Origin of the sequence: Actinokineospora guangxiensis (assembly GCF_042657845.1) — a bacterium.
Taxonomy (GTDB): Bacteria; Actinomycetota; Actinomycetes; order Mycobacteriales; family Pseudonocardiaceae; genus Actinokineospora; species Actinokineospora guangxiensis.
Window position 1 is genome coordinate 1 of the sequence record NZ_JBHSKF010000011.1, and the last position, 57,671, is coordinate 57,671.

At 72.8% G+C, this 57,671-nt stretch carries 46 protein-coding genes (1 of these 46 running past the window's edge); 12 read left to right on the forward strand and 34 right to left on the reverse strand.

The window, feature by feature from the left end:
- Window positions 1-272 (forward strand): AMP-binding enzyme (locus tag ACFPM7_RS20210; protein ID WP_417281764.1); only part of this gene is annotated, 272 nt, incomplete at its 5' end.
- On the opposite strand, the gene ACFPM7_RS20215 is transcribed toward ACFPM7_RS20210, so the two are convergent.
- The gene (locus ACFPM7_RS20215; protein WP_378249230.1) at window positions 244-510 is read right to left on the reverse strand and encodes a hypothetical protein; all 267 of its coding nucleotides are present in this window, start codon (window positions 508-510) and stop codon (window positions 244-246) included. The two genes, ACFPM7_RS20210 and ACFPM7_RS20215, sit on opposite strands and share 29 nt — an antisense overlap.
- A 66-nt stretch (window positions 511-576) precedes the next feature.
- Window positions 577-2,406, reverse strand: coding sequence for an ABC transporter ATP-binding protein (locus ACFPM7_RS20220; protein WP_378249444.1), 1,830 nt, complete (start codon window positions 2,404-2,406; stop codon window positions 577-579).
- Window positions 2,407-2,530: 124 nt separating this feature from the next.
- Here ACFPM7_RS20220 and ACFPM7_RS20225 point away from each other — a divergent pair, with 124 nt between their 5' ends.
- Complete coding sequence (locus ACFPM7_RS20225; RefSeq protein ID WP_378249231.1) at window positions 2,531-3,316, forward strand: EI24 domain-containing protein; 786 nt, start codon at window positions 2,531-2,533, stop codon at window positions 3,314-3,316.
- Here the strand turns inward: ACFPM7_RS20225 and ACFPM7_RS20230 are convergent.
- The 4 genes from ACFPM7_RS20230 to ACFPM7_RS20245 form a co-directional block, all read right to left on the reverse strand.
- The gene (locus tag ACFPM7_RS20230; protein WP_378249232.1) at window positions 3,280-4,092 is read right to left on the reverse strand and encodes an SAM-dependent methyltransferase; all 813 of its coding nucleotides are present in this window, start codon (window positions 4,090-4,092) and stop codon (window positions 3,280-3,282) included. The genes ACFPM7_RS20225 and ACFPM7_RS20230 overlap by 37 nt on opposite strands.
- 163 nt (window positions 4,093-4,255) lie before the next feature.
- On the reverse strand, window positions 4,256-5,176 hold the full coding sequence (locus ACFPM7_RS20235; RefSeq protein ID WP_378249233.1) for a carbohydrate kinase family protein: 921 nt from the start codon (window positions 5,174-5,176) through the stop codon (window positions 4,256-4,258).
- A gap of 42 nt (window positions 5,177-5,218) precedes the next feature.
- On the reverse strand, window positions 5,219-5,614 hold the full coding sequence (locus ACFPM7_RS20240; RefSeq protein WP_378249234.1) for a nuclear transport factor 2 family protein: 396 nt from the start codon (window positions 5,612-5,614) through the stop codon (window positions 5,219-5,221).
- 40 nt (window positions 5,615-5,654) lie between these two features.
- The gene (locus ACFPM7_RS20245; protein WP_378249235.1) at window positions 5,655-6,545 is read right to left on the reverse strand and encodes an XRE family transcriptional regulator; all 891 of its coding nucleotides are present in this window, start codon (window positions 6,543-6,545) and stop codon (window positions 5,655-5,657) included.
- A gap of 160 nt (window positions 6,546-6,705) precedes the next feature.
- Here ACFPM7_RS20245 and ACFPM7_RS20250 point away from each other — a divergent pair, with 160 nt between their 5' ends.
- Genes ACFPM7_RS20250 through ACFPM7_RS20265 form a run of 4 tightly spaced genes read left to right on the forward strand, consistent with a single transcriptional unit; the run spans window position 6,706 to window position 9,095 of the window.
- Window positions 6,706-7,023, forward strand: a complete 318-nt coding sequence (locus tag ACFPM7_RS20250) for a type VII secretion target (RefSeq protein WP_378249236.1) — start codon at window positions 6,706-6,708, stop codon at window positions 7,021-7,023.
- Complete coding sequence (locus ACFPM7_RS20255; protein WP_378249237.1) at window positions 7,020-7,718, forward strand: WXG100 family type VII secretion target; 699 nt, start codon at window positions 7,020-7,022, stop codon at window positions 7,716-7,718. The genes ACFPM7_RS20250 and ACFPM7_RS20255 overlap by 4 nt, the downstream gene beginning before the upstream one ends.
- A 7-nt stretch (window positions 7,719-7,725) precedes the next feature.
- The gene (locus ACFPM7_RS20260) at window positions 7,726-8,493 is read left to right on the forward strand and encodes an EndoU domain-containing protein (protein WP_378249238.1); all 768 of its coding nucleotides are present in this window, start codon (window positions 7,726-7,728) and stop codon (window positions 8,491-8,493) included.
- Window positions 8,490-9,095 carry a hypothetical protein gene (locus tag ACFPM7_RS20265; protein WP_378249239.1) on the forward strand — a complete coding sequence of 202 codons (606 nt, stop codon included), beginning with the start codon at window positions 8,490-8,492 and terminating at the stop codon, window positions 9,093-9,095. Before ACFPM7_RS20260 ends, ACFPM7_RS20265 begins: the two co-directional genes overlap by 4 nt.
- 27 nt (window positions 9,096-9,122) lie before the next feature.
- Here the strand turns inward: ACFPM7_RS20265 and ACFPM7_RS20270 are convergent, their stop codons facing one another.
- The gene (locus ACFPM7_RS20270) at window positions 9,123-10,334 is read right to left on the reverse strand and encodes a PucR family transcriptional regulator (RefSeq protein WP_378249240.1); all 1,212 of its coding nucleotides are present in this window, start codon (window positions 10,332-10,334) and stop codon (window positions 9,123-9,125) included.
- Between the two features lie 316 nt (window positions 10,335-10,650).
- Between ACFPM7_RS20270 and ACFPM7_RS20275 the strand changes: the two genes are divergently transcribed.
- Together ACFPM7_RS20275 and ACFPM7_RS20280 are read left to right on the forward strand one after the other, a co-directional pair.
- The gene (locus tag ACFPM7_RS20275; RefSeq protein ID WP_378249241.1) at window positions 10,651-11,592 is read left to right on the forward strand and encodes an ATP-binding cassette domain-containing protein; all 942 of its coding nucleotides are present in this window, start codon (window positions 10,651-10,653) and stop codon (window positions 11,590-11,592) included.
- Window positions 11,589-12,437 carry an ABC transporter permease gene (locus ACFPM7_RS20280; protein WP_378249242.1) on the forward strand — a complete coding sequence of 283 codons (849 nt, stop codon included), beginning with the start codon at window positions 11,589-11,591 and terminating at the stop codon, window positions 12,435-12,437. Before ACFPM7_RS20275 ends, ACFPM7_RS20280 begins: the two co-directional genes overlap by 4 nt.
- On the opposite strand, the gene ACFPM7_RS20285 is transcribed toward ACFPM7_RS20280, so the two are convergent.
- Window positions 12,434-12,895, reverse strand: a complete 462-nt coding sequence (locus ACFPM7_RS20285; RefSeq protein ID WP_378249243.1) for a universal stress protein — start codon at window positions 12,893-12,895, stop codon at window positions 12,434-12,436. The two genes, ACFPM7_RS20280 and ACFPM7_RS20285, sit on opposite strands and share 4 nt — an antisense overlap.
- Window positions 12,896-13,492 (reverse strand): hypothetical protein, encoded by a 597-nt coding sequence (locus ACFPM7_RS20290; RefSeq protein WP_378249244.1) that lies wholly within the window; start codon window positions 13,490-13,492, stop codon window positions 12,896-12,898. It abuts the gene before it with no gap.
- A 525-nt stretch (window positions 13,493-14,017) separates the two neighbouring features.
- On the opposite strand from ACFPM7_RS20290, the gene ACFPM7_RS20295 reads away from it, so the two are divergent.
- Together ACFPM7_RS20295 and ACFPM7_RS20300 are read left to right on the forward strand one after the other, a co-directional pair.
- Window positions 14,018-15,337, forward strand: coding sequence for an RsbRD N-terminal domain-containing protein (locus ACFPM7_RS20295; RefSeq protein ID WP_378249245.1), 1,320 nt, complete (start codon window positions 14,018-14,020; stop codon window positions 15,335-15,337).
- 164 nt (window positions 15,338-15,501) lie between these two features.
- A complete protein-coding gene (locus ACFPM7_RS20300) occupies window positions 15,502-16,794 on the forward strand; it encodes an RsbRD N-terminal domain-containing protein (RefSeq protein WP_378249246.1) in 1,293 nt (430 codons plus the stop codon).
- Here the strand turns inward: ACFPM7_RS20300 and ACFPM7_RS20305 are convergent.
- The 21 genes from ACFPM7_RS20305 to ACFPM7_RS20405 all read right to left on the reverse strand — a co-directional run bounded on the left by ACFPM7_RS20305 (window position 16,772) and on the right by ACFPM7_RS20405 (window position 46,855).
- A complete protein-coding gene (locus ACFPM7_RS20305) occupies window positions 16,772-17,452 on the reverse strand; it encodes a hypothetical protein (RefSeq protein ID WP_378249247.1) in 681 nt (226 codons plus the stop codon). The genes ACFPM7_RS20300 and ACFPM7_RS20305 overlap by 23 nt on opposite strands.
- Window positions 17,453-17,462: 10 nt before the next feature.
- Window positions 17,463-17,957 carry a hypothetical protein gene (locus ACFPM7_RS20310; RefSeq protein ID WP_378249248.1) on the reverse strand — a complete coding sequence of 165 codons (495 nt, stop codon included), beginning with the start codon at window positions 17,955-17,957 and terminating at the stop codon, window positions 17,463-17,465.
- Window positions 17,954-19,141: an MCE family protein gene (locus ACFPM7_RS20315; protein ID WP_378249249.1), complete on the reverse strand. Its 1,188-nt coding sequence runs from the start codon at window positions 19,139-19,141 to the stop codon at window positions 17,954-17,956. The genes ACFPM7_RS20310 and ACFPM7_RS20315 overlap by 4 nt, the downstream gene beginning before the upstream one ends.
- The gene (locus ACFPM7_RS20320; protein WP_378249250.1) at window positions 19,141-20,163 is read right to left on the reverse strand and encodes an MCE family protein; all 1,023 of its coding nucleotides are present in this window, start codon (window positions 20,161-20,163) and stop codon (window positions 19,141-19,143) included. Before ACFPM7_RS20320 ends, ACFPM7_RS20315 begins: the two co-directional genes overlap by 1 nt.
- Entirely contained in the window at window positions 20,163-21,191 is a 1,029-nt protein-coding gene (locus ACFPM7_RS20325; RefSeq protein WP_378249251.1) for an MCE family protein, read from the reverse strand. Before ACFPM7_RS20325 ends, ACFPM7_RS20320 begins: the two co-directional genes overlap by 1 nt.
- Before the next feature lie 5 nt (window positions 21,192-21,196).
- Entirely contained in the window at window positions 21,197-22,180 is a 984-nt protein-coding gene (locus tag ACFPM7_RS20330) for an MCE family protein (RefSeq protein WP_378249252.1), read from the reverse strand.
- Entirely contained in the window at window positions 22,177-23,220 is a 1,044-nt protein-coding gene (locus tag ACFPM7_RS20335) for an MCE family protein (protein WP_378249253.1), read from the reverse strand. The genes ACFPM7_RS20330 and ACFPM7_RS20335 overlap by 4 nt, the downstream gene beginning before the upstream one ends.
- The gene (locus ACFPM7_RS20340; RefSeq protein WP_378249254.1) at window positions 23,217-24,461 is read right to left on the reverse strand and encodes an MCE family protein; all 1,245 of its coding nucleotides are present in this window, start codon (window positions 24,459-24,461) and stop codon (window positions 23,217-23,219) included. The genes ACFPM7_RS20335 and ACFPM7_RS20340 overlap by 4 nt, the downstream gene beginning before the upstream one ends.
- Window positions 24,458-25,294: an MlaE family ABC transporter permease gene (locus ACFPM7_RS20345; protein WP_378249255.1), complete on the reverse strand. Its 837-nt coding sequence runs from the start codon at window positions 25,292-25,294 to the stop codon at window positions 24,458-24,460. Before ACFPM7_RS20345 ends, ACFPM7_RS20340 begins: the two co-directional genes overlap by 4 nt.
- 1 nt (window position 25,295) lies before the next feature.
- A complete protein-coding gene (locus ACFPM7_RS20350; RefSeq protein WP_378249256.1) occupies window positions 25,296-26,081 on the reverse strand; it encodes an MlaE family ABC transporter permease in 786 nt (261 codons plus the stop codon).
- A 253-nt stretch (window positions 26,082-26,334) separates the two neighbouring features.
- Window positions 26,335-27,519 carry an ABC transporter ATP-binding protein gene (locus tag ACFPM7_RS20355; RefSeq protein ID WP_378249257.1) on the reverse strand — a complete coding sequence of 395 codons (1,185 nt, stop codon included), beginning with the start codon at window positions 27,517-27,519 and terminating at the stop codon, window positions 26,335-26,337.
- A 31-nt stretch (window positions 27,520-27,550) separates the two neighbouring features.
- Window positions 27,551-28,759, reverse strand: a complete 1,209-nt coding sequence (locus ACFPM7_RS20360) for a DUF6801 domain-containing protein (RefSeq protein WP_378249258.1) — start codon at window positions 28,757-28,759, stop codon at window positions 27,551-27,553.
- A 301-nt stretch (window positions 28,760-29,060) separates the two neighbouring features.
- Window positions 29,061-31,166, reverse strand: coding sequence for an AMP-binding protein (locus ACFPM7_RS20365; protein ID WP_378249259.1), 2,106 nt, complete (start codon window positions 31,164-31,166; stop codon window positions 29,061-29,063).
- Between the two features lie 60 nt (window positions 31,167-31,226).
- The gene (locus ACFPM7_RS20370; protein ID WP_378249260.1) at window positions 31,227-32,423 is read right to left on the reverse strand and encodes a glycosyltransferase; all 1,197 of its coding nucleotides are present in this window, start codon (window positions 32,421-32,423) and stop codon (window positions 31,227-31,229) included.
- Window positions 32,420-33,217 carry an alpha/beta fold hydrolase gene (locus tag ACFPM7_RS20375; RefSeq protein WP_378249445.1) on the reverse strand — a complete coding sequence of 266 codons (798 nt, stop codon included), beginning with the start codon at window positions 33,215-33,217 and terminating at the stop codon, window positions 32,420-32,422. The genes ACFPM7_RS20370 and ACFPM7_RS20375 overlap by 4 nt, the downstream gene beginning before the upstream one ends.
- A 9-nt stretch (window positions 33,218-33,226) precedes the next feature.
- Window positions 33,227-33,544, reverse strand: a complete 318-nt coding sequence (locus tag ACFPM7_RS20380) for a phosphopantetheine-binding protein (RefSeq protein WP_378249261.1) — start codon at window positions 33,542-33,544, stop codon at window positions 33,227-33,229.
- A complete protein-coding gene (locus tag ACFPM7_RS20385; RefSeq protein WP_378249262.1) occupies window positions 33,541-36,153 on the reverse strand; it encodes an acyltransferase domain-containing protein in 2,613 nt (870 codons plus the stop codon). The genes ACFPM7_RS20380 and ACFPM7_RS20385 overlap by 4 nt, the downstream gene beginning before the upstream one ends.
- Window positions 36,150-42,791: an SDR family NAD(P)-dependent oxidoreductase gene (locus ACFPM7_RS20390; protein WP_378249263.1), complete on the reverse strand. Its 6,642-nt coding sequence runs from the start codon at window positions 42,789-42,791 to the stop codon at window positions 36,150-36,152. Before ACFPM7_RS20390 ends, ACFPM7_RS20385 begins: the two co-directional genes overlap by 4 nt.
- A 38-nt stretch (window positions 42,792-42,829) precedes the next feature.
- On the reverse strand, window positions 42,830-43,603 hold the full coding sequence (locus ACFPM7_RS20395) for an SDR family oxidoreductase (protein WP_378249264.1): 774 nt from the start codon (window positions 43,601-43,603) through the stop codon (window positions 42,830-42,832).
- 175 nt (window positions 43,604-43,778) lie between these two features.
- Window positions 43,779-44,969, reverse strand: coding sequence for a lipase family protein (locus tag ACFPM7_RS20400; RefSeq protein WP_378249265.1), 1,191 nt, complete (start codon window positions 44,967-44,969; stop codon window positions 43,779-43,781).
- A 158-nt stretch (window positions 44,970-45,127) separates the two neighbouring features.
- Window positions 45,128-46,855: a DUF6801 domain-containing protein gene (locus tag ACFPM7_RS20405; protein WP_378249266.1), complete on the reverse strand. Its 1,728-nt coding sequence runs from the start codon at window positions 46,853-46,855 to the stop codon at window positions 45,128-45,130.
- Between the two features lie 484 nt (window positions 46,856-47,339).
- On the opposite strand from ACFPM7_RS20405, the gene ACFPM7_RS20410 reads away from it, so the two are divergent.
- Window positions 47,340-48,500, forward strand: coding sequence for a PucR family transcriptional regulator (locus ACFPM7_RS20410; protein WP_378249267.1), 1,161 nt, complete (start codon window positions 47,340-47,342; stop codon window positions 48,498-48,500).
- 72 nt (window positions 48,501-48,572) lie between these two features.
- Here the strand turns inward: ACFPM7_RS20410 and ACFPM7_RS20415 are convergent, their stop codons facing one another.
- Entirely contained in the window at window positions 48,573-49,670 is a 1,098-nt protein-coding gene (locus tag ACFPM7_RS20415; RefSeq protein WP_378249268.1) for a S1 family peptidase, read from the reverse strand.
- A 376-nt stretch (window positions 49,671-50,046) separates the two neighbouring features.
- Window positions 50,047-52,317, reverse strand: a complete 2,271-nt coding sequence (locus tag ACFPM7_RS20420; RefSeq protein ID WP_378249269.1) for an ATP-binding cassette domain-containing protein — start codon at window positions 52,315-52,317, stop codon at window positions 50,047-50,049.
- Between the two features lie 76 nt (window positions 52,318-52,393).
- On the opposite strand from ACFPM7_RS20420, the gene ACFPM7_RS20425 reads away from it, so the two are divergent.
- Window positions 52,394-53,176, forward strand: coding sequence for a TetR/AcrR family transcriptional regulator (locus ACFPM7_RS20425; protein WP_378249270.1), 783 nt, complete (start codon window positions 52,394-52,396; stop codon window positions 53,174-53,176).
- Window positions 53,177-53,378: 202 nt separating this feature from the next.
- Here the strand turns inward: ACFPM7_RS20425 and ACFPM7_RS20430 are convergent, their stop codons facing one another.
- A complete protein-coding gene (locus tag ACFPM7_RS20430) occupies window positions 53,379-56,807 on the reverse strand; it encodes a DNA topoisomerase (ATP-hydrolyzing) (protein ID WP_378249271.1) in 3,429 nt (1,142 codons plus the stop codon).
- A gap of 32 nt (window positions 56,808-56,839) precedes the next feature.
- A protein-coding gene (locus ACFPM7_RS20435) for a DNA gyrase/topoisomerase IV subunit B (RefSeq protein ID WP_378249272.1) crosses the window boundary here: on the reverse strand, window positions 56,840-57,671 show its 3' portion. The gene runs 1,220 nt beyond the window's last position; the window shows 832 of its 2,052 coding nt (coding positions 1,221-2,052); the start codon falls outside the window, past its right edge — the gene reads right to left on this strand; it ends in the stop codon at window positions 56,840-56,842.

Here is a 57,671-nt window from a genome sequence, read left to right on the forward strand (position 1 = left end):
TCATCCCACGCGGGAAAGCCGCCGAGGACCGCGACGAGCACATCAAGACCCTGCGCAACCACGTCGCCAGCGAGATCGGGGCCATCGCCAAACCGCGTCAGATCCTCATCGTTGACGAACTCCCCAAAACCCGATCCGGCAAAATCATGCGACGACTCCTACGCGACATCGCCGAAAACCGCGAACTCGGCGACACCACCACCCTCGCCGACCAAACCGTCATGAACCTCATCACCAACGGCCTCACCAACCAGAAGTCCGGCGGCGAGTAGCGGGTCCGACGGGCTCGGCGCGGGAGATGGCGATGGGCGAACCGGCCATCGCCGCCAACCGCGCCGAGCTGCGGATCACGAGCAGGCGCGGGAAGTCCGGGCCGACAGCGCCCGCCAGCTCGCCTGCGGCATCGACCACGACGGCTTCCACGACGCGGGCGGCGAAGGCCGGGTGCTCGGCCACCATCCGGGTGACGACGGCCGCGGCGATCTCGACATAGGGGATCGGGGCGGCCATCTCCCCACCGTACCGCCGCACTTGTCCACAGTGGTCAATGTTCACCCTGATGCGCGAGCAATCGGATCAGACGGCGGCAGGCTGGTCGGCGAACTGCGTCCGGTACAACTCGGCGTAGCGGCCGCCGCGGGCGAGCAGGTCCTCGTGGGTGCCGCGCTCGACCAGTTCGCCCGCCTCCACGACGAGGATCTGGTCAGCGGCGCGGACGGTCGAGAGCCGGTGCGCGATGACCAGTGCGGTGCGTCCGTCCAGCGCTTCGGTGAGCGCGGCCTGCACGGCGGCCTCCGAGGTGTTGTCCAGGTGCGCGGTCGCCTCGTCCAGGATCACCACGCGCGGGCGGGCCAGCAGCAGGCGGGCGATGGTCAGGCGTTGGCGCTCGCCTCCGGAGAGGCGGTAGCCGCGCTCGCCGACGACCGTGTCCAGCCCGTCGGGAAGCGAGGCGACGAGGTCGGCGAGGCGGGCGCGGCCCAGCGCGTCCCACAGCTCGTCGTCGCTCGCTTCCGGCCGGGCGAAGCGCAGGTTGGCGCCGATGGTGTCGTGGAAGAGGTGGCCGTCCTGGGTGACCATGCCGACCGCGCCGCGCAGCGAGTCCGCCCGCAGGTCGCGGACATCAACGCCGGAGAGCCGGATGGCGCCGGAGTCGACGTCGTAGAGGCGCGGGGCCAGCGAGGCGATCGTGGACTTGCCCGCGCCCGATGACCCGACGAGGGCAACGACCTGGCCGGGCTCGACGGTGAACGAGACCCCGCGCAGCACCTCGTCGCCACCCCGGGTGTCGAGCACCGCGACCTCCTCCAGCGACGCCAGCGACACCCTGTCCGCCGACGGATAGGCGAAGCGCACGTCGCTGAACTCGACGGAGACCGGGCCGTCGGGCACCGGGCGCGCGTCGGGCTTGTCCGTGATCAGCGGTGGCAGGTCGAGCACCTCGAAGACGCGCTCGAAGCTGACCAGCGCGCTCATGATGTCGACCCGGGCGTTGGCCAGGGCGGTGAGCGGCGAGTAGAGGCGGGTGAGCAGCAGGGCCAGGGCGACGACCGCGCCCGCGTCCAGGCTGCCGCCGATGGCGAACACACCGCCGAGGCCGTAGACCAGGGCGAGCGCCAGCGCGGAGACCAGAGTCAGCGAGGTGATGAACACCGACTGGAGCACCGCGCTGCGCACGCCGATGTCGCGGACCCGCGCGGCGCGGGCGGAGAACTCGCGCGACTCGTCGGCAGGCCTGCCGAACAGCTTGACCAGGGTCGCGCCCGGCGCGGAGAAGCGCTCGGTCATCTGCGAGTTCATGGTGGCGTCGTGGTCGGCGGCCTCACGGCGCAGGGCCGCGAGCTTGCTGCCCATGCGGCGCGCGGGCAGCACGAACACCGGCAGCAGGAGCAGCGAGAGCACCGTCACCTGCCAGGAGATGCCGAGCATCACGATCAGCGTCAGCACGAGCGTGACCAGGTTGCCGACGATGCCCGCGAGCGTGTCACCGAAGGCGCGGTGCGCGCCGATGACGTCGTTGTTGAGCCGTGAGACCAGCGCGCCCGTCCTGGTCCGGGTGAAGAAGGCGACCGGCATGCGCTGCACGTGGTCGAACACCTGGCGCCGCAGCTCCAGGATCATGCCCTCGCCGATGGTGGACGACAGCCACCGGTTGACCAGGCCGAGCCCGGCCTCGGCGACGGCGACCGCCGCGATCACCAGCGCGAGGGTGACGACCACGCCCCGGCCCTGCCCGGTGCTGATCGCGTCGACCACCCGGCCCGCGAGCACGGGCGTGGCGACGACGAGCGCGGCGAGCACCGTGCTGAGGCCGACGAACAGGATGAGCCTGGCGCGCATCGGCCGGGCGAAGGTGAACACCCGTTTCAGCGTCTGCCGGGTGGGCACCGGCCCTGATTGGGCGCGCATCGTGTTGTAGAGCGACGACCACGCCGCCATCTGCATGTCCACGCGTTCCTCCGTGTCAGTGGTGGTGGGAACGAAGGTAGAAGCTCGAGTAAAGAGGAGGTCAAGGCCGCGCTAGACTGCGCCGGTGATCAACGCGGTGCGCGAGTTCGGGGTGGGTGTCGGGCTACTGGCCAGGGGTTTTCGGCTGGTGCTGTCGTCGGGATCGATGCTGGTGAAGGGAGCGGTCCCCGCCCTGCTGGCCAGCCTTGTGCTGTTCGGCGGGCTGGTGGCGCTGGCGATCAACATCGCCGACCTCGTCACCTGGATGACCCCGTTCGCCGACGAATGGTCGCAGACCTGGCAGACAATCCTGCGCGTCGGCGCGGGCATCTCCGTCGGCGTGCTGGCCGTCGCGGTGTCGATGCTGCTGTTCAGCGCGCTGGCGCTGATCCTCGGCGGCCCGTTCTACGAGAGCATCGCCGAAGAGGTCGAGGACAAGGAACTGGGCGGGGTTCCCTCGGCGCAGGAGATCGGCTGGGCCAAGGCGGCCTGGATGGGTCTGCGGGACGCGGTCCTGCTCATCGTCCGGGTCATCCTCTGGGGCATCGTGCTCTTCGCGCTCGGGTTCATCCCCGTGCTGGGCCAGACCGTGGTTCCCGTGCTCGCGATCCTGGTCGGCGCGTGGCTGCTGGCGATCGAGCTGACGGCGATCCCGTTCGTGCGGCGCGGGGCCACGCTCAAGGAGCGCAGGCGGGCACTCAAGCGCAAGCGCGCGATGACGCTGGGCTTCGCGACGCCGGTGTACCTGCTGTGCCTGGTTCCGCTGGCGGCGCTGGTCGTGTTCCCGGCGGCGATGGCGGCAGGCACGCTGCTGGCGCACCGCACCGTCGAGGGTCAGGGCTTCCGGGCCAGCGCGCCGACCACGGTGTAGCTGATCGGGGTGAGCGGGCGGACCCTCGGTCCGTCCGGCCACCACGCGTGCAGCAGGCTGACGCCGGGCTCGATGAGGTCGAGTCCGGCGAAGTAGCCCTCGATCTGCTCGCGGGTGCGGTGCACCGACGCCAGCGGCGTGCCGGCCAGGACCTCATCGAGCCTGCGGACGAGCGCGCTGTGCTCCCCGCCCGGATCGATGTCGTGGGTGAGCATGACGAAGGAGCCCCTGGGCAGCACGTCCACCCACGCGCGCACCACGGTGTCGGCCTCGTCGTCGTCGAGGATGTGGTGCACGACCGAGCAGAGCATCAGCCCGATCGGGCGCTCGAAGTCGACGTTCTTGAACAGCTCGACCGAGGCGAGCGCGGCGCTCGGGTCGGTGAAGTCGCACGGCGCCATGTGCGTGAGGTCGTTCTCCTCCAGCAGCGCGCGCCCGTACGCCTGGACGACGGGGTCGTTGTCGACGTACACCACGCGCGCCTCGGCGTTGTAGCGCTGCGCGATCTGGTGGGTGTTGTCGGTCGTCGGCAGGCCCGAGCCGATGTCGATGAACTGGTCGATCCCGTGCGCGGTGACCAGCAGGCGCAGGCAGCGCACCACCCAGTCGCGGTGGTCGCGGGCCAGCTGCCGCACCCCCGGGTCGACGGCGACCAGCTGCTCGACCAAGGCGCGATCGGCGGCGTAGTTGTCCCGGCCGCCCAGCAGGGCGTCCACCAATCTGGCCAGTGTCGGCCCCTCGAAGTCCAGGAGGCCGTGCGCGGCCGGTTCGTGCATGCGCTCCCCCCGAGGAGTGACACAGTGGTGGACACGCACCGTACCCGACCGCGGACTCCGGGTCATAACGCCGCCGGCCGATACCGCCCACGCGGGAGCGCAATTCCCCCGAACGGCAGGCATCGCGGGGCGGGGACCACTCAGAGTCGGCCTAGCCCGTGTCTCAGATGTGGGGCAGCAGATCCCAGACGTCGGCGAGATCGTCCGGGCGAGGCGGGTCGGCGCCGGGGCGCGCGCAGGTGCGGGCGGCGACGGTGTTGGCGAAGTCGAGGGCGGCGGCCAGCTCGGCGGCGTCGAGCCGGGACATCGCGCCCAGCCGCCCCGCCGCGTGCAGCCAGCGCAGCAGGCCGGCGGTGAAGGCGTCGCCCGCGCCGACGGTGTCCACGACGGTCACCGCCGGTCCCGGGCGCGCGGCCTCGGAGTCCCCGGACACCGCGAGCGCGCCGTCCGGGCCGAGGGTGACCACGACCAGCGCGGGTCCGGCGGCGGCCCACCGGCGGGCCACCTCGCGCGGGTCGCCGCCCGGGTAGAGCCAGGCGAGGTCCTCGTCGCTGACCTTCACGACGTCGGCGGCGGCGACCTGGCGCTCCACCCTGGCCAGCGCCGGGCCGTGCTCGCCCGCCAGCGAGGGGCGCACGTTCGGGTCGAGGGAGACGGTGGCGCCCGCCGCCCTGGCCCGGCGCATCGCGTCCTCCACCACGGCGGCGCCGGGGTCGAGCAGGGTGGCCAGCGAGCCGGTGTGCAGGTGGTTGTCGACCGGCAGGGCGCTCAGGTCGGTGACGTCCCATTCCAGGCGGAAGTCGTAGGTCGCCACGCCGTTGGCGTCCATGGCGGCGAAGGCGACGCTGGTCTGGCCCGTCCGCGCGGGCAGGGCGTGGACCTCGACACCGTCGGCGACGAGGTGGTCGCGGACCAGGCGGCCGAAGAGGTCGTCGCCGATCCGGCTGCCGAGCCGGGCGGGCAGGCCGAGCCGGACGAGCCCGAGCGCGACGTTGGCCGGGCTGCCGCCGGGGTGCGCGGTGAACGCCCGCCCGTCCGGTCCGGCGATGAGATCGACTAGCGCCTCGCCCACGACGGTGACCACACGCGACTCCCTTTGTTCGACTGCCTCAGAAAGTCTGCCACATCACCCGCGGGCGGCGGCCGCCCATCCGGTGCCGTGACCAGGCTGGACCATGGTCTGGAACGCCCAGCCGTCAGGGGTCCTGAGCAGGATGTCGGCGTAGCGGACGGGGATGTCCGTGCCGTCGACGGTGAAAGTGGCGTCGGTGAAGACGACAGCGAGGTTGTCGCCGATCAGGTGCGGGGTCCTGGTGGACTCCAGTTCGGCGCCGTCGCCGACGACCTCGGTCATGACCTCGACGAACTCCGCGCGCGTCCAGATCTTGGCGGCCGCGGCGCCGCCGGGGATGTCGGTGACGACGTTGAGCGGGAACACCGCGAGGTCGGCCATGCCCTCGATGTCTCCGCGGGCGGCGCGGGCGTCGTACTCGGCGAACCAGGCGAGGATGTCGGCAGTCATGCCGTACAGTGTACCGTACGCCGTACGGGAACGGTGGCCGTCACCACGACCAGCGCAGTCCGTAGCGGCCCGGGGACAGGTCCATGCCGAGCGCGTGGGCGGTGAACTCCGAGTCCAGGTCGACGGCCCTCACCCGCTCCTGCCCGTCCATCTCGGAGAACTGCACGCAGTGGTGGGGCAGCGCGGACGGGTCGAAGCGCACCTCGACCAGGTACTCGCGCACCGGGAGCCTGCTCATCCGCTGGTGGCTCAGCGCCGCCGGGCGCGGTGGCGCGGTGCGCAGCTCGTGCTCGACCACGATCGTCTCCCGGCGGGCCAGCGGCCGGTCGAACACCAGCTCCGCCGAGGTCAGCCCCGCCGCGTGATCGACGTGCACCCGACCGACCGAGCAGTTGCGCACCGGCACCAGCTCCGGGGCGGGCGTGTCCGGGCCGTCGCCCCAGCAGACCACCACCAGCCGGTCGACGCCCTCCTCCTCCGCGCGCAGCACCTGTTTCGTGCGCTGCACCCGCTTGATCCGGTCCGGGCCGATCTCCACCCGGTCGTGCGCGCTGAGCCTGCTGACCTGGCCGTCGCGGCGCAGGTCGTAGCGGTCGAGCAGGTCGCGGACCTGGTCCTCGCGGTGCCATGGGGCCGCGGCGGCGACCGGCTCCACCTCCCGGCGCGCGGCCCGGCCGCGCGGTCTGCGCTCGGGCAGCAGCCTGCGCAGCCCGTTGGCGGACAGGCCGAGCAGGTCCTCCAGCTCGGCGAGCGCGGCCAGCGACCCGGCCCGCTCCGGCCTGCTGCGCCCTGAACACCAGTAACTGAGCGTCGCGAGGCTGACCGGCGTGCCGCGCTCGCGCAGGTCGGCGGCGAGGCGTTCGAGCGTCACCCCCGACTGCGCGATGGCCGCGCGCAGCGCCGTGGCGAAAGGGGGCGGCAGGTCGGTCACCTGGGCAACGTAGCCGGCTGGGCCGGTACTCGGAAGCGATCTGCGTCCGACGGTCACCCGCCCGCGCCGAGCCGCGAGTTGATCGAATTGGCCACGCGGCCGCCTGCGGATTACTAAACTCCAGCTCAGCAGTGGGTTCAGCCCAGGACGGGAGTGACCAATGGGGGACGGCTTCACCGTCAACGCCGAACAGATCCGCGCGCACGCGGGCAACGTCGCCGCGGTGCAGGAGCGCTTCTCCGCGGTGAAGTCCGCCAGCTCGCACATCCAGGGCGACGGGCAGGCCTACGGGGTGCTGTGCGGGTGGATCGCGGCGATCCTGGAGGACAAGCACACCCGCCAGGACGAGCTGATCGCGGGCGCCGAGCGCAATCTGCGGGTGGTCGAGGCCGAGCTGCGCTCCAGCGCCGAGGAGTACGAGGTCTCCGACCAGACCAACGCCGAGGCGATCACCACCTCCGGCGGTGAGCCCCGGTGAGCGACTCCCTGGTCGCCCCGGTCCAGTCCAGCCGAGAGGCGTGGACGGGCTCTGGCCTCGCCGAGAGCATCGAAGGCCTGGTCGACGCCATCAAGACCGAGGGCTGGGTGGACGACGCCCTCGCGGGCGCGGGCCTGGCCATCGAGGCGGGCGCCAGCGCGATCGACCCCTTCAGCGCGCTGCTGGCCAACGGCATCGGCTGGGCGATGGAGTACTTCGAGCCCCTGCGCCAGGTCCTCGACGACCTGACCGGCATGCCCGACGTCGTCGCCTCCCACGCCGCGACGTGGAACACCATGGCCACCGAGCTGCACGCCATGTCCACCGAGCTGGGCACCCACCTGCGGAACGACCTCTCCGAGTGGCAGGGTGACGCCGCCGACTCCTACCGCGCCCTGATGGTCAACAACGTCGACGCGCTCGGCGGCCTCGGCGCGATCTCGGCGGCGATGGCCTCGGCCACCGAGGGCGCGGGCGGCCTGGTCCAGCTGACCAGGGAGATCGTCAGGGACCTCATCGCCGACCTGGTCGCCAGGGTGGTCGTCTGGGCGGTGGAGGCGCTGTTCGTGGTGACGATCCCGGTGGTCGCCGCCCAGATCGCCGCCGCCGTCGTCAAGTGGGCCGGGCGCATCCTGATGTACACGACGGCCCTCATCGACAGCCTCACCAACCTCACCAAGCTCCTCAACGGCTAGGGCGGCAATGGCACCGAAACCCAGGACGTCCGGCGGCGGGGGCAGCGGCAACACCCCGAACACCCCGGGCAAGCCGCCGCAGACGCACGGGACCATCAACGCGGGCAGCGGGATCAGCAGCGCCCAGAACGCCACCGGCCAGGCGGTGAACGCGGGCCTGCCGAACTCCGGGCAGGGCGCCAACCCCCAGCCGACGCCGAACACCCCGAACGGCTACCCGCCCCCGCCGGCGGCGCCGCCGGGCTCGGGCTCCATCCACCACTCGGCCGCCTCGGAAACCCACATCACCGTCGGCGACGGCGGCAAGCAGGGCGGCCACCTGGCGGGCACCGGACTGGCGGGCAAGACGGAGTTCCCGCACGGCTGGGACGGCCCCAAGATCCTCGACGCCGCCCACCAGGTCACCCAGCAGGGCCCACCGGTCACCGGCCCGAAGCCCACCAAGGACGCCGACGGCAACCCGGCCTGGGCCTACAACTACGAGGGCGTCGTCGACGGCGTCACCATCCGCACGACGGTGCTGTCCACCGGCGAGATCCGCACCGCCTTCCCGACCAACGCCGCCGACCCCGGCGTCATCCTCAACCCGTCGGCCCCCAGCCCGGCCCCGTCGGGCATCCCCCAGGGCGTGGCCCCTCGCTACGATCACCCCGACGTGGGCGGCACCGGTTCCTGGACGTGGGAGGGCCCCAAGGGCGACAAGATCATCAGAGTGGAGCAGGACGCCCAGGGCACCGTGACGACCACCGTCATAGGTGACTACAAGAAGAAATGAGCACAATGGACCAGCAGACCTACGCGACCGTGACGGACGTGTGCGCCCGCCTGACGGGCCGCCTCGCCGACGACACGGTCCGCAGCGTCCGCGAGGACTACTTCGGCGGCGAGTCGCTCCAGGCCGAAACCACCCTGCTCATGAGCCTGGCCTACGAGCGCGTCGGCATCACCCCGGAAGAGCACGCCCTGATCCGGTCCACTCTGGACGACCCGGACAACCCGGACCTGGCAGCGGTCACCATCATCCCGGAAGTCCCCGCCGTCCCCTATCACTTCTCCCCCATCGCGGGCCCCCACGCCCCCAGCCCCACAGCGGCGGACGCCCTCCTGATGGAGGAAGCCTCCCGCCACCACGGCCGCCGCCTGCGCCGCACCTGGCGCACCCCCCTGGACGGCGCGCCGGACAACACCCCCACCTGGGTGTACGTGCTGCAGATCGCCCCGCCCGGAAACGAACTCCGCGCGTTCTCCGCGATGGCCTCGCGCCTGTGGGTCACCCTGCACGAGAAGTGGCCGGTGGAGGCGGTGACCGAGGGCAGGCTGCTCCCTCCCTACCAGGCGGCCGCCCTGACCGCGGCCCACCAGCTCTGGTCGTCCTAGGCCGTGTTTCCGATGTGGGGCACGCGGCTACCTCTCCACCGACAGCCAGGCGTTCGCCGTGACCTCCATCAGGAACCGCTGCTCGGGATCGGCCAACATCTCCCCCAGCAACGATTCCAACTGCCCCAACCGATACCGCACAGTCTGCGGATGCACTCCCAGCGCCTCGGCTGTCCCCTTGACATCCCCCCGCGTCCGCAGCCAGGCGTGCAGGGTGGCGGAGGCCCGCTCCCGCTGTTTCGCGGTCAGCGGCGCGAGGACCTCCCGCACCCGCGCGGCGAGGTGAACCCCCAACCGCTCGTCGGCGTACCGCAGCAGCACGCCGAGATGGCGGTCGCACCGCAGCAGCGGGGAGGCGGACAGGACACGCCGCTGGGACAAAGCCAGTCCCCGACGGGCAAGCACCCGCGACCGGTGGGCCTCCGCCAGCGGGACCGCGGGCCCCAGCGCCGCCACCCGCCCGCCAAGGGCCCGCTCCAGCGCCCCCGCCGCCACGTCCAGCGCCCGTCCCACCGGCGGGTCGGGAATCAGCAGGCAGGGATCGGCGCTCTCCAGGTCCACCAGCACGTCCTTCCCCAGCGCGGGCGGCGGCAGGCGCAGGTGGTCGGCCCGGTACTCCAGCACCACCACCGAAACCGTGTCCGGCAGCGTCCACTGCACCGCCGCCGCCAGGTCGGCGGTCTGCTGGGGCTGCCCCACCTGATCCAGCACCAGCTTCAACAACTGCCGCCGCTTGCGCTCGTAGGAACCGCTGGCCTGCGCCTGCGCCTCGGTGTACCCCGAAACGGCCACCACGCAGATGTCGTCGACGTAGGCGAAGACCGCCTCAGCCAGCGTCAGCAGGTCGTCCGCCGACATCCCCAGGTCCTGCCCCGCCCGGCCGATGTGGCGCCACACCGCCCGCGCCCCCACCCGCACCGCGGTCTGGAGCGAGTCCATCGTCCGCCCCTCCAGGAACTCCACTCGCCCGGCGTAGCGGAAGACCTCCAACCACTCCGCCCGGGACGCCCCCGGGTCCTCGACGAACCTGAAGCACTGCATGACCGCCATCTCGACGCCGCCGACGAGCACCTCGCGGAACTTCCCCGTGAGCGGCCTGCGGTAGGCGGGGACGGCGTCGCGGACGGCGGCGACGACGTCGGCGATCATCTTGCCCGCGAGCGGGCGGACGCGGGCGGCGCCCTCGGGCAGGACCTCGGCCCACAGCGGGGCCGCTGTCCTGCCGTCGGCCGCGGTCACGACGGCAGTCCCAGGTCGTGCTCGTTCGGTGAACTCATCAGCCGTCCTTCACCACGGAACCACGGAATGCGCCGCCGATTTCCTCGGGAGGAGCGCCAGGGCGTCACGTTAAATGCGACCTCGCCGACACGTCAACGACGCGGGAACGCCCCACGTTCGACCGATCGACGCTTTGTCAGCCGGATGAGCAGTACGTTTGCCGGTGTTGCGATTTTGACGTAAGCGCACCGAAAGGTTCTCGCAGGGATTTGTCACCTGCCGATGAATCCGCTCGGGAATGCTTTTGGCGACGCCGGCCCGGCGGTATCGTCGCGCCATGCCCCGGCCCCGCATCGAGGTGACCCGGCTCGGCAAGTCCTACGGTCCGGTGGCCGCGCTCACCGACGTCTCGCTGACCGCGGCCCCGGGCGCGGTGCTCGGCGTGCTGGGGCACAACGGCGCGGGCAAGACGACGCTGATCGACATCCTGGCCACCCGCGCACTGCCGTCCACGGGCACGGCGCGCGTGTGCGGCTTCGACGTGACGCGCTCGGGCCACCAGGTGCGCGGACGCATCGGGCTCACCAGCCAGTACGCCTCAGTCGACGAGGCGGTGTCGGGGCGCGCGAACCTGCTGCTGCTGGCGCGCCTGCTGGGCGCTTCGCGCAGGCAGGCGACCGCGCGCGCCGAGGAGCTGCTGGACGCCTTCGGGCTCACCGAGGCCGCCGACCGCGCGGCGGGCACGTACTCCGGGGGCATGCGGCGGCGCCTGGACCTGGCGTGCGGCCTGGTCGGCCGCCCGGAGGTGCTGTTCCTGGACGAGCCGACCACCGGACTGGACCCGGTCAGCCGGGCGGGGCTGTGGGCCCTGGTCGCCGGCCTGGTCTCGCACGGCACGACGGTCGTGCTCACCACGCAGTACCTGGAGGAGGCGGACAGGCTGGCCGACGAGGTCGTGGTGCTGGCGGGCGGGCACGTGGTCGCCGCGGGCGCTCCGGCGACGCTGAAGGCGGGAATCGGGTCGCGTGCGGCCGCGGTCCGCATGTCCGACGAGCGCGCCGTGCGGCACGCGCTCGGCGTGCTGGCCTACGCCGGAATCCGGGCGACGCCGGACCCCGTCGAGCCGGTGCTGCGCGTCGCGCTGGCCCGGCCGGGCGACATCACCGCCGTGGTGCGGGCGCTCGACGCGGCCGGTCCCGACATCCTCGACCTGACCGTCACCGAACCCACCCTGGACGACGTCTACCTGGCCCTGCACCACGAGAGCCCGCGCCCGTGACCCGCCACGGCCCACGCGGCCGCCACCACCTCGACGCAGCGGCGACCGACCGGTTCCCGGCGGTGGGCTGGCCGCCCGCCTCCGCCGCGCGCCAGGTCGCGGTGCTGACGGGACGGTCGCTGCGGCTGGCCTTCGGCGACCGCAAGCTGGTGTTCCTCGGTCTGTTGCAGCCGATCGTGCTGCTGTTGCTGTTCAGCCAGGTGTTCAGCGGCATCGGCACGCTGCCCGGGGTCGCCGAGTACGACGGCTATATCAACTACCTGCTGCCCGCCACGCTCGTCACCATCGCCCTGACGACGGCCGTCGGCGCGGGGGTCGGACTGCTGGCGGAGGTGTTCACCGGGTTCGTCGGCAGGCTGCGGGCGATGCCGCTGGCGCTGGGCTCGGTCCTGGTGGCCCGCACCCTGGCCGACGCGGTGCGGCTGGCGCTGAGCCTGGTGGCCGCGGTGGCGGTGGCGGTCCCGCTGCTGGGGTTCCGGCCCGGCAGCGCGGCGGGCCTGGCGCTGGGGCTGCTGCTGTCGGTCGTCGTCGGGTGGGGGCTGAGCTGGCTGTTCATCGCGATCGCCTGCTGGCAGCCGAAACCGGAGGCGATGCAGGCGGTGTCGTTCATCGTGATGGTGCCGCTGATGTTCGGCTCCAGCGCGTACCTGCCGCTGGAGGCCATGCCCGCCTGGGTGCGCTGGTTCAGCACCGCCAACCCCGTCACCTACGCCGTTGACGCCGTCCGGGCCCTGTCCATGGACAAGCCCGCCGGGTGGTCGCCCGCGCTCGCCCTCGCCCTGGCCGCGGTGGCCGCCGCGGGCGGGGCGGCGTGGGCGTTCCGCGGCTTCCGCCGGGCAGGCTAGCCGACCGTGTGGACGATCAGAATGTCCACACGGGACTTGCGGGCGGCTTCTCCGGGCACCGAGCCGAGCACCCGGCCCGCGAGCGTGTTGAGGCCGCGGTTGCCGACCACCAGCAGCCCGGCGTCCCAGTCGCGCACCACCGTGCGCAGCACCGTCACCGGCTGTCCCTCGGCGACGACCGTCCGCACCGTGACGGCGCCCGCCTTCATCGCGATCTCGGACGCGGTCCGGACGGTCTCCTCGGCCGGGCTCGCGCCGACGATCTGGTAGCCGACGTCGTCGCCGAGCCTGTCCACGGCGCGGTCGAGCGCACGGGGGTCGGGGCCCTCGTAGGCGCAGGCGATGATCAGGGTCGCGGCGGTGTCGCGGGCGAGTTCGGCTGCGCGTTCGACCGCGCGCAGCGAGGACCGGGAGCCGTCCGTGCCGACGACGATGGCCCGGTAGGCCGGGGCGGGCACTCAGGCCCCCTCGACGCGCCTGCAGGTCGGCGCCGAGGAGAACGCCTCCTTCAGCTCCGGGTTCGCCTTGAGGTCGGCGGTGGGGCCTTCGGCGGAGTGCAGACCCTCCAGCTTCGGGCCGAGGTCGGCGAGTGCGGCCTGGAAGGCGGCCGGGTCGGTGGCGGGGACGGCGCTGAGCTTCTCCTGGGCGTCGGCGAGGGACGCGCGGAGTGTGGCGATGCGCTGGAGCGCGGCCTCGACCGCGGCGTCGCCGCCGTCGACGGGGGGCGCCCCAGCCGAGGAGATGCCCTCGCCGAGCTTGCCCAGCTCGGCGGAGATCGCCTTGAGGTAGTCGACCATGGCCCGCTTGGTCTTGGCCGGGTCGTTGGGGTCGACGGCCGGGAACCGGGCGAGGGACCTGCCGCCCTGCTCGACCACGCCGCACACCCGCTCGGCCCAGGCCACGACCGGGTCGTCCAGGTCGGCGGGCGGGGCCTGCGCCGAGGTGGCACCGGGGGCGGGGAGTACCGGCGGGGCCGCGTCGTCGGAACCGCAGCCCGCGGTGAGCGCGACAGCGGCGAACGCGAATATCGCGGCGCCGGCCAAACGTGGCTTCATGTGTATTTCTTCCTTCGCGGAGAGCGGCCAGAATGCGCGCTTAATCTCGGAGAACCGTACTGACGCCCGGGCGGAGCGAGCAAGAACCGCGAGCGGATGACCGCAAGAAGGCCCTCGTTTTGTCACAACCGCACAGTCCGCGCCGCGCCGTTTTGCGCATCCCCCACGCGGGGTACGCCGCCCGTGCCGGACCGAACGGCCGAGCCAAGCCCGGAAGTTGACCCTGACGTGCCGATAGTGGTCAGATCAGGCGATCTTGAAGCAGCGGCGCGCCCGCCGCGGCAGGCACGACCGGGGTCGAGGTTGTCATCAATGCTCAAAATCCTCGCGGCGCTTCGGCGCTATCATTCAGTTCACCCCACCAAAGCATCACCCGATCGGGTGTCCTCCACCGTCGGCGAGACCGACATTTGACATGCCGGGTCAGCCGAACTTATGGTCGTCGCCACAAATAGCGACGGTCAACGACGGGGTGCGCCGGGAAGAAATGCGCGCCGAGCGAGCGCCAGCGACAAAGGGGACGATATGGCGATTCACGTGGGCAGCAGGCCCCCGGCCCGACCCGGCGCGGGGCGGGTGCCCGCGGTCTCCGCGCCGCGACCGCGCTCCGGCAGGCAGGACGACCAGGCGACGGCGCTCTGGGCGTCGCTGCCGCGCGACCTCGGCGCCCGCTTCCGGCCGATGGTCGGTCAGCTCTCACAGGAGATGATCAGGGAGATCCAGCGCGCCGTGCCCCCGTACGCGCAGCCCCTGGAGGGCCACTTCGGCGCGATCATGGTGGCGGGCGTCGAACAGGCGATCATGCGGATCATGGACACCATCGGCGTCGGCGGCACCCCGGATGAGAACTGGGCCAACGTGTTCCGCCAACTCGGCAGGGTGGAGTTCAGCGAGGGCCGCAGCCTCGACAGCCTGCAGACCGCCTACCGCGTCGGCGGCCGGGTGGCGTGGCGGCACCTGGCGGCCTGGGGCCAGGCGCAGAAGCTGCCCACGGCGACGCTGACGGTGGCCGCCGAGGCGATCTTCGCCTACGTCGACGAGATCTCGAAGCTGTCGATCGAGGGCTACACCGCCGCGCAGGCCCAGTCGGCCGGAATGATCGAGCGGTGCAGGCGCAGGCTGGTGGAGCTGCTGCTCAGCGATCCGCCCGCCTCCCCGAACTCCATCACCAAGCTCGCTGCGACCGCGCGCTGGCGGGTTCCGGAGACAGTGGTCGTCGTGGTGGTCGAGCAGGCCGGGGACGGTGAGCACGACCACCTGAGCACCGCGGGCCTGCCCGAGGACGTGCTGGCCGACTTCGACGGCGACCTGCCGTGCCTGGTCCTGCCCGACCCGCTGCGCCAGATGCGGGCCGTGCGCGAGAACCTGGGCGGCAGGCGCGCGTGCGTCGGCCCGGTGGTGGGCCTGCGCGACGCGGCGACCTCGCTGCGCTGGGCCCGCCGGGCGATGAACCTCGTGCGCCGCGACATCATCGGCGACGGCCCGGTCACCTGGTGCCGCGACCACCTGTCGACGCTGTGGCTGCTGGCCGACGAGTTCCTGGTGCGCGAACTGCTCAACCGCACGCTGGCCCCGCTGGCCGACCTGACGGTCAAGCAGCGGGCGCGCACCGCGGAGACACTGCTGGCGTGGCTGGAGAGCCGGGGCAGCGCCCCGGAGATCGCCGAGCGCCTGCGCATCCACCCCCAGACGGTCCGCTATCGCATGCGCCAGGTCGAGAAGCTCTTCGGCGACCAGCTGACCGACCCGGACTCCCGCCTCGACCTGGAGATCGCCCTGCGCGCTCACCGTCTTCTGTGGACGTCCGAAGGCGACGAGAGAGGCAGGCCGAGGGCATCGGCGTGAGCCGAGGTGCGCGACGCCGCGAGGAGTCTTGTCCCCGCTGACAACTCCCGGCCGCTTGCCGAGTGAATCCCGTTGCGCGCCACCACCGGCAGGCCGTCCCGCGCTACAGTGCTGATCCGCGCGGGCGGTCTCGTCCGTCCGGCGGCCGGAATCGGAGTGGCATGGTGGCACCTGCACCGGGCGAACCGGGAGATGTACCCGCTTTCCCACTGCGCATCGCCTTCGACTCCCTGCTGGCGCCGCGGCGTCCGTCGCCGGGCGGGCGCGCGGACCTGTGGTCGCTGCTGCCGCGCGAACTGGCCCCGCTGCTGCGCCCCGGCATGCCGCGCCTGGTCGCCGAGATCCGCGGCGAACTGCACCTGGCCATCCCGGCGCTCGCCCGCAATCCCGACGGTGTCGTCGGCCGCGCGGTGACCGAGGGCATCCACCAGGCCCTGACCCAGTTCCTCGACCGCCTGGAGGACCCCGGCGCGGCAGGCGACGAACGGCTGCGCCTGTTCCGGGAGATGGGCAGCCAGCAGATCTACGACGGCCCGATCCTGGACGTGCTCCAGACCGCATACCGCATCGGCGCGCGGGTGGCGTGGCGGCGCATAGCGGCGGCGGGCGAGCAGGCGGGCGTGTCCAGCGCGGCCCTGTGCCTGCTCGCCGAAGCGATCTTCGCCTACATCGACGAACTGTCGGCCCTGTCGGTCGAAGGCCACGCCTCGGCCCGCGCCCGCGAGGTCGGCGCGCTGGAGCGCCGCCGCCGCCAGCTCCTCCAGGCGCTGGTCTCCCCCGGCTCCGGCCGGCCGCTCGCCCACCTGTCCGAGGCCGCCCGCTGGCCCCTGCCGGACCGCGTCCGCGCCGTCGCGGTCCGCCAGCGCGACGATGCCGAGCCCCCGGTCGCGGCTGTGGACCCGCGCTATCTGGTCGACCTGGAATCCGCTGAACCGTGCCTGGTGGTGGCCGGGCCGGATGTCGGCGACCTCGCCGCGGAACTGCCCGGCTGGATCTGCGCCGTCGGGCCCGCCGTCCCCGTCACCGAATGCGCCCAGTCCCTGCGGTGGGCGCGCCGCACCTTGTCCCTGGTTCTGGACGGCGCCCTGCGGGACCAGTCGCCGACGTGGTTCGACCGCAGCATGTCCGTGCTGTGGCTGCTGAACGATCCGTTCCTGGTCCGCGAGATCGGGGCTCGGGTGCTGGCTCCCCTGTCCGCGCTGACCGGGAAGCAGCGGGACAAGCTCGGGGAGACGCTGCTGGTGTGGCTGGAGACTCGCCGCAGCGCTCCGGAGATCGCCGCTCTGCTGTCGATCCACCCGCAGACGGTGCGCTATCGGCTTCGGCAGCTTGAGCGGCTGTTCGGCGACGGGCTCGCCGATCCGGATCGTCGGTTCGACATCGAGGTGGCCCTGCGGGCCGAACGCGCGCTGCGCGGGACGCCGCGGGATGCCGCTACCTGGGAACGAGTTCGCTGATCAGCCAGCGTCCGTCGACCCTGGTCGCGGTGACCGACAGCTGGGCTCCGGCCGCGGTGGCCTCGCCGCTGTCGCCGCGGACGGCGCTCTGGTCGAGGAAGACCAGCAGGACGGCCTCGTCGCCGCGCAGGGTGACCACGCCGGAGCTGACGACCTTCGTGGTCAGGGTCAGTCGCTGGGCCGGGGCCTGTTCGCGGACTTGGTGGAACAGGCGCTCGTACTGGTCGCGGGCGGGGCCGGTCAGGACTGTTCGGGCAGCGTTCTCCGTGGCGGCGGTGGCGTCGTGGCGGTAGCTGAAGATCTGCTCCAGGCCTTCGCGGACCTGGCGGGTCACCTCGGCTGTCCCGCCCGCGTCCACCAAGGCGGTGTTCGCCTGCCCCGCGGCCTCGGCCCGGGCCAGCGCCCACACTCCGCCCGCGACCAGGAGGGCGGCGGCCAGCAGCAGTGCCACCGGAGCGACCAGCGCGCGCCGGCTCGGGGTCGCCACCTCGTCGGCCGCCTCGGCGACGACCGGCTCGTCGGGTGCGTCGGCATCGGCGGTAGCGGGATCGTCAGCCGGGCGGGTGTCGGCCTGCGGACCGGTGCTCGGGCGGCCTGCTGGGCGGCGGATGCCCGCCACCGCGGGGCGCCTGCGCGCCGGGGTTCGTGTGCTCCGCATGGATTGCCTCCTACACCGGGCTCGTGGGGACCTGGGTGATGCCGCTGAGGAGCCAGCCCTGGTCCGTGCGGGTCACCGTGGCCGCAAAGCGGACGCGTTTCGTCGCGGCGGCTCCGGACTCCGGGGTCACGGTGACCTCCACCGAGGCGATGACCGACGCCGTCCCCGCCGCCGGGTCCAGGTCTGTCACCGCCGCGTCCACCACCACGCCGGAGGTCACCGTGCGGGCCTCCACGATCCGGGCGCGGCTGGAGTCGCGGCTGTCTGCCAGCTCCTCGGCCAGGGGGCCGGTCGCCGTGGCCTGCCAGCGGTCCAGGCCCGCGTCCACCGAGCGGTGGTCCAGCGTGTTGAAGGTCTCCACGGCCGATCTCGCGCTGCGCAGGGCTTCCTCGCGCGAGGAGGCCGTCTCGTCGGGCGCGGAAGCCCACATGCGCACGCCGGCGTAGAGCGCGAAAGCCAGTGACACCGCGAACACCGCGGCGGCCAGTACCCGGAATCGACTCATCGGTTTCCCTCCACTTCGGCCGGTGCTGGGCGGTTCTGCGGCACGGTCGAGCTGTAGGGCGCGGGCTTCACCACGGGCGGGACGCCGCCACTGGGGGCGTTCTGGGAGCCGCGGACGTTGCCGCGGCTCGGCGCCTGGCCGCACCGTGCCGCGGTGTTCAGCGGCGCGCCCGTGATGTCCAGGCCGTTGCGGTAGCGGGTGCCGCCGTAGCCCGCGGTGCACGGCAGCGGGGTGAAGAACGTGGTCACCAGGCCGAAGTGCGCCCCGTCCGGCCGGATGACGTCACGCGCGGCGGCCACGGCTTGGGGGGTGACGACCAGCAGCTGCTCCATCCCCGCTGTCCTGGTCACCAGCACGTTCGACGTCGTCAGCAGGTTCGCCAGGACGATGCCCAGATCCGGACCCGTCTCGGCGAGCAGGGCGCTGACCTGCCCGGCGGCCCCGGGCGCGTGCCGCAGGATGGTCCGAAGATCGCCGTCGGACTTGACCAGCTGCTCGGCGATGAGCTTGCTGCCCTCGGCGAAGGCCTTGATCGACGCCGAGGTCTCCACCTGCGTGGTCAGCACGGTGCCCGCGTCGGTGATCAGGGTGGTGGTCTGCGGCAGGTACTCCGTGGCCAGCTCGGTGAACTCCGCCGAGGAGTCCAGCAGCGCCTGCAGCGCGGGCCCCGCGCCCTCGGTGGCCAGGTACAGCTCGTCGACGACCGTGCGCAGCTCCTCGCGCGGCACGGACTCCACCAGCCGGTCCAGGTTGCGCAGGACGGTCTCGGTGGGCAGCGGCAGGGCGCTGCGGTCCTGGGAGATGATCGTCCCCTCGGCCAGGTACGGCTCGCCGTCGCGGGTGGGCCGCAGGTCGACGTACTGCTCGCCGACGGCCGAGCGGTTCGCCACCACGGCCCGCACCTCCGCCGGGATGGCGGGCGCAGCCGGGTCGATCAGCAGGGCGACCTCGATGCCGTCGCCGAGCAGGGTCAGCTCCCCCACCCGGCCGACGGCGACGCCGCGGTAGGTCACCTCGGCGTTGGTGAAGAGGCCGCCGGAGTGCGCCAGCCGCAGGTGCACGGTGTACCCGGCGCCGCCGAAGAGGCGGTCGAGGCCCACGTACCGGGCGCCGACGTAGGTCACCCCGACCAGCGCGATCAGGACGAACGCCACCACTTGGACGCGGACCCGCCTGGTCAGCATCAGCCCTCGCCCCCGTCCACCGGCGGCAGCGGCAGCGCGGCCCCGCCCACCGGTTTCGACCTGGCGCTGAACGTCAGGTAGCTGTTGATGTAGTCACCGCGCACGGCCGTCATCGCCTTGTCGGAGAAGGGGAAGGTGAACAGCAGGTCCATCGCCTGCGGCAGCTGCGCGCCCGCCTTGTTCAGCTCGCGCAGCGTCGGCTCCAGCGCGCGCAGGCCGGCGACGATGTCGTCCTTGGACCGCTGGACGACGTCCACGGCGACCCCGGAGAGCTTGTCGAGCGACGTCAGCATCGTCGTGAACTGCTCGCGCTGCGAGGCCAGCACCTCGATTCCGGGGCCGAGGCCTTCCAGCAGCGCGGTGATCTGGTCGCCGCGCGGGCCGAGGTCGGCGGCGAGGCGGTCCATGCCCTCGATGGCGCGGACGATCTCGCCGCGGTGCCCGTCGAGCGCCCCGGCGAAGGTGTCCAGGTTCTTCAGCAGCGACTTGATGTCCGCGCCGCGCCCGGACAGCGCGTTGTTCAGCTCCTTGGTGATGAGCTGCAGCTGCCCGATGCCGCCGCCGTTGAGCAGCAGCGACAGCGCGCCGAAGACCTCTTCGATCTCGGGGTTGCGGTTGGTGCGCTCGACCGGGATGACCGCGCCGTCGCCGAGGGTGCCGACGCGGGCGGCGTCGTCGGGGTCGTCCAGTTCCACGAACTTCTCGCCGAGGACGCTGGACTGGCGCAGCCGGGCGAAGGCGTTGCCCGCCAGCCGGATCGAGCCGTTGACCGACAGGGTGACCACGGCGGTGCGCCCGTCGGCGGCCAGGGTGATCGCCTCGACCCTGCCCACGGCGACGTCCTCGACCTTGACCGCGGACTGGGGCACCAGGTCGAGGACGTCGCGGAAGTGGGCGGTGACCTGGTACGGGTGGTCGCCGAGGTCGGCGCCGCCGGGCAGGTCGACGTCGTAGAGGCCGGAACCGCAGCCCGCCGCGCTCAGGCAGGCGAGGACGGCGGCGCTCAGCCGCGCGGCGCGCATCAGCGGCCTCCCGGGTCGTTGGTGGCGGGCAGCGGCAGCACCGTGTACTCGGTGAGGTTGGCGCGGCCGTCGATGGTGCGGGTGCGGGGGTCGTAGGCGCCGAGCAGGTTGGTCAGCGCGTTGGGCACGGCGTCGAGCGACTCGGCCAGCGAGGCGCGCTGGTCGACGAGGACCTGGGTGACCCCGGTCAGCTTCTCCACGGTGGACTTGAGCAGGGCGCGGTTGTCCCTGATGAACACCTCGACGGCCGAGAGCGCCTCGGCCAGCTCGCCGAGCGCCTGGTCGAAGGTGGAGCGCTCCTCGGCCAGGAACCGGGTGACGGTGGCCAGCTGCTCGTTGACCTGGCGGACCTGGTCGTCGTTCTTGGCCAGCATGGTGGTGAACTTCTGCAGGCCGTCGATGGTGGCGAACAGGTCGTCCTGGGAGCCGTTGAGCGTGCGGGCCAGGTCGCCGAGGTCGCGGATGGTCTGGCCGGTGGCCGCGCCGTTGCCGCCCAGGTACTGCGCGCCGGTCCTCAGCAGCTCCGACAGCGCGCCGTCGGCGTTGGCCCCGTCCGGGCCGAGGGCGGTGGTCAGCCGGTCCAGGCTGGAGAACAGCTCGTCCAGCTCGACCGGGACCTGGGTGCGCGCCACCGGGATGACCGCGCCGTCGGGGATCTTCTCCCCCGCCGTCCACACGGGAGCCAGCTGCACGTATCGGTCGGAGACGAGGCTGGGGGTGACGACGAGGGCGTTGGCGTCGCCGGGGATCGGCGCGTCGGCGTCGACGGTCATCTCCACCAACACCGAGGCGCCCTGCGGGGTCACGGTGTCGACCACGCCGACGGCCACGCCCAGCACCCGCACGTCCGAGCCGGGGTAGAGGCCGACCGCCGCGGCGAAGTAGGCCGTCACCTTCTTGACCGCCCCGTGCCCGACGACCGCCCAGCCGCCCGCGCCGAGCACGAGCGCGATCACCGCCAGCAGCGCTCCCCGCCGCGGCCACCGGGCCGTCGTGACCCTGTTCCCGCCCCTGGTCTTCTTCGTCATGGCCCTCACCGCCTCGGCGGGACGCAGCCCGCCACGCCGTCGGCGGCCGGGATCAGGCCGCAGATGTAGGTGTCGATCCAGCGGCCGTTGCCGACCGCGTTGCCGACCAGCCGGTAGAACGGCCCGGCCAGCTTGAGCGCCTTGTCCAGGTTGGCCTGATTGCGCTGGAGCACCCCGGCCACCCGGTCGAGCTGGCTCAGCGCCGGGCCGATCCGCGCCTGGTTCTCGCCGATCAGCGCCTTCAGCTGCGCGGAGAGGTCGCGGGTGCCGCGCAGCAGCGCGCCGATGGCCTCGCGCCGGTCGGCGAACTCGCGCAGCAGGACCGCGCCGTCGTCCAGCAGCGCGGTGAACTGCTCGGTGCGGTCGGCGAGGATCTTGCCGACGCCGGCGGAGTGCTCCAGCAGCGTGCGCAGCTCCTCGTCGCGGGAGGCGACCGTGCGGGAGAGGGCCGACATGCCCTCCAGCGCGGTGCGCACCTCGTCGGGGGTGGTGGCCGAGAAGGTCTGGGCGAGGGTGTCGAAGCTGGTGGCCAGGGACTCGGCGTCGATGTCCTCGACGGTCTTGGACAGGTCGCTGAAGGCGTCGATCACGTCGTAGGCGGTGATCGTGCGCTCCAGCGGGATCGGGGTGTCCGGGTCGAGGTCCGCGCCGCCCGCCGGTTCCAGGGCGAGCATCTTCTGCCCGAGCAGAGTCTTGATGCGGACGGCGGCGACGGTGCGGTCGCCCAGCCACACGCCCCGGGAGCGGAAGGACACCTTGACGTAGCTGTTCTCCAGCTCGACACCGGTGACCTCGCCGACCTTGACGCCGGCCACGCGCACCTCGTCGTCGGGGCTGAGGCCCGCCGCCTCCGTGAAGTGCGCGACGTAGGTCGTGCCGCCGACCACCGGCAGGGACTCCCAGGTGAACACCAGCAGGCCGATGACGGCCATGATGGCGGCGCCGACCAGGCCGACCTTGACGGTGTCGCGTTCGCGGAAGGGCTTCACGGGCGGCACCTCGCATCGGTGACCGGCAGGCCGATGTCGCCGGGGGTCTGGCCGGGAGCCGGGGGGACGTCGGTGTCGACCGAGCAGAGGTAGAGGTTCAGCCACGAGCCGTAGGAGGCGGTGCGGCCGATGGTCTCGTACTTGACCGGCAGGTTCCTCAGGAACGCCTCGAAGGCCGGGGTGTTGTCGGCGAGGGTCTTGGACAGCGCGCCGAGGGCGTCGATGTCGCGGCGCAGCGGCTCGCGGCCGTCGGCGAGCAGCCCGGCGGTGGCGGTGGTCAGCTCGGCCAGGCCGTCGATGGCCTCCCCGATGGGGCCCGCGTCCTCGGCCAGTCCGGAGACCAGCTGCTGGGTGGTCAGCACCAGCTCGGACAGCTCGTCGCCGCGTTCGTCGACCCGGCCGATGACGGTGGTGAGATTGGTGATCACCCGGCCGATGACCTCATCCTTCTTGGCCAGCGTCGTGGTCAGCGAGCCGATGTGGCCGACGAGGCTGTCGACGGTGCCGCCCTCGCCCTGCAGAACCCGCACGATCTCCAGCGACAGCTTGTTGACCTGCTCGGCGTCCAGCGCCTGGAACAGCGGTTTGAACCCGTTGAACATCGCGGTCAGGTCGAGGGCGGGGCGGGTGCGGTCGAGCGGGATGGTGGCGCCCTCGGCGAGGGTGCCGCCGCCGGCGGCCGCCGGTCCCTGGTCGAGGCTGATGTAGCGCTGGCCGATCAGGTTGCGGAACTTGACGGTGGCGGTGACCTGGGCGGCCAGTGGCCAGCGTCGGTCGACGGTGAACTCGACTTCGGCCACCGCGCCGTCCGCGCCGGTGTCCTCGGCGACGGCGACGCTCTCCACCTGGCCGATGCGCACACCGGACATGCGCACGTCGTCGCCGGGGTTGAGCGAGGTGACGTCGGTGAACCGGGCCAGGTAGGCGGCGGTGTCGCCGCTGCCCTTGTTGGCGATGGTGATGGCCAGCAGACCCGTCGCCAGGATCGTGACGACGGCGAAGACCAGCGACTTGAGCAGCGGCCGGACGATGCTGATCACGACAGCTCGACCTCCGCCCCGCGCAGCAGCGGCCCGACCAGCAGTCCGCCGAACCCGCCCACCTCGGCGGGCGCGACCCCGGCGGCGGCGGCCACCAGCTCACCGACGAACGCGTTCTCGGCGGGCGAGTTCGCCAGTCCGAGACCGTCGGGGGCGTAGGCGGCGGGAGTCGCCGCGGTGGAGCCTGCGGCGAGACCGGCGGCGTAGCAGCGCGGTCCACCGCCGCGGTCGTACCTCGGCGCGTCCGCGCCCGGCCGATACGCCCCGCGGTCGGTCTTGACCTGGAGTTTCACGTGCAGTCCCGGTTCGTTCGTGCCGACGCCGAACGCCTTCTCCAGGTCCGGTTTGAGGCCCACGACCGCCTTGGTCAGGCAGGGGAACACCGGGGAGTACCTGGCGAGCAGTTCCAGCGTCGGGCGGCTGCTGTCCGCCAGGCCGATGAGCGTGTCGCGGTTGCCGCGCAGGAAGCGGTCGAGGTCGTCTGCGGTGGTGGTGAGGGTGGCGAAGAGCGTGCCGAGCTGGTCTCGCTGCTCCACCAGGGTCTTCGAGGTCGTGGTGAGGCCGGTGAGCGCGTCGACGATGTCGGGCGCGGCATCCTCGTAGACGGCGACGGTGTCGGCGAACCTGGTGATGTCCTCCTTGAGCGTCGGCAGTTCGGGGTTGATCTCGGCGAGGTAGTCGTCCAGCAGGCTCAGCGTCTCGCCGAGCGTGCCGCCACGGCCCTCCAGCGCCTGGGAGACCGCACCGAGCGTGCTGGCCAGCTTCTGCGGCTGCACGGCCTGCAGGACGGGCAGCAGGTCGCGCAGCGCCTTCTCGATCTCGATGGCGCGCTCGCTGGTGTCCTGGGCGATGGTCTGCCCCTCCCGCAGCGGGCCGTCGGGGGTCTCGGGCAGCACGAGGCTGACGTAGCGCTGGCCGAACAGGGTCTTGGGCAGCAGCCGCGCGGTGACGTTCTCCGGCAGCAGCTCGCTCTTGTCCGGGTCCAGGTCCAGCTCGACGGCCACGCCGTCGCCGCGGGTCCGGATCTCCCGCACGCTGCCGACGACCATGCCGCGCACCTTCACGTCGGCGTTGACCCGCAGCTGGCTGCCCGCCCGGTCGGCGCGCAGCGTGACCGCGACCGTCGAGGCGAAGTCCTTGTTGTAGATGGCCACCGTCAGCCAGCCGAGCGCGCCGAGCAGCACGATGAACACCACGCCCAGCGCCTGGTTGCGTCGCCTGGTACTCGCCCGCCGTCTCATCCGGCCACCTTCACCGTCGTGCTCGCGCCCCAGATGGCGAGGCTGAGGAAGAAGTCCAGCACCATCGTGACGACGATCGCGGTGCGCACGGACCGGCCGACCGCCACGCCGACGCCCGCGGGCCCGCCCGCGGCGCGGTAGCCGTAGAAGCAGTGCGACAGGATGATCGCGACGCTGAACACCAGCACCTTCACGAAGGACCAGACGACGTCCTCGGGTGGCAGGAACAGCGAGAAGTAGTGGTCGTAGGTGCCCGCGGACTGCCCGTACACCCACACCGTCGTCATGCGCGCGGCGAGGTAGGAGGTGAGCAGGCCGATGATGTACAGCGGGATGATCGCGACGAACCCGGCGATGATCCTCGTGGTGACCAGGTAGGGCATGGACCGCACGGCCATGACCTCCAGCGCGTCGATCTCCTCGGAGATGCGCATCGCGCCCAGCTGCGCGGTGAACCCGCACCCGACGGTCGAGGACAGCGCGAGCCCGGCCACCAGCGGCGAGATCTCCCGGGTGTTGAAGTAGGCCGACAGAAACCCGGCCAGGGCCGACGTGCCGATCTGGTCGAGCGCGGCGAACCCCTGGAGCCCCACGACGGTGCCGGTGAACACCGAGATGCCGAGCATCACCCCGATCGTCCCGCCGATGACGGCCAGCGCGCCGCTGCCGAAGCTCACCTCGGCCAGCAGCCGGATGACCTCGCGGAAGTAGCGGGTGATGGTGAACGGCACCCAGGCGAGCGCGCGCAGGTAGAACCCGAGCTGGTCGCCGAGGCGCTCCAGGGCGTTGCCCGGCCTGGCGACGGCCGCGCGGGCGCGGTTGAGCGCCGTCACGTCAGGCTCCCTTCGCGGGGACGAGTTGCAGGTAGAAGACGCTGATCACGAAGTTGACGAAGAAGAGGAGCAGGAAGGTGATGACGACGGACTGGTTGACGACGTCGCCGACGCCTTTGGGGCCACCCTTGGGGTTGAGGCCGCGGTAGGAGGCGACGAGACCGGCGAGGAAGCCGAACACCAGGGCCTTGATCTCGCTCACCCAGAGGTCGGGGAGCTGGGCCAGGGCGGAGAAGCTGGCGAGGTAGGCGCCGGGGGTGCCGCCTTGCAGGACGACGTTGAAGAAGTAGCCGCCCGCCACGCCCACGACGCTGACCATGCCGTTGAGCAGGGCCGCCACGCCCATCGCCGCCAGGACTCGGGGGACCACCAGGCGGTGGATGGGGTCGACGCCCAGGACCCGCATGGCGTCGATCTCCTCGCGGATGGTTCGCGCGCCCAGGTCGGCGCAGATGGCCGAGCCGCCCGCTCCGGCGACGATGAGGGTGGTGACGACCGGACTCGCTTGCTGGATGACCGCCAGGACGCTTGCCGCTCCGTTGAAGGACTCCGCGCCGATCTGCTCGGTGAGGGAGCCGAGTTGGAGGGTGAGGACCGCGCCGAAGGGGATGGCCACCAGGGCGGCGGGCATGATGGAGACGCTGGCTATGAACCAGAACTGCTGGATGAACTCGCGGATCTGGAAGGGGCGGCGGAAGAGGCCCAGGAAGACGTCCAGGCCCATGGCGAACATGTTGCCGAACTCGCGGGTGGCTGCGGTGAGTGTGGTGCGGGTTTGAGTGATCATCGGCTCGCTCCTGGGCGGGCCGTTGTTCCGTGGTTCCGTGGCTTGGTTGTGGAGTGGGTCCGCTGAGGTGGAGTCGCTTCGGCGGGGACCCCTGGCGATGCGCCGCTGCGTGGGTCACACGTGGGGACGGGCAAGCCCGGACCCACGCGGTCGAGTTGAGCGGCGCATCGCACCCCACCCTGCGGTACCTCAGACGTGACCAGCCGTGCCGTGGTCGCGCTCACCTGCACCTGAGCCTGCACCCTGATCGGCTTCATCCGCGCTGCCCTTGGCCGTCTCGGCGCCATGGGCGGGGTCTGCGGGCTGGGGGCGGCGGTGGGGCGGCCGCGCTCTGCCGCATCGGGGCGGTGGGCTCTGGCTGTGGGGGGAGGGGGCGGCGGTGGGGAAGGGGGCTGGGGAGCTGGGTGGGCATGGCCATGCCGGTGGTGCGTCTGCGCCAGTCCTGGTAGCGCTCGAAGTCTTCCAGGGACAGTTCCGCCAGGATGCCGTGGCGGGCGGATTCCGGGAGGGTGTCGAGGATCTGGAGGACTCTGGCCCGCCTGCGGCGCACGGCTTGGCGGGTGGGCAGGCCGGGGGTGGGGTCGAGTTGGGGGACGATGCCGCGCAGGTCCTCGCCGGTGGGGGTGCCTGCGCGGCCTGCCTGGTGGGCCAGTTCGGCGGCCATCGTGGCGGAGTCCTTCTCCTCGGACATGCCGATGGGGCCGATGCGGCGGCCGTTGAGGAACTGGGCGACCACCGGCTCGTCGCTGGTGAGCAGGAGTTCGCGCGGGCCGAACATGACCAGTTCTCTGCGGAAGAGCATGCCCAGGTTGTCCGGGACCGTCCTGGCGACGTTGATGTTGTGGGTGACAATCAGGATCGTGGCGTCGATCTGGGCGTTGAGGTCGATCAGGAGTTGGCTCAGGTATGCCGTGCGGACGGGGTCGAGGCCGGAGTCCGGCTCGTCGCACAGGATGATCTGGGGGTCCAGGACCAGGGCGCGGGCCAGGCCGGCGCGCTTGCGCATGCCGCCGGAGATCTCGCCGGGGAGCTTGTGCTCGGCGCCCAGCATGCCGACCATGTCCATCTTGGACATGACGATCTCGCGGATCTCGGTCTCGGACTTGCGGGTGTGCTCGCGCAGCGGGAAGGCGACGTTGTCGAAGATGCTCATCGAGCCGAACAGCGCGCCGTCCTGGAACAGCACGCCGAAGAGCTTGCGGATCTCGTACATGTCCCTCTCGGCGCACGCGCACAGGTCGACGCCGTCGATGACGACGCTGCCGCGTTCCGGGCGCAGCAGGCCGATCAGGCACTTGAGGAACACCGACTTGCCGGTGCCGGACGGGCCGAGCAGCACGCTCACCTCGCCGGCGGGCAGCGTCAGCGTCACATCCCGCCAGATCGCCTGCCTGCCGAAGGACTTGCTCAGCCCTTCGACGGCCACCTCGACACCCATCACACCTCCACTGGCGAGAACCTGACGCGCATCAACCGCAGTTGGTGTCGATGCACTTGAGCCTGAGCCGCACGGTCATCGGGTTGTCCGGGCCGGACACCAGGCCGCCGATCAGCGGGTCGAGGTCCTCCTCGGTCCCGCAGCCGCCGAAGGCGGGCAGGTCGGCTGTGGTGGCGAACTCCGACACCGCGCCCGGGACCAGGGTGACGTCGCCCTTGAGCGCCACCGTCATCGGCCTCACCGTGCGGCAGTTCCCGCCGACACCGAGGTCGACTCCATCCTGCTTGACCTCGTAGAGCCTCAGGCTGATGTCCGAGACGGTGTCGATGTCGGCCACCCAGGGCTGCTGGGAGACGTCGACCCGCGCGGTGCCGGTCACCGCGCCCTCCGCGAAGCTGATGCTGTTGACCACCGGCATGAACCGGAAGACGACGAGGTAGGCGCCCTTGACGTCGGACAGCCGCAGCGTCCCGGTGACCGGCGACGGCGGCGGGGCGAAGATGTCCAGGAACGTCTCCAGCTCGCCCTTGATCGCGATGTCGGCGCCGACCTTGGCGACGGTGGTGACCGCGTCCACGTCGAAGGTGACCTTCAACCCGGCGGCCGGGGCCGCCGGCCGCTCCACCGCAGCGGCCTGCTCGGCCGCGGTCACCGTCGTGCCGCCGAGTTCCCCGCCGCCTGAGTAGGCGGCGCAGTCGACCGCCTGGTCGGCTGTGCCGTCCGCGCCCGCGCGCAGCCGCGCCGACAGGCCGGTGAGGACGAGGGCGGCGGTTCCCTCGACGGGCCGGGCGAGCACGTCCGGCCCGGTCAGGGCCAGTGTCAGGTCGCCGTCGGCGGGCAGCGCGGCAGCCTCGGCCGAGACCTCTGCGGCCGGCAGGGGCGTGTCCTTGCCGCCTTGGCGCAGCGCGATGTCCGCCGAAGCGGTGCCGGACACCCGCGTCGCTCCCCCGGCGCGCAGCGCGGCGACCGCGGCGGCCGGGAGGACGACCGAGACCGACGGCGTCGCCGCCAGCGGCGTCCCCGCGGTGACCGTGTCCGGGACGGACAGCCCGACCTCGACCGGGGTCTCGACCTGGCCGCCGTCGGGCAGGGCGCAGCGCACCGAGTCCTCGGCCCGCTCCTGCCGGGCCGTCGCGGGCGCCATCCCGGACACCGCGCCTGCCCCGCCCGCCACGACCGCGACAGCGGCGGCGGCCAGCAGCGCGCGGCGCCGCGTGGAACGAGACCGGAGAATGCTCATGGGACGCCCATTCAGCAGTGGACAAATGAGAAGCGAATGCGGCCGAATGGCATTTCGGCCGCGCCGGACGGACGTTACCAGCGTGTCACCGGGGTGACAACGACGCTTCCCGTCAGACCCGGAATCGGCCCGCCAATTATCATCGGACACACATTATGGAGATCGGCTTTGTGGCCGATAATGACTGCGAACAGCCTGGTTGGCGCGGATTGATCAGCAGATGCGCCAACAAGAAGAAGGTGTCGCCAAAAGTTGTCACCAACGGCGCAAGACCGGCTCCGGCGATTTCTCCACCCATTCTTCACCCGACGTGCGGAAGGGCGACCGGATCGGCGGGACCGTCGATGTCGCCGTCGACCAGCAGCCGTTTGAGCACCTTGCCGGTCTGGTTGCGCGGCAGTTCGTCGACGAAGACGACGTCGCGCGGCACGCAGAAGCGGGCCAGTCGCTGGTGCACGTACGCGCGGACGCCGTCCTCGTCCAGCTGCCACCCGTCGCGCACCACGATGTAGGCGGCGAGGCGCTGGCCGTACTCGGCGTCCGGGACGCCCACCACGGCGGCCTCGGCCACCTGCGGCAGGTCGGTCAGGACCTCCTCGACGGGGCGCGGGAAGACGTTCTCGCCGCCAGAGACGATCATCTCGTCATCGCGGCCGCAGATGTGCAGGCGTCCATCGGCGTCGAGGTATCCCCGGTCGCCGGTGTCCATGAGCCCGCGCCGCACCTGGCGCTGCCCGCCCGCGCCGTCCAGGTAGCCGTCGAAGAGCATGGCGTTGCCGACGAAGATGCGCCCGATCTCCCCCGGCGGCACCTGCTCGCCATCGCGGTCGAGCAGGGCGATGCGGGAACCGGGTGGGGGCCTGCCCGCGGTGGTGGGGGCGGCCCGCAGGTCGTGCGGGGTGGCGATGGTGGCGGCGGAGACCTCTGTGGACCCGTAGAAGTTGTAGAGGATGTCCCCGTAGGCCTCCATGAACCCGGTGACGAGCGCGCGCGGCAGCGCCGACCCGCTGCTGGCGACGACGCGCAGGCTGGAGGTGTCGTAGCTCTTCCGCACTCGCTCGGGCAGGGCGAGGATGCGCTGGAGCATGATCGGCACCGCGAACAGCGCCGTGCAGCGGTGCTCCTCGATGGCGGCCAGCGCCGTCTCGGCGTCGAAGCGCTTGCGCAGCACCACGGTCGCGCGCAGCGGCATGGCGATCTGCAGCGCGGTGAGGCCCCAGCTGTGGAAGACCGGGGCGGCGACGAAGAGGCGTTCGTTGGCGCGCAGCGGGATGCGGGCCAGGACGGTGGCCGCGTCGAGCAGGGTCGGCGTCGGCCTGCGGGCGCCCTTGGGCATGCCGGTGGTGCCGGAGGTGAGCACGACGAGCCTGCCTGGCCTGCGCGGCGCGGGCGGCGGTGAGACGGGCCTGCCCTCGGCGAGCTCGGGCAGGGTGGCGTCGTAGTCCTCGGCGTCGCCGCCGGTGCCGATGATCGCCACGTCGGGGGGAACCTGGGCGAGGACGGGGGCGAACTCGTCGTCGGCGATGAGGAACGCGACGCGGTGCGCGCGCAGCAGGTCCACGATCTGCGCGGCGGCGAGACCGGTGTTGAGCAGGACGGTGTCCGCGCCGATCTTCGCGCAGGCGGCGAGGGTGCGCACCAGGGCGGGGTGGTTGCGGGCGAGCACGGCGACCTTGGCGCGCGGGCGCACGCCGAACCCGGCGAGGCCGTGGGCGAGCCTGCTGCCTTCCTCGTCCACCGACCGGAAGGTGACGGCGCCGTGCTCGTCCTCGACAGCGGCGCGCTTGGCAGAGCGGGCCGCCGCGGCGGCGTAGCCGCCCGCGAGCGTGGAGCCCCAGGTGGTCAGGGCGCGGACCTGGCGGGCGGTGCGGTCGGGCCTGGTGGGCGCGAAGACACCGGCCTTGGCGAGCACGCGCAGCGCGGCCAGCCGCCCGCCCCGCCTGCCGTCGCGCTCGGGCAGCCGGTCCGGCACGCCCGCGAGGTGCTCGCCGAGGCGGCGCACGCCGTCGCGGGCCCAGCGCCTGATCTGCGACTCGGTCCAGGTGACGCCCAGGCGGTGGCGCAGCATGGGCTTGAAGAACACGACCTTGATCTGGGTGCGGCCCGCTCCGGCGTCGGCGAGCTTGACCGACACCCAGCCGCCGGTGTCGGGGACGCCCGCGAGCACGAGCTGGTCGCCGGTTCGGCGGATGACTGTGCGCAGCCGGTGGTCGAGGACCTCGCCGGGGCCGAGGCAGGCGCGCATCGCGTACTCGGCGGCCGCACCGTACTGGGCGGGGGCGAGCTTGTCGCAGCCGCTGATGCCGCGGAAGAACAGCGGGTAGCGCGTCGGATCGCCGAGCACGGACCAGACGGCCTCCCTCGGATGGTCCACTGTGGTCTCGTAGACGACGCAGTCATCGACCATGGGGCACGCTCCCTCCGCCGGTCCTCCGACGAAAGCACCCGCGCGCCGACCGGGTCAAGATCAGGTCAACGGGGGGTGAAAAGTGTTGCCCACGCGCACAATCGCACCCGATCCCACCCGTCGCGGCGGACAAATCTCGACCGGCGCGACAAGGGCTTCGAGCGCGTCGACGGCCGCGGCGGCACCGCCCGCCGCGGTGAACGAGTCGCGCACGGCACGGGCCGACGCCGCGTAACCGGGGTCGGTGAGCACCGTGTCGAGCGCTCGGCCGATGTGCCGGGCGGTGGCGTGGGCGAAGCGCAGCCGCACGCCCGCGCCCGCGGCGACGACCTGCTGGGCGATGACGGGCTGGTCGTCGCGGATCGGGGCGACGACCAGCGGCAGCCCGCGCGCCAGGGCCTCGCAGACGGTGTTGTGGCCGCCGTGGCAGATGACGGCGGCGGCGCGCTCGAGCAGCGCGGGCTGCGGCAGGCGCGGGGCGCTGATCACGTGCGGCGCCGCGACCGAGCCGGTGGGATCGACCAGGACCCCTTGCAGGTGTGGGCGTTCGGCGAGCGCGTCGGCGCACTCGGCGAGGAAGCGGGCGTCGTCGTTGAGGGTGCCGAGGGAGACGTAGACCAGCGGGCGCTCCGGGTCCAGGCGCGCGAAGTCGAAGTCGTGCGGTTCGGGAGGGCGGGCGATGGGCCCGACGAACCGCACCGCCGCGCGGGCGGCGGCCGGGCCCGCCAGGTCCGCCGAGGTGAAGGCGAGGATGAGCCGGTCGGAGAACCGGGGGTCGCCCGTGCCGCCGAAGCGGGCGCGCAGGTCGGCCAGCTGGGCGGCGACCCGCTCGGCGACGGCGGGCAGCCCGGCCAACGGGTCGACCAGCTCGGCGGACGTCGTCGCCGAGGTCGCCAGCGGGATGCCGCGGCGGGCGGCGGCGAAGGCCCCCGCGAACGCCTGCTGGTCGGCGACGACGACCTCCGGCCGCTCGGCGTCGACCGCGGCGTCGACGCCGGGCGCCATCGCCTCGGTCAGCGGCACCAGGACGCTGTCCCACAGGTGTTTCAGCGCCGCGAACCCGCGCAGCCCGGCGGGCCTGGCGGTGTCCAGGCCCGCGCACGGGTGCACGACCGCGCCCGCCGGGAGCAGCGTCCCGAGCAGGTCGGGGTCCCCTGCCCAGGCGACCCGGTGCTCGCGCGCCGCAAGCTCGGCCGCCACCCCGACCAGCGGGTTGACGTGGCCCGCGAACGGCGGCACGACAAACAGCACCCTCACGCCGCCGCCCGCCGCGCCTGCGCCCCGAGGAAGTCCAGCACCATCGACCGGACCGTGCGGTGCCGCTCCACCAGCACCGAGTGCCCCTGCCCCTCGATGACCTCGGTGCGGCAGCGGGCAAGCAGGCGCGCCACCGCGAGCGGGTCGTCGCTCTGGAAGCCCTGGTCGCCGAGGATGGACAGCACGGGGCAGCTGACGCGGGCCAGCTCGGCCCGGGTCAGCAGCGGCCCGCTCGGCACCTCCTCGACGATGGACGTCGCCAGGATCAGCGCGTGCGCGGCGCGCGCCAGGCGGGCGTGGTGGGCGCCGAAGGTGGCGCTCACCCAGGCCAGGTACTCCTCCCGGGCGATCCCGTCGACCACCCCGCCGAGCGTGCGCGCCATCTTCTCCGCCCACGACGCGGTCGCGGGCTCGGCCTCGATGGAGGTGATGCTGGCGACCCGGTGCGGGTGGCGGGCGGCGAAGCTGAACGCGAGCGTGCCGCCGAAGCTGTTGCCCACCAGGTGCACCTGGCCCGCCACGCCGACTCCGTCCAGCAGCGCGTGCAGGTCGTCAACGAAGTCGCTGAGCCGGTAGCCGGTGGGCGGGCGGCCGGTGCGGCCGTGGGCGCGCAGGTCGTAGGCGAGCGCGGTCATGCCCGCCGCGGCCACCGGCGGGCACAGGGTCAGCCAGAAGCTGGCGAGGCTGTCGTAGCCGAGGCCGTGGACGAACACCACGACCGGCGGCTCGCCCGCGCCGGGATCGCGGGCGGGCAGCAGCTGGTAGTGGGTCCGGACGCCGTTGACCTCCAGCATCGCCACGGGTCAGTGCCCCGTCCTGGCCATGACCAGCTCCACCAGCACCCCGATGCGCAGGCCGATGACCTCGTCCAGCTCGAACTCGGCCAGGTGCGCGGCCAGGTTGACCTGCTCGCCGTAGCGCTCGGCCAGCAGCGCGCCGACAGCCACCAGATCGATGCTCTCCAGGCCGAGGTCGTCGTGGAACAGGGTGTGCTCGCCGATCTCGGCCAGTTCCTCGACGTCGGCGCCGTACTGGTCGAGGACGACGGCGAGCATGCCGCGCAGGTCGTCCAGGACCACGTCCCTGGTCAGCGGCTGGGTGGCGGGGTCGATGATGCTCACGGTGCGGTCTCCTTCTGGCTCTGCCGGGCCCGCGTCCAGGCGACGGCGTGCTGGTGCCGGTCCGGCCCGTCGGCCGGGACCACTTCGGTGCCGCACGGCCCGCCGAGCAGGCGGGCGGCTTCGGCTCTGGCGGTGTCGGGACCGCCGTCGCCGACGCCGACGATGGCGACCGCGGGCCGCTCGGCGGCGTCGGTCACCAGCGCGACGCCGATCCCGGCCCGGCTGGCGACCGCGACCGACAGCGGCGGTATCCGCAGCCCGTCGACGCCTTCCACGGCGAGCAGCCCGGCCTCCCCGTCGCGGACCCGCAGCTCGGCGGGGAACAGCGGCCCGTAGCCGCGGTCCCACAGCTCGCCGCGCACCGCGTCCTTGGCGACGATCCGCCCGGCCAGCCAGTCCCGGCGCGCCCTCGGCGGGCACCGCTCGAACTCGGCGCGCTCGGCGGTGGCGAGGTACTTGCGCGAGTAGAACTCGCGGGAGGCGAGCGTCCAGCGGTCCACGGCCAGCCACCAGCCCGCCGGGTCGCGCCGGGAGAGGGTGGAGGTCTCGGGGAAGCGGTGCACCGCGCTGGTCTGCTCGTCGCTGTCGAAGCGGGCATCGATCCACCCAGACACCGAGATGAGGACCTTCCCGCCCGCGCTGACCTGGGCCTCGGCGGCGATCCGGCGCTCGTCCACCGCGGTGATCCGCAGATCGCAGGCCACGACGTCGCCGGGAGCGGGCTCGGGGGCGTGGAAGCGGACGCCGCCGATCACCGACGGGAACGCGATGGGCCGGTGCGGGTGCCGCTCGGCCAGCCACAGCCCGATGACCTGGCCGACGTTGTCCAGCAGCGCGCCGGGGCCGCTCGGGACGGTGATCTCGGCACGGGCGGAGCGGGGGCCGACGCCGGTGGTGGCGGTGACGCCGCGGAAGCTGGGGCCGTGGAACATCCAGCGCTCGAAGTACAGGCGCTCGGCGGTGATGGCCGGGGCGCGTTCGCCGGATGCGGGGGGCCAGGGGGCGGGGCCGGAGTCGTAGGCGGGGGCCAGGACGACGGTGCCTTCGGCGTACTCGCCGAGGCGCACGGCGACCCGGTCGGGGCCGAGCGCACGGGTGTCCACCGGGACGTCGACGGCGGGGGCGGCGACGAGCCAGCGGTGCAGGCGGAGGTCCTCCACACCGACGGCGACGGTTCCCCGGCGGGCGGCGGCCTGGGTCATCAGGTGCAGGACCGTGGTGGCGGGGACGACGGGGCGCAGGTCGACCGGGTCGCTCCAGCCGGGGCGCTGGCGGATCAGGCAGTGATCGATCAGCCAGGGCATGGCGGTGAGGGACACCTGAAGCGACGCCGGGCGGGGGTGGACGGCGGCCAGAACGTCGTCCACCGCGGTCTCGACGTCGCGGAGCAGCAGCGCCAGCTCGGCCAGGGCGGGGTGGGCACGGGCGGCGGCGGCGAGCCGGGCGGGTCCGTCGGCGGCGGGTGGGCCCGGCTGCCCGGTGCACCGGATCGGCGGGGTGAAGGCGGTGAAGTCGGGCTCGGCTCCCTCCACCCAGAGGGCGGCGGCGGCGCGGCGCAGCTGGGTCATGCCGGGGACGCGGTGGCTGTTGGCGGCCACGGCGAGGTGGTCGGCGCCGCGGAGGGTGTCGGAGACGAGCGAGGAGAGCCCGCCGGAGCCCATCTGCACGAAGGAGCGGATGCCGGTGGCGTGCAGCGCGGTGACGAGCTGCCGGAAGCGCACCGGCTCCAGCAGGTGCGCGACGCAGAGCGCGCGGGTCGCGGCGGGGTCGGCGGGGAACGGGCGGGCCGTGGTGGCCGACCAGACGGGGACCTCGGGCGGGTGCAGCGGCAGGCTCGGCACGCCGTGCTCGCGGAACTGGTCGAGGTAGGGCCCCAGCATCGGGGTGTGGAAGCCGGAGCGGAACGGCATCACCTGGCAGAGGACGGCGCCCGCGCGCAGCAGGGCGACGACGTCGGCGACCGCGTCGGCGGGCCCGCACACCACGGTCTGGTTGGCGGAGTTCTCGTGCGAGACGACGACATCGGGGAACGGCGCGATCACCTCGGCCGCCCGTTCGACCGGGCAGCCGAGCACCGCGAACTCCACGCCGGGCACGCGCAGCGCGTCGAGGTCGGCGCGGGCGAGCATGGCGTCGAAGTCGGCGGCGGCGAACAGCCCGCCGGTGATCATCGCCGTCCACTCCCCCACGCTGTGCCCGGCCACGGCGACCGGGACGACCCCGAGCCTGCGCAGCGCGGCGTCGAGCAGCATGCCGACGCTGATCACCGCGGCCCCGTGCCTGCCGAGGGTGGTGGTGTCGGTGTCCGGGGCCGACCGCCCCAGCCAGGCCGCGACATCGGCGACCCGCGGCGCGAAGTCGGCCTCCAGCCCCGGGAACAGGAACGCGACCGGGGCGGGCTCGCCGCGCGGGGCGAACCAGATGTCGCGTCTGCCGCGCCACGGCCGGCCACCGGCCACGACGCGCCGGGCGAGCCCGATCCGCTCGTCGGTCGGCTCGGCGACGGCGATCCTGGCGGGGCCCGCGCCGACGGGCCCGCGCCGGTCGGCGTCGAGCCGGGCCAGCAGCGCGTCGGGGGTGGGGGCGGCCAGCCGCAGGACGTCGGTCACCAGCCACCGCCCGCGTAGAGGACCGAGGTGCTCTCGCCCGCGGCGAGTTCGGCCAGCAGGGCGGCGACGCCGGCGGCCGGGTCGATCAGGTCGATGCCGCGCTCGGCGTAGTGGCGGCCCAGCTCGGGGGTGACCATGCCGCCCGCGCTCGGCGCCCACGGTCCCCAGTGGACAGTCAGCGCACGGTTCCCGGTGCGCTCGGACCAGCGGGCCGTCATGGTGTCGATGGCCGAGTTGGCCGCGGCGTAGTCGGACTGGCCGCGGTTGCCGAGCAGGGCGGCGATGCTGCCGAAGGCGACGACGAAGCGCGGGGCGACGGCGGCGTCGTCCAGAGCGCCGAGCAGTGCGGCCATCCCGTCGACCTTGGTGGCGTAGACGCGGTGGAAGGACTCGGGGTCCTTGTCGGCGATCAGCCGGTCCTCGATCACCCCGGCGGCGAACACGACGCCGTCGATGCGGCCGTGCTCGGAGTGCACCTGCTTGACCAGCCGCCGCACGGCGTGCGGGTCGGCGACGTCCACCCGGCGGTGCGCGGCGCGCGCGCCCGCCGCGCGGATCTCGCTGAGCGTCGCCGCGACCTCGCGGCCCGCGAGCAGGACCCTGGCGGCCCGGTCGACCTCGGCGGGCGCGCCGCCGCGCCGGGCCAGGACGCCGCGCAGGGCGGCGAGGTCGGTGGCCGCGGCGGTGGCGGGGTCCTCCGGCTCGTCGGGAGGCGGCGTGCGCCCGGCGAGTTCGAGCCTGCCGCCCTCGGCGGCGAGCGCGACCGCCACCCGGGCGGTGATCCCGCGCGCGCCGCCGACGAGCAGCACGACGCTGTCGGGGCCGAGGCCGAGGCCAGGATCGGGGTCGGCGCGGCCGGTGAGCGGGGCGGCTTCGAGGACGGGCGCGGTGCGGGCCGCGCCCCGGGTGACGACCGGCTCGGGGCCGGTGTCGACCAGCTCTTCGAGGACGAGGGCGGCCAGGGCGTCGTCGTCGGGGACGGCGGTCAGCTCCACCAGACGCGCCGTCGTCTCCGGGTGCTCGCGGCGCACGGTCCGCAGGAACCCGGCGAGTCCGGCGGCCGTGGCGGCCTCGTCCACCGCGATCAGCCAGCGCGGCCTGCGGGCGAGCACCGAGCGGACGAGCGCGAAGCCGCCGGGGAGGAAGGGGCTCTCGCCCGGCAGGCACACCAGGCCGTCGACCCGCTCGACCCAGTCGGGCAGGCCGGTGGCCGACGGCAGCGGGATGGCGAGCGCGCCGTGCGCCGAGAGCAGGTCCGCGACCGCGTCGGTGGCGCTCGGCGTGCCGCCGGTCAGCAGGACGGTGGCGCCGAAGAGGGCGGCGGGGTCGTCGTCCGGCGCTGCGGGGGCGGGCATGGGGACGGGCACCTGCCGGGTCGGGACCACGCCCTGCCTGGTCGGGACGAGGCCCGGCCGGGCCTCGGCGGGGCTCCGCCGCGGCTCGACGGGGGCTGCCTGCGCCAGAGGTGCGCCCTCGTCGAGCAGGCCGACCAGCGCGGTGGCGGTGCGGGCCTGCACCAGGTCGTCCACCGGCACCCCGGAGCCCAGCCGGGACACCAGCTCACCGACGATCTCGGTGCGCTTGATCGAGTCGATGCTGAGATCGGCCTCCAGGTCCAGGTCCGGCTCGACCATCGCGACCGGATATCCCGTCCGCTCGGCGATCACGGCGACCACCACGCCCGCGACGTCCGCGCCGACGGCCTCCGGTCCGGGCGCCCCGCCGGGGAGCGGGCCATCGGCCGGGGAGACGAGCGCTTCGGCGGTGGGACGCCCCGGCGGCACCGGCACCGGTGCCGGTGCCGGTGCCGCCGGGACGGGATCGGGCGCTCCGAGGTAGCCGAGGAGGACGTCGCGCTGGGCGGCGACGAGTTCCCTCGTGGAGCGGAGGAAGTCGGTGACCATGATGTCGCGGTGGGGAATGTCGCGGTGGGGAATGTCGCGGTGGGGGATGTCGCGGTGGGGGATGTCGCGGTCGGGCGCGCTGAACGCGGCTGTGCGGCGGGCGGGGGTGAGACCGCCTGCCACGGGGTGGCCGTCGGCGGTGCGGACCAGGTGGCCGTCGACGGTCCAGCCCGCGCGCTCGGGCGGGGCGGTCACCTCCGTCGCACGGCCCGCCGTCAGCCAGGACGTGCGCACCCGGTGGCCGGTCACCGCGAGGGCGGCGACCGCGTGCAGCAGGCCGGTCAGGCCCGTCGTGCCAGAGGGCTCGCACGGGACGACGGTGTGCGGGCGTCCGCCGAGGACGGCGGTGACCAAGGTGGACAGCACCCGGCCCGGCCCCGCCTCCAGGAACACCCTGGCGCCGTCGGCGTACATGTTCTCGATCTGCGCGGCGAACAACACGGGCGCGGCGACCTGGGCGGCCAGCTCGGCCCGCACTCCATCCACATCGGACACATAAGGCCGGGCGGTGCGGTTGGCCCACACGGGGACCCGCGGCGGGTCGACGCGGCGCACGGCCAGCTCGTCGGCGAAGGCCGTCGCGGCCGAGGCGACGACCGGGCTGTGGAAGGCGCACGCCACCGGCAGTTCGCGCACCGGCAGCCCCGCCGCCCGCAGCGCGGCGACGGCCTCGCCGAGCAGCGCCGTCGGACCCGACAGGACCACCTGCGACGGCGCGTTGTGGTTGGCCACGACGACCCGGCCCGCCAGCATCGACTCGGCCAGCACCGCCTGGACCGCGGCGTAGTCGCCGGACACGGCGGCCATCGCGCCGGGATCCTCGCCCGCGGCGGCGAGGATCGCGGCGGCGCGGGCGGCGCTCAGCGGCAGCAGGTCGGCCGGGTCGATGGCACCCGCGGCGGCCAGCGCCACGAGTTCGCCGTAGCTGTGGCCGCCGTACATGTCGGGCCGGACGCCGAGGCGGGTCAGCACCTCGTGCACGGCGAGGCCGGTGACGCCCAGGGCGGGCTGGGCCATCCTGGTGTCGCGCAGCCGCTCACCGGCTGAGCGCGCGTCGTCGTCGGTGAAGGCGTCGGGCGGGAACAGCGCCGCCAGCACCGCGCTGTCCACGGCCCCGAGCAGCTCGGGCAGGGCGACGAACAGCTCGGCGAGCATCCCCGGCCGCTGGCTGCCCTGCCCGGGGAACAGCACCGCGAGCTTGCCCGGCTCGCCAGAGGCCCGGTACAGCCCTGCCCCCGGGTCGGACTCCCCTGCCAGCGCGCGCCGCAGCAGCCCAGCCAGGGAGTCCACATCGGAGGCGACGACCGCGACGCGCACCGGGGCCGGGTCGCGCTCGCCGCGCAGGGCCACCGTGCGCGCCACGTCGCGCAGCGGGACCGCCCCGGCGAGGTCGAGCGCCGAACGCATGGCCGCGGTCGCGGCGGCCTCGGTCTCCCCGCGGAAGACGAACAGCTCGGCGGGCCACTCGGCGAGCCCGCGCCGAGCCGAGGAGTGCCCGCTGAGCACCAGGTGGAAGTTGGTGCCGCCGAAGCCGAACGCGCTGACCGCCGCGACCCGCGCCGCGGCCTCCCCGGGCCACGGCGCCGCCGATGAGCGGAAGGCGAACGGGCTCGACGCCGCCTCCCAGGCCGGGTTCGGCGTCGACAGGTGCAGCGTCGGCGGGCGGACGCCGGTGTGCACGGCCATGGCCGCCTTGATCAGCCCGGCCAGCCCGGCCGCGCACTTGGTGTGCCCGATCTGCGACTTCACCGACCCCAGCACGACCGACCCCGGCGCGGCCCCCGCCGCCGAGAACACCTCGGTCAGCGTGGTCAGCTCGGTGCGGTCGCCCAGCACCGTGCCGGTGCCGTGCGCCTCCACCAGGCCGACCTCCGACGGCGACATCCCGGCCCTGGCGTAGGCGCGCTCCAGGGCCCGCCGCTGGCCGTCCTCGCGCGGCGCGGTGAGGCCGAGCGCACGGCCGTCGCTGCCCGCTCCGACGCCCTTGATGACCGCGTAGACCCGGTCCCCGTCGTGCTCGGCGTCGGCCAGGCGCTTGAGCACGACGCAGCCCACGCCCTCGCCGAGCGCGATGCCGTCGGCCGTGCCGTCGAAGGTGCGGCACCGGCCGGTCGGCGACAGCGCCCCGACCGAGGAGAACAGCAGGAAGTCGCCGATCGCGTTGTGCAGGTCGGCGCCGCCTGCGAGCATCAGGTCCGCGCCGCCGCTCTCCAGCTCCTTGCACGCGGCATCGACCGCGGCCAGCGACGACCCGCACGCGGCGTCCACGACGTAGTTCGCGCCGCCGAGGTCCAGCCGGTTCGCCACCCGCCCGGAGATGATGTTGACCAGCCTGCCGGGGAAGCTGTCGCCGGTCAGCGCGGGCAGCTGCGCCAGCAGCTCCTCGGGCACCGAGGAGGTGTAGCCGGGCAGGAGCATCCGCAGGTCCTCGGCCTTGGCCAGGTCGCTGCCCGCCTCGGCGCCGAAGATGACGCCCGCGCGCTCGCGGTCGAATCCGCCGTCGCCGTAGCCCGCGTCCTCCAGCGCGCGCCGGGCCATCTCCAGGGCGAGCAGCTGCACCGGCTCGATCGCGCCGAGCGCGGCGGGCGGGATGCCGTAGCGCAGCGGGTCGAACGGGACCGGGTCGAGGAAGCCGCCCCACTTGGAGCTGGTCTTGCCGCCGCCGTCGCCGAAGTAGACCCCGGTGTCCCAGCGGGTCGCTGGCACCTCGGTCACGCTGTCGCGGTTGCCGACGACAGCGGCCCAGAACGCGGCGAGGTCGGGCGCTCCCGGGTACACGCAGGCCATGCCGACCACGGCGATGTCGGCGGGCTCGGGCTCCGGGCGCGGCGGCCGGGTGCGCGGCAGGTCGTCGCGCACCCGTGCGGCCCGCTCGCGCAGGTGCGCGTCCGCGCCGTCGCCGATCTCGCTGTGCAGGCAGGCGACGGTGGTGACGGCCGAGCGCAGCGCCGAGACCTGCCCGGCCATGAACATGCCCTCGGCGAGCCTGCCGTCGGCGTCGACGGCCACGAGCGCGCCGCCCTCGCGGCGCAGCCCCTTGCTGGCGACCCGCAGCCGCCCGGCGTTCAGCTCTTCCAGCCGCGCCCACGCCTCGCGCTCGGGCACGCCCTCGGCGCGCAGCCGCGCGGCGGTCTCGGCGAAGAACCCGGTGAACGGGCTGGCGACGCAGCGCGTCGCGTGGCCGGGCGCGGTGCGCAGCAGCTCGGTGCCCTCGGCGTCGAGCACCTGCCGCTGGAACGTGTCGGTGATCGCGCCGTGCGCGACCGCCTCCTCGGTGAACAGGTACGCGGTGCCCATGAGCACCCCGACCGCGGCGCCGCGGTCGGCCAGCGGTCCGGCCAGCGCGGCGACCATCGCCGCCGAGCGCGCGTCGTGCACGCCGCCGGCGAACAGCAGCTGCACCTCGGCCGCCTGCGGGCAGTCGCGGAGCACGTCGAGCTGGGCCTGCCAGAGGGTGAAGCTGGTGCGCGGCCCGACGTGCCCGCCGCACTCGCTGCCCTCGAAGACGAACCGGCGCGCACCCGCGTCGAGGAACTGCCGCAGCAGGCCCGGCGACGGCACGTGCAGGAAGGTCGTGATGCCCGCGGCTTCCAGCTCGCGCGCCTGGTCGGGGCGGCCGCCGGCGATCAGCGCGACGGGCGGCCGGGCGGCCAGCACCTCGGCGACCTGGGCGGCGCGCAGCTCCGGCGGGGCGAAGCCGAGCAGGCCCACGCCCCACGGCCGCTCGCCGAGCAGGGCGGCGGTGGCGGTCAGCATCTCGCGGGTGCGCTCGGCGGGGTTGAGCGCCAGCGCGAGGAACGGCAGCGCGCCGCCATCGGCGACGGCGTCGGCGAACGCGGCGGTGTCGCTGACGCGGGTCATCGGGCCCTGGGCGATCGGGTACCGCACGCCCAGCGCGGTCGCCAGCGCCGAGCCGGGGCCGAGCACGGGCGGGCGGGTCGAGTGCACGGCCGCGCCGATCGCGGTCAGCACGGCGCGCACGGCGCGGGCGGCCGAGCCGAAGCGGCGGCGGAACTCCGCGGCCAGGAACGCGTCCTGGCCCACCGGTTCGCCGCCGGGCAGGACGCGCCGCCCGGCGACCACGGTGGTGTCGGTGCCGTCGCCGGCGGCGATGGCCGCGGCGAGGTCGTCGGGGATGTCGGTGTCGGACAGCAGCGCCAGCTGGGTGTCGAGCACGACGCCCGCCGCGCCGCCGACGATCGCGGCCGCCGCGGTGTCCTGGCCGATGCCGCCCGCCAGCCACACCGGCAGCGGGGTGGCCGCGATGATCTGCTGCAGCAGCACGAAAGCGCCGGTCTCCGACACCCGTCCGCCGGATTCGGCCCCGCGGGCCAGGACACCGTCGGCTCCGCGCTCCCCCGCTGCCACGGCCTCGGCGGGCGAGGTGACCTCGACCAGGACGAAGGAGCGGTCGGGCACATCGGCGATGCCCCACGGGGAGTCCCAGTCCAGCACGACCACGTCGACGCGGTCGGCCGCGCCGCCGAGGACCTCGGCGACTTCGGCGAAGGACAGCGCGCAGTTGTGCGGCACGCGCAGACCGAAGCGACGGTCTGCCGAGGTGGCCGCGCGCGCGGTCGCGGCCAGGGCGGCGCGGGCCCGCCTGCCGCCCGCGCCGAGGTCGAGCACGCCCAGCCCGCCGACGGCGGCGACCGCGGCGCACAGCCGGGCGCAGCTCTGCCCGGCCGGGCCGATGCCGAGCACGTACTCGGGCCGCTCGTCGCGTGTGGGCATGGGTCCTCCGGTCGTCAGCGGGTGGGGTCGGCGCGGGGTCAGCGCCGGGCGGCGGCGGGGTCCGTGGCGAGCCAGGCCTCGGGGTCGGCGGCCTTGGCCGCGTACAGCGGGCCGACCTCCGGGTGCGGCAGGACGAGGAAGCGGTCCTCGGCCAGGCCCGCGAGGGCGGCGGCGGCGACCTCGGCCGGGTCGAGGATCGGGCCCATGCCCGCGACCGCGAGCCCGGCCGGGTGCCCCGCCTCGACCGCGGGCATCAGCAGACCGGTGCGCACGCCGAGCGGGCACAGCGCGCTGACCCTGATGCCGTGCGGGGCGGCGTCCCTGGCCAGCCACTCGGCGAGCGCCACGGCGGCGGCTTTGGTGACGGCGTACGGCGCGTCGCCGGGCAGGCCGAGCAGCCCCGCCGCCGATGCAGTGATCATGAGGTGTCCGCCGCCGTCGCGGGCCATCACGGGCAGCGCGGCCTGGGCGAGGGTGACGTGGGCGCGGACGTTGACCGCCCACGCCTTGTCCCACAGGGCCCCGGGGGCGTGCAGGCCCATGCCAACGGCCGCGCCCGCGTTGGAGAACACCGCGCCCAGCGGGCCGTGCTGGGCGCGGGCGGCGGTGACGAGGGAGCGGACGGCCGCCGCGTCGGTGACGTCGGTGTGCGCGGCGACCGCCGCGACGCCCGCGTCCCGCACTTGGGCCGCGGTGGCCTCGGCGGCCGGGCCGTCGACGTCCACGGCCACCACGGCCGCCGCGCCCGCTTCGGCGGCCGCGACCGCCAGCGCCGCGCCGATCCCGGCGCCCGCCCCGGTGACCAATACCATTCTCCCGGCTATTGGCACGCCATTCCTCCGAACGTTTTCCCCAGGCTGTTGGCCGAAGTTAGAACTGGCCAGACGGCACCGTCAAGCGCGGCCGGCGAATATCGGCGCGCCGCCACGAGTAGCTGACGCGCTCTTGTGGCGAGGTGAGCAATAAGGCGAAGTTCAGCAGCTCACACTAGGCGCAGTTCGAGGTGGCGGGAACACCCGCGACCCGGTCCTTGAGGAACGCGAGCGCGTCGCGGTTGCCGTGGAAGATCATGCCTATGTGGTCCTTCGGCAATTCCCGCCAGGTGAGCTTGACACCTTTCGCGCAATAGTCGGCGCCCAACTTCTTGGCCTGGCGATAATCCACGACGTCGTCCTGGGTGCCGTGGTACTGCAGAACCGGGACGCCGATGGTCCCGGCGCCCAGCTTGTTCTGTCCGACCCTGGCCAGCCACGCCTCCGTGAGAACGGGACTGCTGGTCAGGTACTCGTTGAGCCGTTTGCCCCGGTACTTGACGAGCAGTTCGACCGTGCAGTCGCCAGCCTTCATCTCGGCTATCGCTTGGCGTCCGGCGTCATTGAGGTAGTTTTCCAGATCGAGTTCGGCATAGGCGTTGTCGAGCCCGTGAAGCGCGTAGAGCAGGAAACCGAATCCGAATCGGCCCTCCAGGAACAGCGTGACCTGGACCAGGTCGGCCGGGACACCGCCCGCGACCACGCCGACCAGGTTCAGCTCGGGGGCGTAGGCGGGCGCCAACTCGGCCGCCCACAGCGCCGCGCCGCCGCCCTGGGAATAGCCGCGAAGCAGCACTGTGGGCGCGAGCGCGCCGACCTGCGGCATGCGCCCCGCCGCGCGCACGAGGTCGAGCACGGCGTGCCCTTCGGAGCGACCGGTGATGTAAGTCGTCCTCGGCTGCGGCTGGTAGCCCTCGTAGTCGGTCATGACGACGATCCAGCCCTGGTCCAGCATCTCGTTGGCGGCGGGCTGCTCGTAGAACGCGCCGATCTCGGACATGTGCGAGACCCGGCAACCGAAGCCGGGACCGTGGGTGCCCGCGGCCAGGCTCACCACGGGCGCGGTCTTCGGGTCGACGCCGCGGGGCACCAGGACGGTGCCGACGACCGCCATGGGGCGGTCGAGGGCGTCGGTCGAGCGGTACATGACCTGCCACGCCGTGACACCCCGGTCGGCGACGGCGGCCGCGGCGGCGGGACGGCTGCGGATGACGTCGCCCGGCCTGCCTTCGGGCAGCGGGGAGGGCGGCACGTAGAAGGAGTCCTCGCTGGGCGCGGGGTGCGCCTGTCCCGTCGGCACGCCCACCAGGGTCGCGGCGACGGCGGCCGCCAGCGCGGCGGCGAGCCCGCGCAGTCGGGAATTCATGGTCGACACCGTGATTACCTCCATTGCGCCGGGGAATACGCACCCAGCCGGGAGAACAGTTGACCGAAATGACGCTACCAGTTTGTCGGGCGCTGGAATTCGTGAAGATATGACAAATCCGCGGGATGATTCCCGCGGATTTGTCGTCAGTGAAGCGGTCAGCCCCGCGCGCGCTTGCGCTGCATCAGCAGCATGGCGATACCCGCGCTGACCAGGGTGGCGCCGATGCCGATGGGCAGGGCGATCGACGCGCCGGTCTCGGCCAAGCCGCCGCCGGGAGGGGGCGGCCCACCGGCCGGCAGGGTCGTCGGCGGGGTGGGCGGCCACGGGTCGTCGGTCGTCGTCACGGTCGGCTCACCGGTCGTGGCGGTCGTGGTGGCCGTCGGCTCGGTGGTGGTGGCGGCGGTGGTGGTGGTGGTGGTTGCAGTCGGGCGAGTTGTCGTCGGGGTGGTGGTGGTCGGCTTGGTCGTAGTGGTCGGGGTTGCGGTTGTGGTCGTCGGCGTGGTCGTGGTTGGGGCTGTGCTCGTCGGCGTGGTCGTGGTGGTTGTGGTGGGACCGCCACCGCCCAGCTCGAAGCGGAGGAGTTCGAGGTCCTGGCCGGGGTCGAGGACGCAGTCGGCGGTGAAGGTCTTCAGGCCGGTCTCGTTGCCCGCGGCGTCGCGCGGGGTCAGCGTGGTGCTGAAGTCGCCGACGGTGATCACCGTGACGCCCGCCTTCTCCACCGGGTGGCTGGGCACCGACCCCGAGGCGACGGTGTCGAAGCCGCCCGACGCGGGCACGGCGGTCCTCGGGATGGCCAGCCCGGGGATGGGCAGGTCGAAGCCGGCGCCCGCGTTGTCCACGACGACGAGTGCGTCCGCGGCGCCCTCGACGGTCTTCGCGCCGACCAGCGCCAGACCCTGGGTCGCGGCGTCGTTGACCGAGGCGGTCGCGGAGAAGCCCGTGGTGACGACATCGCCGCCGACCGCGTCGGGGATCGCGACATCGGCCTGGATGCGGACCTTCAGCGGCTGCGTGCCGATGAGCGGGAAGACGCACTTGTAGTCGACGACCTTGTCGACGGGGATCGCCGCTCCGGGCGGTCCCGTCGTCGTGGTGGTCGGGTCTGTCGTAGTGGGTTCGGTGGTCGGGTTCGTCGTCGTCGTCGGCCCAGTGGTCGGGTCCGTGGTTGGGCCCGCCGTTGGGTCCGTCGTCGTCGGGTCCGTTGTGGATGGTCCGGTGCTGGTGGGGTCCGTGGTGGTCGGTTCCGTGGTGGTGGGGTCGGTCGGCTCGCCGACGGTGAAGCTGAGCAGCGTGGTGTCCTGCGCCGGGTCCAGCGCGCACTTCGACTCGAAGGTGCCGAGACCGGTCTCCGCGCCGTCGGCGCGGCGCGGGGTCAGCGTGGTCGCGAAGTCGCCGACGACGATGCTGGTCGGCCCCGCCTTCGGGAAGGCCGTCGGCACCGAGCCGCTCGCGACGGTGTCGAAGGGACCGGACGCGGGCACGTCGGTCTTCGGGATGGACAGCCCGGGGATCGCGATCGGCAGTGCCGCACCCGCGTTGTGCATGGTGATGCCCGCGACCGCGCTGCCCTCGACCGTCTTCGCGCCCACCAGGGTCAGGCCCTGGGTCGCGGTGTCCGGCACGGTCGCGGTGGCGGTGAAGCCGGTGGTGACGATCTCGCCGCCCTCCGCGGCCGGGACGTCCACCGTCGCCCTGATCCGCACGCTCAGCTTCTGGCTGCCGATCAGCGGGAACGGGCAGGTGAAGGTCAGCGTCTTGTCGACCTGGACGGGCTCGGCGGCGCTGGCGCCCGCGGTCATCAGGAGCCCGCCGACGACGAGTCCGGTCACCCCGACCGCGGCCACCGCGGCCAGCGCGCGCCTGGGCTCAACACGAGTGCTCATCGGTCCTCTTCCATTCTCCGAATTGCCGAACCGCGAAACTACCCGCCGGTAACACTTTTCCGCAATACTCGGAAGCGCATTCCGCATCGCCATTGATTTGGCACGATTCCAACAATTCACAGCCGCAGACTTGTCACCCTGGATCAAGCTCGCTACCTGCCGAAACATGCCCACCAGGCAGGACGGCAACTTTTGTCACGGACGTACAAGTTCTGCCCCAGGAGTTGCGCACGGCGAACAAGGAAGCCGAACGGAAGCGCGTTCTCGCTGGTCTGGGCAGGTATGTGTAACTCGGCGTTGACACCCGTCGGTAACAAACTTATCGTCGGCTGAGCAATCCGGCCCATGGCGGCCGGTGTCGGCGGCTGGAACTTGTCAGAACGGCGGTGGCGCTATGGCGGCTGTGCCCGGTCAGGTCGTTCGAGCCGACGGGCTCCCCCGTCCCCGCACCGCCCGGCCACCGGCGCGCGGCACGGTTCGCCAGGTGATCGCCAGTCTTCCGCCGGTGCTGGACGAGCGGGTCCGGGCGGTGAGCGGCGACCTCGTCCGCGAGGTCGTCGCCGAGATCCAGGCGGCGGTCCCGGTCTACCGCCCCGACCCCGACCCCGAGCGCGACCCGACGGTGATCGTGGTGCGCAACGCGGGCGCGGCGATCTTCTACTGCCTGGAGAACCCCGGCGACAGCGCCCACCCGGACATCGGCAAGTGGGAGGCCACCTTCCGCGAGGCGGGCAGGCTGGAGTTCGTGCAGGGCCGCACGATGGACGCCCTGCAGACGGCTGTGCGCGTCGGCGCGCGGTCGGCGTGGCGGCGGCTGCGGGTCATCGGCGCCGAGATCGGCGTGCCGACGGACACGATGCTCGTCCTCGCCGACCGGATCTTCGCCTACGTGGACGAGTTGTGCGCGGTCGCCATCGCCGGCTACACCAACGCCCAGGCCACCGCGACCGGCGCGGTGGAGCGCAGGCGCAAACAGCTGCTGAAGATGCTCCTGGCCGATCCCCCGGTGTCCCCGCACGCCATCCGCGAGCTGGCCGAGACGACCGACTGGACGCTGCCCAGGCAGGTCCACGCGGTCGCCGTCGAGCCGTCGGACACCGAGGGCCGCCCCGGCCCGGAAGCCCTGGCCGACCTGACGAGCACCACCCCGTGCCTGGTCGTCGCCGAGTGGACGGACGCGCTGGCCGAGCGCCTGCCGCAGCGCAGAATCGCTGTCGGCCCCGCCGTCCCCCTGGAGCGCGCCGCGCACTCGCTGTCGGTCGCCCGCCGCGCCCTGGCCCTCGTCCACCGCGGTGTCCTGCGGGCCGATCCGGTGCTGCACTGCCAGGACCACCTGCCCGCCCTGGTCCTGCTGGCCGACGAGTACCTGCTGGCGCAGATCGTCCGCGACGCCCTGGCCCCCTTCGACGAGCTGACCCAGAAGCAGCGCGAGCGGCTGACGGCGACTCTGCTCGCCTGGCTGGAGACCCGCGGCGGCGTCAACGAGGTCGCCTGCCGCCTCGCCGTCCACCCCCAGACGGTCCGCTACCGCATGCACCAGCTGGAGGAGCTGCTCGGCGACCGCTTGGACGACCCCGCCGAGCGCCTGACCATGGAGATCGCCCTTCGCGGGGCGATCCTGTTGGCGCACAACGGTTCTGACTGATCACCCACGCGCGAGACCGAGGGGCGTCGCCGGGCTCGGGCGACGCCCCTCGGTGGTTAGCGCCCTCGCGCGCTAGCTGGTGACGAGGCTCAGGCCGTAGCGGCTGAGGATCTCGTTCACGGGCTGGAAGTAGGTCGTGCCGCCGGAGGAGCAGTTGCCCGAGCCGCCGGAGGTCACGCCCTGCGCCTGGTTGCCGGAGATCCACGAGCCACCGGAGTCGCCGGGCTCGGCGCAGGCGTTGGTGCGGGTCATGCCGTAGACCGCGCCCTGGGAGTAGCGCACGGTCTGGTTCTTGGCCTGGATGGTGCCGCAGCGCCAGCCGGTGGTGGAGCCGGAGCGGCAGACGGACGCGCCGATCGCGGCCTCGGAGGACCCGGCGACGGTCACGCTGCCGCCGTTGTAGCGGTTGACGAGGTTGCGCGGGGTCCAGTTCGAGTTGACCTGGACCCAGCCCATGTCGTCACCGGGGAAGGACGAGCCGCGGACGGTGCCCTGCGCGACGCGGTTGAAGCCGCTGGTGGAGGTGCCCACGCTGCCGCAGTGGCCCGCGGTGACGAAGCCGCCGCGCACCGAGAAGCCGATCGAGCAGCGGCTGCCGCCCGGGTAGTACGCGTCGCCGCCGCGCACGTCGTACAGCGGGCGCGGGGCCTCGGTGGTCTCCACGACGCGGGAGGTGCCGGAGACGCCCGCCTTGGCGGCGAACGCCTCGGCGGCGCCCGCGGTGCCCTTCGCGGTGGTGATGGTGACGGTGTTGCCCTTGACGTCGACGTACCAGCCGGTGACACCGGCCGGGGCCGACGTGGCGTTGAGCTTGGCGACCGAGGCGTCGAGGGTGCCCGCGCTGTGCTTGACGATCTGCGGGACGGCGCCGTCGGCGCGCACGGCGGCGGCGCCTGCCGCGTCGGTCACGCCGACGACCAGGACGTTGCGGGTCGAGTCGAACCACGCGCCGCCGTAGGTGGTGCTCAGCGCGGACTCCAGGCGCTGCTCGGACTTCACGGCGTCGGTCTCGGCGGCGAGCCGGGTCAGCGCCGCGTCCTTGCTCAGACCGAGGTCGCGCTGCATGGCGGCCAGCATCTCGGGGTTGACCTCGGCGCTCGCCCCACCGGGGGAGGCGACGACGGTGACGGCCGCGGCGAGCAGGGCGGTAACGGCGAAGCTGCGTTTCACAGCGATCTCCAACGGATCGGGTGCAGGGGCACGAATCGCGACGGACCACGATCGGGAAAACCCGCCGATTCAACCAGATCCGCCTCACCGGAGCGGTCGAATCAGTCGCTCCCTCCGAATATCGTCGGGGTCACACCCGAGGCGCAAGGGCGACTTCTTCACGTATCACGGTGAGATACTGTGAATTGAGATTGCTCCGTTGGTGCAGCTCAGCGCGCTACCGAAGGCCACTGTAGGACTCTGTTAACTGTGAAGCCAGCAGCTCGTGAGAATGTCAAGGGCGAGCACGGACCCCGCCCCCTCGGGGCGTAAGGTTGGTAATTCGACGGAGCCCGTGCCCGCCGCGCCACAATAGACCCAGGCGCTTACCGGCTGATCACCGGGCCGAAATTCCCACGTAATCACGCAGGTGTCGGGCCGTCAGCGTGTCCCCGGCGGCGACGAGGTCGGCGGGCGGGCCGGTGAAGACCACCCGGCCGCCGTCGTGCCCCGCGCCGGGGCCCAGGTCGATGATCCAGTCCGCGTGCGCCATGACGGCCTGGTGGTGCTCGATGACGATCACCGTGTTGCCGTCGTCCACCAGTCGGTCGAGCAGGCCGAGCAGCTGGTCGACATCGGCCAGGTGCAGGCCGGTGGTGGGCTCGTCGAGGATGTAGACCGCGCCCTTGCCCGCCATCCGGACGGCGAGCTTGAGCCGCTGGCGCTCGCCGCCGGACAGCGTCGTCAGCGGCTGGCCGAGGCTGATGTAGGACAGCCCGACGCCGGACAGCCGGTCGAGGACCACCCTGGCCGGGCCGGACGGGAAGAACTCCCGCGCCTCGGCGACCGACATCGCCAGCACCTCGCTGATGTCCTTGCCGCGCAGCTTGTGCGTCAGCACCTCGGCGGTGAACCGCTTGCCGTCGCACTTCTCGCACACCGACGCGACACCGGCCATCATCGCCAGGTCGGTGTAGACCAGCCCGATGCCCTTGCAGTTCGGGCACGCGCCCTCGGAGTTCGCGCTGAACAGCGCCGCCTTGACCCCGTTGGCCTTGGCGAAGGCGGTGCGCACCGGGTCGAGCAGACCGGTGTAGGTGGCCGGGTTGCTGCGCCGCGAGCCGCGGATCGCCGACTGGTCGACCACCACGACGCCCTCGCGCCCGGCCAGCGAGCCGTGGATCAGCGAGCTCTTGCCCGACCCCGCGACCCCGGTCACCACGGTCAGCACCCCCAGCGGGACGTCCACGCTGACATCGCGCAGGTTGTGCAGGCTCGCCCCCGTGATCGGCAGCTGCCCGGCGGGCGTGCGCACGGTCTCGCGCAGCCGGGCCCGGTGGTCGAGGTGGCGGCCGGTGAGCGTGCCCGAGGCGCGCAGCCCGGCGACGTCGCCGGTGTAGCGGATCTGGCCGCCGTCGGTCCCCGCGCCGGGTCCGAGGTCGACCACGTGGTCGGCGATGGCGATCACCTCGGGCTTGTGCTCGACCACCAGCACCGTGTTGCCCTTCTCCCGCAGCAGGAGCAGCAGCTCGTTCATCCGCTGGATGTCGTGCGGGTGCAGGCCCACGGTCGGCTCGTCGAAGACGTAGGTGACGTCGGTGAGCGAGGACCCCAGGTGGCGCACCATCTTGACCCGCTGCGCCTCGCCGCCGGAGATCGTGCCGGACTCGCGGTCCAGGCTCAGGTAGCCCAAGCCGATCCCGCACAGCGAGTCCAGGGTCTCCAACAGGGTCTTGAGCACGGGCGCGACCGAGGGCTCGTCCAGCTTGCGGACGAAGTCGGCGAGGTCGCTGATCTGCATGGCCGAGCAGTCGGCGATGGTGAGCCCGTGGATGCGCGAGGACAGCGCGGCGGCGTTGAGCCGGGCGCCGCCGCACTCGCCGCAGGTGGCGAAGGTCGCGACCCGGTCGACGAACTCGCGGATGTGGGCCTGCATGGAGGCGCGCTCCTTGAGCAGGTACAGCCGCTGGACCTTCACCACCAGGCCCTCGTAGGTGATGGTGCTGTTGCCCGCCTTCACCTTTGTGGAGGGCTTGTGCAGGAAGTCGGCCCACTCCTGCTCGGTGTAGTCGCGCAGCTTCTTGTCCGGGTCGAAGAAGCCGGAGGCGGTGAACTGCTGCCAGTACCAGGTGCCGACACCGAAGTTGGGCGCGGTGATCGCGCCCTCGTTGAGGGACTTGTCCCGGTCGAGCAGTTCGCCGAGGTTGACGTCGGACACCCGGCCCAGGCCCTCGCAGTTCGGGCACATGCCCTCGGCCAGGTTGAAGCTGAAGGCCCCCGACGTGCCGATGTTGGGCTCCCCGAGCCTGCTGAACACGATCCGCAGCATCGTGTGCGCGTCGGTCGCGGTGCCCACGGTGGACCGCGCGTTGGCCCCCATCCGCTCCTGGTCGACCACGATCGCGGCGCTGAGGTTGCGCAGCGAGTCGACGTCCGGCCTGCCGACGTTGGGCATGAACGACTGGATGAAGGCGGTGTAGGTCTCGTTGATCAGCCGCTGCGACTCCGCGGCGATCGTGCCGAACACCAGCGAGGACTTGCCGGACCCGGAGACCCCGGTGAAGACGGTGAGCCTGCGCTTGGGGATGTCGACGTCGACTCCCCGCAGGTTGTTCTCCCTCGCCCCCCGGACCTCGATCACATCGTGGCTGTCGGCGTTCGTGGTCACGCTAGTCCCCCACCTGAGTTTATGATGTAAAGTGATGGCCGGAGACAAGCTACTTTACGGCATAAGGAGACGCAAGGTGGTCGTCTACGCAGGCCAGGGAGATCCCGCCAGGTCCATCCCCCTGCTCTGGCGGGCACCCGCGGAGCCCAAGCCCGGCCTGTCGGTGGATGCCGTGGTGGACGCCGGGATCGAGGTGGCCGACTCCGCGGGCCTGGCGGCCCTGTCGATGCGCGCGGTCGGCGAGCGCCTGGGTGTCACCGCCATGGCGCTGTACACCCACGTCCCCGGCAAGGGCGAACTGCTGGAATTGATGTACGACCGCGCCTTGGCGCGCTTGCCTACGCATTATCCCCAAGAAATGCAATGGCGCGAGGCCCTCACCACCTGGGCCGACGACACCGTCGCCTTCCACCTGCGCCACCCCTGGCTCCTGCACATCTCCCAGGCCCGCCCGGTCCTGGGCCCCCACGAGTTCCAGTCCCTGGAAACCCTCTCCGAGCTGGTCCGCCGCACCGGTCTGCCCCCGAAGTCCGCCCGGGGCGCCGTCACCACCCTCACCAACTACACCCGAGGCGCCGCCCAGACCATCGCCGACGCCCGAGCCGCCGCCGCGGCCACCGGCCAGTCCGACGACGAGTGGTGGTTCTCCCGCTCGCCGTTGCTGGACGACGTCGCCCACGACTTCTCCACCCGCTACGAGAACCTTCTCTGGCTGGAGAGCGACCCCGAACCCCAACCCGAGGACTGCACCCCGTACCTGGAGTGGCAGGCCCGCCGCAGCTTCCACACCGGACTGGAGATCCTCTTGGACGGCATCGAGGCCGCCCAGAACCGAGCAACCCCCGCAGAGGCGAACTAGCTACAAGAAGAAGACGGGCGGGCGAGGGAGAAGGGATGCCGGGGAGGAGGCGTGCACCTGCCCCCCTCCCGACACACGCTTCCCCGCCACCTGTTCGTAGGGGCCCCGCCGAAGCGAACCCACCCCATCGGACCGCCCGCCAACTCCGGGAACCCCAACCCGGGTACGCCAACGGCACCCCAGCAGAGAACCCGGCGAAGACTCAATCCCGCTCGACCAAGTGCCCGATCACATCCGGCCCCGGATGCGCCGACCCACTCCCATCCCGACGCGGATCAGCCTCGGGAAGCTCAACAGCGGAACCAGAGCGGCTGATGCCCGCCGGGCGCGGGCCGATCCAGGCCAGCGTGACCGCGTTCTCCCCCTTGAGGAAGCGGTGGGCGCGGACGCCGCCGGTGGCACGGCCCTTCGGGGGGTACTTCTCGAAGGGAGTCACCTTCACCGTCGTCCCCGTCACGGTGACCACCATCGGCTCCCCGTGATCAGGATCGTCGGTGCGCACCGCGCCGAAGAACACCGCGTGCGCCCCAGCGGACAGGTTCACCCCCGCCATGCCGCCGCCCTTGAGGCCCTGCGGCCGGACCAGCCCCGCCGAGTAGCGCAGCAGCGAGGCGTCGGAGGTGACGAACGCCAGGGTCTCCTCGCCGTCGCCGAGCCACGTCGCCCCGACGACCTCGTCCCCGTCGCGCAGCGCGATGACCTCGAACTCGTCCGAGCGGACCGGCCAATCCGGGGCGCACACCTTCACCACGCCCTGGGCGGTGCCCAGCGCCAGCCCGGGTGAGCCCGAGCCCGCCTCGCCGAGGGGGGCGATGCCCACCACCCGCTCGCCCTTCTCCAGCGGCACCAGCTCACCGGCCGACATCCCGCCGGACAGCGACACCGTCCCGCTCTGCTCCGGCAGCACCGGCAGGGGCAGCACGTCCACCTTGAACGCCCGGCCCCGCGAGGTCACCAGCAGCACCTGGCCGCGCGCCGTGGAGTGCACCGACGCCGAGACCGCGTCGTGCTTGGCGCGCCCGTTGCGCCTGCGCGCCTCGCTCGACTCCTCGGATTCCGCCGCCGTGCGCGCGACCAGACCGGTGGCCGAGAGCAGCACCTGGCACGGGTCGTCGGCGACCTCCAGCGGGCCCGCGGGCTTGCTCGCGGCGAGGACCTCCTTGAGGTCGCCATCGATCAGCGAGGTGCGGCGCTCGTCGGTCAGGTCCTTGGCGACCTTGGCCAGCTCGGCGGAGACGACCTTCCGCAGGATCTTGTCGTCGTCGAGGATCTCGCTCAGCTCGGCGATCTCCTTGCGGAGCTTGTCCTGCTCGGCTTCCAGCTCGATGCGGTCGAACTTGGTGAGCCTGCGCAGAGGGGTGTCGAGGATGTAGGTGGCCTGGATGTCCGAGAGCGTGAACCGCCGCATCAGGCCGTCCTTGGCGGCCTGGGCGTTGTCGCTAGAGCGGATCAGGGCGATGACCTTGTCGATGTCGAGCAGCGCCTTGAGCAGGCCCTCGACCAGGTGCAGCCGGTCCTCGCGCTTCGTGCGCCGGTGCTTCGTGCGCCGGGTGACGACCTCGTAGCGGTGCTTGAGGTAGACCTCCAGCAGCGCCTTGAGGCCGAGCGTGCGCGGCTGGCCCTCGACCAGGACCAGGTTGTTGATGCCGAAGGACTGCTCCATCGGCGTGAGCCGGTAGAGGTCGGCCAGCAGCGCCTGCGGGTTGACCCCCACCTTGCACTCGATGACCAGCCGCGTCCCGTTCTCCCGGTCGGTGAGGTCCTTGACGTCGGCGATGCCGGAGAGCCGCTTGGTCTTGGTGACCTCGTCGGTGATCTTCTCGATGATCTTCTCGGCGCCGACCTGGTAGGGCAGCTCGGTGACCGTGATCGCCTGCCTGCCCCGACTCCCCTCCAGCGGCCCGATCTCCGTGCGCGCCCGCATCCGCACGATGCCGCGCCCGGTCTCGTAGGCCTTGCGCACCTCGTCGAGCCCCAGCAGCATCCCGCCGGTGGGCAGATCGGGGCCGGGCACGAACTCCATCAGCTTGTCGAGGTCGGCCTCGGGATGGTTAACCAACCACCGCGCCGCCGCGACGACCTCGCCGAGGTTGTGCGGGATCATGTTGGTCGCCATGCCGACTGCGATGCCGGAGGAGCCGTTGACCAGCAGGTTCGGGAACGCGGCAGGCAACACCGACGGCTCCTGCAGCGAGCCGTCGTAGTTGGCCCGGAAGTCGACGGTGTCCTCGTCCAGTTCGCCGACGAGCAGCATGGCCTCGGGTGACATCCGGGCCTCGGTGTAGCGGCTCGCCGCCGGTCCGTCGTCTGGGGAACCGAAGTTTCCGTGCCCGTCGACCAGGGGCGCGTTGAGGGAGAAGTCCTGCGCCATACGCACCATGGCGTCGTAGATCGCGACGTCGCCGTGCGGGTGGTACTTGCCCATGCAGTTGTGGACGACGAAACCCTCGACGACGAAGGCGTGCTCGTCGGTGCCCACCTGGATGTCGAAGGTGGTGTCCGACTCGACCGGCTCCACGGAGACGACCTCGACGAGGGACATGCCGCCGGGCAGCCCGTCGGGGACGTGGGCGTCCGCGGAGGGGGCGAATGTCGCGCTCGGGACCGTGGTGAACCGCGCCAGCGCGCGGAAGAGGTCCTGGCCCCCGGCGACGGCGAGCGCACCCGGCGTCCGGTGTGCGGTGTGGACGCCCAAGTCGGCGAGCAGGGAGAAGACCTGGCGAGCGAACACGTCTCCCGCGCGGGCAGGCACCAGTTCCCCGCCGCCGTCGAGCAGGCCCGCGAGGAACGGCAACCACTGGGCGCGGTCGGCGAGGACCTGCGGGGGCACGGTCCCCCCGTCGCGCGGAGAAGCAGCCGCGAGCAGGCCATCGTGGGGCGGGAAGTCCAGGATGTGCTCGTCCCGGTTTCCGCGTTCGCGCTTGTCGCGGCTCACCACGAGTCCGGCCGCGATCGCCCAGCCGTGCGCGGCGTCGATCGGCTCGGTGTCGTCCAGGGTGAGCCGAACACGGCCGTCCGCCTCGACGCCGGCCGCGGCGAGCAGGCCCAGCACGTAGGGGTAGGCGTCAGCGGTGGACGCGGGGATCTCACGGGCTTCGCCGTAGGCGACCGTGCGTTCGCCCACCAGGTCGTGCGCGGCCACCCACCGGGTCGAGTCACCAGCGACGGTGCGGAAGCGCTGGCCGGGGGTGACCAGCATGGTGTGCCCGTTGGACCAGGTCACCCGGACAAGTTCTGACACCGGGTTCTCGTAGACGGCGGTCACCGGCACCGGGCGGCTCGCTCCGTCGAGTACCTGGTCGCCGATCTCGATGTCCTCGATCGGGCGCAGCCCGCCGGGAGTGGAGACCAGCGCACCCCGGACGAAGCAGTCGCCCACCACGCGCGAGGACTTCACATAGGCGTGGGTGGGCCGGTAGCCCTGCTCGTTCATCGAGAACAGAATCCGCCGGTGGACGGGCTTGAGGCCGTCGCGGGCGTCGGGGAGGGCTCGGGAGTGGATGACCGAGTAGGCGTACTCCAGGTAGGAGTCCTCGATCTCGGTCTTCACCGGGTTCTCGAAGACCTTCGCGCCCGCCTGGTCGAAGGCGGCGGGGTCGACCTTGGTGGAGACGGCCTTGCGGCGTGCCATGAGGGGCTCTTCCTGTTCCGGACCAGGGGGGATCAGATGTCGATGGCGTCTTGGTCGACGCGGGCGGCGGACTCGACCAGCCAGTTGCGGCGGGGTTCGACCTTCTCACCCATGAGGAGTTCCAGGGCCGCCTCGGCGGCGTCGGCGTCGTGCAGGGTGATGCGGCGGACCGAGCGCGAGGCCGGGTTCATCGTGGTGTCCCACAGTTCGTCGGCGTCCATCTCGCCCAGGCCCTTGAACCGGGGGACGGGGGTGACGACCTGCTTGCCCGCCTTGGTCAGCGCGGCGACCTTCTGCTCCATCTCGCGCTGGGTGAAGGTGAAGATCGTCTGTGCGTTGCGGCCGCGGGTCTGCACCTTGTGCAGCGGGGGCATGGCGGCGTAGAGCCTGCCGTCCTCGATCACCGGGCGCATGTACTTGGCGAAGAGGGTGATCAGCAGGGTGCGGATGTGGGAGCCGTCGACGTCGGCGTCGGCCATGATGATGACGCGGCCGTAGCGCATGGCGGGCAGGTCGAAGGTGCGGCCGGTGCCCGCGCCGAGGACCTGCACGATGGAAGCGATCTCGGTGTTGCGCAGGGTGTCGGCGATGCTGGCCTTCTGCACGTTGAGGATCTTGCCCCGGATGGGCAGCAGCGCCTGGTACTCCGAGACGCGCGCCATGCGGGCCGAGCCGAGCGCGCTGTCGCCTTCCACGATGAACAGCTCGCTGCGGGCCACGCCCGTGGTGCGGCAGTCGACCAGCTTGGCGGGCATGGCCGCGCCCTCCAGCGCGGTCTTGCGCCGGGCGGCGTCCTTCTGCTGCTTCTGGGCGATGCGCACGCGGCCCGCGTCCACGATCTTCTGCAGGACGACCTTGGCCTCG

Coding starts and splice junctions, on each gene's coding strand:
- ACFPM7_RS20215 (WP_378249230.1), bottom strand. CDS start 510: ATGGCCGCCCCGATCCCCTATGTCGAGATCGCCGCGGCCGTCGTCACC.
- ACFPM7_RS20220 (WP_378249444.1), bottom strand. CDS start 2,406: ATGCGCGCCCAATCAGGGCCGGTGCCCACCCGGCAGACGCTGAAACGG.
- ACFPM7_RS20230 (WP_378249232.1), bottom strand. CDS start 4,092: ATGCACGAACCGGCCGCGCACGGCCTCCTGGACTTCGAGGGGCCGACA.
- ACFPM7_RS20240 (WP_378249234.1), bottom strand. CDS start 5,614: ATGACTGCCGACATCCTCGCCTGGTTCGCCGAGTACGACGCCCGCGCC.
- ACFPM7_RS20250 (WP_378249236.1), top strand. CDS start 6,706: ATGGGGGACGGCTTCACCGTCAACGCCGAACAGATCCGCGCGCACGCG.
- ACFPM7_RS20260 (WP_378249238.1), top strand. CDS start 7,726: ATGGCACCGAAACCCAGGACGTCCGGCGGCGGGGGCAGCGGCAACACC.
- ACFPM7_RS20265 (WP_378249239.1), top strand. CDS start 8,490: ATGAGCACAATGGACCAGCAGACCTACGCGACCGTGACGGACGTGTGC.
- ACFPM7_RS20275 (WP_378249241.1), top strand. CDS start 10,651: ATGCCCCGGCCCCGCATCGAGGTGACCCGGCTCGGCAAGTCCTACGGT.
- ACFPM7_RS20290 (WP_378249244.1), bottom strand. CDS start 13,492: ATGAAGCCACGTTTGGCCGGCGCCGCGATATTCGCGTTCGCCGCTGTC.
- ACFPM7_RS20295 (WP_378249245.1), top strand. CDS start 14,018: ATGGCGATTCACGTGGGCAGCAGGCCCCCGGCCCGACCCGGCGCGGGG.
- ACFPM7_RS20305 (WP_378249247.1), bottom strand. CDS start 17,452: ATGCGGAGCACACGAACCCCGGCGCGCAGGCGCCCCGCGGTGGCGGGC.
- ACFPM7_RS20310 (WP_378249248.1), bottom strand. CDS start 17,957: ATGAGTCGATTCCGGGTACTGGCCGCCGCGGTGTTCGCGGTGTCACTG.
- ACFPM7_RS20315 (WP_378249249.1), bottom strand. CDS start 19,141: ATGCTGACCAGGCGGGTCCGCGTCCAAGTGGTGGCGTTCGTCCTGATC.
- ACFPM7_RS20320 (WP_378249250.1), bottom strand. CDS start 20,163: ATGCGCGCCGCGCGGCTGAGCGCCGCCGTCCTCGCCTGCCTGAGCGCG.
- ACFPM7_RS20325 (WP_378249251.1), bottom strand. CDS start 21,191: ATGACGAAGAAGACCAGGGGCGGGAACAGGGTCACGACGGCCCGGTGG.
- ACFPM7_RS20340 (WP_378249254.1), bottom strand. CDS start 24,461: ATGAGACGGCGGGCGAGTACCAGGCGACGCAACCAGGCGCTGGGCGTG.
- ACFPM7_RS20350 (WP_378249256.1), bottom strand. CDS start 26,081: ATGATCACTCAAACCCGCACCACACTCACCGCAGCCACCCGCGAGTTC.
- ACFPM7_RS20355 (WP_378249257.1), bottom strand. CDS start 27,519: ATGGGTGTCGAGGTGGCCGTCGAAGGGCTGAGCAAGTCCTTCGGCAGG.
- ACFPM7_RS20360 (WP_378249258.1), bottom strand. CDS start 28,759: ATGAGCATTCTCCGGTCTCGTTCCACGCGGCGCCGCGCGCTGCTGGCC.
- ACFPM7_RS20365 (WP_378249259.1), bottom strand. CDS start 31,166: ATGGTCGATGACTGCGTCGTCTACGAGACCACAGTGGACCATCCGAGG.
- ACFPM7_RS20375 (WP_378249445.1), bottom strand. CDS start 33,217: ATGCTGGAGGTCAACGGCGTCCGGACCCACTACCAGCTGCTGCCCGCC.
- ACFPM7_RS20390 (WP_378249263.1), bottom strand. CDS start 42,791: ATGCCCACACGCGACGAGCGGCCCGAGTACGTGCTCGGCATCGGCCCG.
- ACFPM7_RS20395 (WP_378249264.1), bottom strand. CDS start 43,603: ATGGTATTGGTCACCGGGGCGGGCGCCGGGATCGGCGCGGCGCTGGCG.
- ACFPM7_RS20400 (WP_378249265.1), bottom strand. CDS start 44,969: ATGAATTCCCGACTGCGCGGGCTCGCCGCCGCGCTGGCGGCCGCCGTC.
- ACFPM7_RS20405 (WP_378249266.1), bottom strand. CDS start 46,855: ATGAGCACTCGTGTTGAGCCCAGGCGCGCGCTGGCCGCGGTGGCCGCG.
- ACFPM7_RS20430 (WP_378249271.1), bottom strand. CDS start 56,807: ATGGCACGCCGCAAGGCCGTCTCCACCAAGGTCGACCCCGCCGCCTTC.